Here is a 57671-nt window from a genome sequence, read left to right on the forward strand (position 1 = left end):
TACAACAAAAGAATATACAGTTACATTAACTGTTGAAGTACCAAAATCTACCAATGCTAATTTAACCTCTATATCAGTTGATGGAGTAGCTATTGAAGGTTTTAGTGTAGATAAATTAATGTATGATGTAACGATTGCTTCTGGAGCAAATGGAGAAGTAACTGCTATTGCAGAAGATGATAAGGCAAATGTATCGATTACAGCTGTTGGTAATGTACATACAATTTTAGTAACCGCAGAAGATGGCGTTACAACAAAAGAATATACAGTTACATTAACTGTTGAAGTACCAAAATCTACCAATGCTAATTTAACCTCTATATCAGTTGATGGAGTAGCTCTAGAAGAATTTGATGTAAATCAGTTAATTTATTCAGTAGGAGTGGAATATGATGCTAATGGTATAGTAACAGCTTTAGCAGAAGATGAAAAGGCATTAGTATCTATATCTGAAATAAACAACGTTCACACTATCTTGGTGACTGCAGAAGATAAAGTAACGACAAAAGAATATCAGGTAACAGTAACATTTTCAGAAAGAATACCTTCTTCAAATGCTTTCCTTTCAAGTTTAAAAATTGATGGAGTTGAAGTAGATAATTTTGATCCTGAAAGTTATGCTTACAATGTAACTATGTCTTCAAATGCTGATGTGACAGCATTGCCACAGGACGAAAATGCATTAGTTACTATTTATTCTGATGGAACAACAACGGTAATTACAGTAACCGCAGAAAATGGTATAACAGTTAAAAATTATATTTTGATCTCTACTCAAGATATTACAACATCTCTTGATCAGAATCAATTCAAAAGAATGACTATATATCCAAACCCAACAACAGATAAAGTAAACTTTACTAAAGTTGTAGAGTTTCAGATTTTCGATGTCATAGGAAATCAAATTTTTAAAGGAAGAGGAAATTCATTTGATTTATCAAAATATAATAATGGTGTTTATTTAATAAAGACAGAAGGTCACACATATAAAGTGATCAAGAAATAATTCAATTTATTAAGATCTAAATAGGTAGTTCATGAATAATGGGCTACCTATTTTTTATTTAATTTTATTTTTTTTTAGTAAATAAAACTTTTTTTGTGTTAATACTTTAAGCTTTGATTTATAATTACGTTAAATATTACAATTGTTATAATTACATTTGTTGTGTAATTAGGCTTTTATTGTGACTTTTTATTGAAATAGAATGTATTATAGATTTTTACTTATTTTACTAAACTTATTAACTTTTACAGAGACTAGTGCACAATTTAATGAGTTTTTTTTATCATATAATGATGACCTAAATGGACGGCCAGTTTCTGATATTAAAGTAGATAATGATGGATATACTTGGTTAGGTACGTACGGTAGTGGTGTGTATCGATATGATGGCATTTTTTATGAACATTTTGAAAGAAATTGGAAAGATTCAACTTCCTTAAGTAGTAATTTTATTCGAGTACTTTTTCAAGATAATAAAGGTACTTTATGGACAGGTACAGATAATGGATTAAGTTTTTTTAATAAGAATACAAGAACTTTTGAAAGCTACCCACTACTCTCTAAAGAATTTCCCAACAGAGCATTGACAATTTATGATATTCAAGATGGAGTAAATGATCAATTAGTCTTCGGATCTGATATTCAAGGGATACTTATCTTGGATAAAACAACTGGAGAAACTGAAATTCTTAAATCGGAAGACTTTTCAAATCAGAAGAACTTATCTATTAATAAAATAGTGAGTGCTAATCAGCGTTTTTTTTACTTGGCAACAGGGCAAGGGCTATTTTCATTATCACTAGATCATAAAGAATTCAAAAAAGTAAACTTTAGTTTTATACCAAAACAATATCTTGATGTTGGTTTACAATCACTGTATTTAGATGATGAACAAAATTTGTGGGTAGGGACAAGTACAAATGGATTATTATATATTGATTTTAAGAATCAAGAGTATAAACACTATCCAATTACTAAGACAAGAGTAATGGATATAACATTGAACAATAATGATTTGTTTATTGCTACTGAAAATGATGGGTTATACATTATTAAAAATCAAGATTTACATTCAAAACCAATTCAAATTGAGAAATCGAATTCAGAGGAGTCTTTAGAATCGAATTCCATATGGTCTTTGGAGGCATTACCAAATAATCGAGTCCTTTTAGGTTATTATCAATTTGGAATGGGATTATATGACCCATCTTTCTTTAAGTTTCGTGAATTAAAGCATAAGGTTAATAATGGTCAGAAAAATTTCAATTCTGTAAATAGTATTTCTAAAATAAAGGATGATTTGTATTGGATTGGAATGGATGGAACGGGTTTGGCTCAATACTCTCCTTCTAATGAACAATACACGCTGGTAAATGAAGGAAATAAAAGTAAGTTCAGAGGGTTTAATAGTTATGCTGTTCAAACTACATTTATTGATAGTAAAAAGAATTTATGGGTCGGGACCTGGGACAATGGTATCTACATGTTACCAAATGGAAGTACACATTTTCATCATTACCAAAAATCAAATACGAATGGTACACTAAAATCAAATCGAGTATTAGCTTTTACAGAAGATAAATCAGGAAATATTTGGTTTGGTACTTTTGGAAGTGGTGTTCATTATTATAATCCTAAGAATAAGACTTTTAATCATTTACAAAAGGGGGGCTTTAATATTGATCATTTATATAAAAAAGATATTCGCTCTTTAATTGTTGATCAAAATAACTTTTTATGGATAGGATCAACAAAAGGGGTATATAAAGTTGATATTTCCAATTTAGAATCTCTGAAAGTAGAAGCAATTGAAAAGACTGAACTTTTCAGTGTTATAAAGAAAAAAGGAGATAATATTTTATCACTTTTTGAAGACCATGAACAAAATATTTGGTTAGGAACAGATGGGGGTGGTGTTTATAAATATTCATCTTCAAATCATACACTTCAATCTTTTGATAAGTCAAATGGTTTACTTCAATCAGTAGTTTGTGGGATTGTAGAAGATGATTCATATAAAATCTGGTTAACAGGAAAAAGTGGTGTTTCATCTATCGATCAAGCAACTGGAGTTATAGATAACTTTTCTAAGAATGAAGGTTTATCTTCTAATAATTTTAATTACAATTCTATTTATTTTGATAATAAAATAAAGGAGTTGTATGTAGGTAATATAGTGGGATTAAATGCTTTAAATCCATCTTCTTTGAAAGTACCTACCGAGCATAATGTCATTGTTAATTTGAAAGAATTAAAAATATTCAATAAAACAATGAAAGTGAGTGATGAAAAATCACCTTTAGAAAAACCTATTAATGAAACAGAAGTACTTACGCTCCAACCAAATCAATCTGTTTTTTCTTTGGTTTATGCTGGTTTGGATTTTCCATATTCCAAAAGACTTAAATATGCATATTACTTAGAAGGTTTAGAGCAAGAATGGAATTATGTAGGGAAAAAAAGAGTGGCCACATATACTTCTTTACCAGACGGGGAATATATTTTTCATGTAAAAGCAATGAGTATTGATGGGAAATGGTCTGATGAAAAAACACTTCAGATTAATGTACTTCCTCATTGGTATCAGAGTTCGTGGGCTATTTTTGGATATATCATTTCATTCTTATTAGGTTTAGGAGTTTTATCTTATTTAATGAAAATAAGACTTAGAGAAAAGCAAGCAATTAAACTGGAAAGAGATAGGAGAATTCAAGAAGAAGAGGTATCTCAGACGAAACTTCAATTTTTCACAAATATCTCTCATGAATTTAGAACTCCACTCACCTTAATTCTTAATCCTGTTACAGATTTACTGAAGAATGGAGAAATTAATGAAGATATTAGAGATAAGTATGCTTCTATTTATAGAAATGCAATGAGATTAAAACAGCTTATTGATGAACTAATGGATTTTAGAAAGTTAAGCTTCAATAAAATGAAGTTGAAAGTTCAAAATGTTGAAGTCAAAGAAGTTGTAAAAGAAGTAATCTTATTCTTTAAAGAAGATGCAAAAAATAAAGGGATAAACCTTAGTGTAGAAAGTCCTGAAGTTCCTATTTATACATATTTAGATGTAAAAATGATTGAGAAGATATTATTCAATCTTTTATCAAATGCACTAAAACTTACACCTCAAGGAGGAGATATTTTTGTACGTATCGATCAAGTAGAACTAGAAGGAAAAGAACACCTTGAATTAAGTATTTCTGATACAGGTGTAGGAATGACAGAAGAAGAGGTGAAAAATATCTTTACTCGTTTTTATCAAGTTGAAAAACATCAAAAAGCATATTATGGAGGTACAGGTATTGGATTAGAAGTAGTACAAGAATTTGTAAAACTACATCATGGATCTATTAAGGTTGAAAGTGTAGAAAATGAAGGCACTACATTCAAATTATATTTCCCTTTTGGAAAAGAACATTTTAAGAAGGGGGAGATTTATGAATCAGATACGCTAAATCGAAATAAATATCTTATTCCAGAAAAAGTAATGGTTAATCCTACATTAGAAACAGTAAGGATTGATGAGAATGAGATTGATATGAATTCTACTGTTTTGATTGTAGAAGATAATTATGACTTAAGAAAATACCTTTCTAAAACATTAGGGAAACTTTATAATGTTATTGTAGCTGAAGATGGTGAGATAGGTTTAAAGAAAGCAAAAGAAGAAAAAGTTGATATCATTTTAAGTGATGTAATGATGCCTAATATGGATGGATTTGAATTATGTCAGAAAATAAAAGCAGATATTCAGACTAGTCATATTCCTATTATTCTATTAACTGCAAAAAATACGACTACAGATAGGATAAAAGGTATTGACCTGGGTGCAGATGCCTATTTACAAAAGCCTTTCGATTTTGATTTATTGAAAGTGACTTTATCACAAATGATGAATTCGAGAAGAATTTTACTTAAAAAATTTGTAGGAGGTTTTACAGAAAATAAAGACTTTAAGAATACCACTTCAGTAGACAAAGATTTCTTACAAAGAATATCAAAACATGTTTATGAAAACATTTCTGATCCTAATCTCAATGTTGAAGTATTAGCAGAGAAATTGAATTTAAGCAGGTCTCAGTTATATAGAAAAATAAAAAGCTTAACCGGAGTTTCTGCAACTGTATTTATCCGACGAATTCGATTAGAAGAAGCTAAAAAATTATTGAAATCGGGGAGTGCAAATATTAGTGAGGTTTGTTATGCAGTAGGCTTTTCATCGCCATCTTATTTTACAAAATGTTATAGAGAATATTTTGAAACTTTACCAACAGATGACATGAAACCGGAAACTGTATAAATTAAAAATTTGTATACAAACTTATGATGATTTTCTGTCATAAGTTTATAATAAACAATTGCTGTTCTTCAAGTAAATAATCTGTAACAAATGTTGTAAATGATATATGATATGTTGTGTAACCTATGCGTGCAACATTTTTAATCATTTATGCCAAATGAGTTATATGTGTAAAACGAACGGTTAATTATGTTGCAGTATGAAAAAAGCAATCAAACAAAAACATAAGAGTGTAAAGAAAAAACTTCAATACCTATTGGAGGGAGCTTTAGTTTTAGGGATGGTTGCGTTAATAGTTATCATAACAAAGCTGAGTTAAGAATTTTATTCTTAATAAGGCGAAAGCAAACATTATGAGAAATCTTACTTTTCTATTTTTTCTTCTACCAATTTTTACTTTTGGACAAGAGCAAAAACGACCAAATATCGTCTGGTTGATGTGTGAAGATATTAGCCCAACTTTATCAATGTATGGTGATTCAACAGCAAATACACCTATGTTAGATAAGTTAGCAGCAGAAGGAAATGTTTATCAAAATTCTTTTGCAGCTGTTCCAGTTTGTGCTCCATCAATGTCAGCAATGATGACAGGAGTTTATCCTATCTCAATGGGAACTCATAATATGAGAGCCGGAAGAGATGTAATTGGTTGGGGAGATAGAAGGTACGATAGACCGCATAATGCTTATGATATTAATGGTAATAATATCCCACACTACTCAACAGTAATCCCTGAAGATGTAAGGGTTTTTACTCAACTATTAAGAGAGGCTGGCTATTTTACTGCCAATGATTCGAAAACAGATTATCAATTTGCTGCTCCTGTGACTGCTTGGGATGAAAATGGAGCTTATGCACATTGGAAACACAGAAAAGAAGGTCAGCCTTTCTTCTATATGCATACGATTTATGAAACACATGAATCTCGTATGTGGAAAAACAAAGACAAAGAAATGACAGTAGATCCGTCAACGGTTCCATTACCATCATATTATCCGGATACAGAAACAGTAAGAACGGATGTTGCTAGAAACTATTCAAATATTGAAATAATGGATAAGTTAGTAGCAGAAAAGGTGAAGGAATTAGAGGATGCAGGTCTATTAGAAAATACAATTATCTTTTTCTTTAGTGATCATGGAGGACCTTTGCCAAGAGGTAAAAGAGAGTCTTTAATTTCAGGTTTTAGAACACCTTTAATTATTAGAGTGCCAGAAAGCTTAAAGCATCAAAATGTTCAAGATATGGTGTCATATGTAGATTTAGCACCAACAGTATTGTCTTTAGCAGGTGTTGAAATTCCAAATTATATTCAAGGCCAAGCTTTCTTGGGAGATCAAAAGACAAAACAAAAAAGAACATATGCATTTGGTTCAGGAGACCGTTTTGATGAACATACAGATAGAATTAGATCTGTTATTTCAGAAGATCTAATTTATGTGAGAAATTACTATCCTGAATTACCTGCTTATAAAGATGTTGACTACAGAAGATCTCATATGGCAATGATGCAAGAAATGTATGAGATGAATGAAAGAGGGCAACTAAATGAAATTCAAAAACATTGGTTCAGAACATCTAAAGAAAAAGAAGAATTATATGTAAGAGCTGAAGACCCTGAAAATTTAAACAATGTGATTGATGATCCTAAATATGCTAAAGAAGTGAAAAAAATGCGTAAAGCAATGGATCATTGGTTGAAAAATGTAGGGGATATGGGTGAAATACCAGAGAAAGAAATTCTATTAGGAATGTGGCCTGATTTAAAACAACCTCAAACGCATAAGCCGGTATTAAAAGAGAGAAAAGGAATTATTAATCTCTCATGTGATACTAAAGGAAGTGAAGTGGCATACATCATTTCAAAAAAAGATTTTACTCCAAATTTAAAATCAGGATGGCAAGTATACACCAAGCCAATCACTTTAAAAGAAGGAGAATTTTTGTATACAATGTCGGTTAGAATTGGTTACAAGGATAGTGAAATAGTGAAATATCAATTACCTCTCAATTAATAAAAAAAATAAACTTATACTGATATAGAAATGAAATACTTAAACGCACTTTTTGGTCTTCTTCTTTTAGCATTTGTTGCTAATGCAGAAGATAATCCAGAGAAAAAAACTGCTGAAAAACCTAATGTTTTATTTATTGTAGTAGATGATTTAAGAACACAATTAGGAGCATATGGCCATAATCAAATGTTGTCACCTAACATTGATAATTTAGCAAAAGAGGGTGTGCAGTTTAATGCTGCTTTTGCTAATATTCCAGTTTGTGGAGCTTCTCGTTCAAGCTTCATGACAGGTCTTCGTCCATCTAAATATAGATTCAAGACTTATTACTCAAAAATGGATAAAGATGCTCCTTATGCTACAACTTTACCTCGATTCTTAAAAGATAATGGTTATTATACAATGACTGTTGGAGGTAAGTTTTTCCATCATGGGGGAGATAAAAAAGGTAGCTGGGATGAAGATATTCGTTTAACAGGTTCTGATTCTTGGAGAGATTACCAATTGAAAGAAAATAATGAACGTAATAAGTCAGCTACTGATGGAGGTCCTTCAACAGAATGTGTAGACGTTCCGGATAATGCTTACATTGATGGTAGAGCAGCTGACATTGCCGTAAAAAAATTAAAAGAATTCAAAGAGAAAGGCCAACCATTTTTCATGGGATTAGGTATTGTAAAACCTCACTTACCTTTCACTGCCCCTAAGAAATATTGGGATATGTATGACCCTTCGAAGTTACATGTACCAGAAGCAGGATTCCATCCAACAAATGCACCAAAGAAAGCATTCCATGAGTGGGGAGAATTAAGAGCTTATTCTGATATTCCAGAAAAAGGAACGCTAACAGATGAGCATGCAAGGCATTTAATTCATGGCTATTATGCATCGGTATCTTTTGCAGATGCACAAGTAGGTAAAGTATTAGACGAGTTGAAACGTTTAGGCTTAGATAAAAATACAGTTGTTATATTAATTGGAGATCACGGATGGAACCTAAGAGAACATGGTCTTTGGGCTAAGCACTCTATGTTTGATCATTCATTACACGCTCCAATGTTAATTAAATCGCCAACAATGAAGAAAGGCAACAAGCAAGTAGATAAAGTTGTTGAATTTGTTGATTTATACCCTACTGTAATGGAGTTAGTAGGTTTAGAAGGTCCTGAATATTTACAAGGAGAATCTATGGTAGATTTAATGAATGGTAAAGATAAAGACTGGAAGAATTTTGCTTATGCTAAGTACCATGCAGGAAATACAGTAATCAAAGACAATTTGTATTATACTCAATTTAGAAATGCTAAAGGTGAAATTTTTAATGAGATGTTATTTGACCATACTAATGATCCTGAAGAATTGAACAATGTTGTAAAGAATTACGACAAGAATAAATTGAAAGAGTTAAGAGCACTTATGGATAAAGTAATTGCTGAAAATGAAGCTTCTTCTACTAAACTTTTAAAATCATCTAAGTAAATTGAAGAAGTTACTAATCACTTTATTATCAATGATGACGTTAGGTACTCTCCAAGCTCAGGAGAGACCTAACATTGTCTTCTTCCTCGCTGATGACTATACTTTTAGAGATATTGGGGTGTATGGTGCTACAAATGTAAAAACACCTACAATTGATCAGTTAGCAGCTGAAGGAATGAAGTTTGAACATTGCTATCAAGCGACTGCAATGTGTTCTCCAACACGTCAAAATATCTTGACAGGTATTTATCCTGTAAAAAGTGGAGCGTACCCTAATCATGCTTTTGTAAAAAAAGGAACAAAATCAATTGTTCATTACTTGAAAGATCAAGGGTATAGTGTAGCACTCCAAGGTAAACGTCATATTAGTCCAGATTCTTCATATCCTTTTGAGTATTTAGGAGGGTTTAAAGAAGATGTGAATGTTGATTTGATTACTCCTTATGTAGAAAGAAACATCAAAGAAGACAAGCCGTTCTGTTTGTTTGTGATGTCTCAACAGCCTCACGGCCCTTTCACAAAAGGTGATCCTTCAAGATTTGATGAAGATAAGCTAGATTTACCTCCTTATTTAGTGGATACTCCAGAAACAAGAAATATGTTGACAAAATACTATGCGGAAGTAGAGTATTTAGATAATGAGGTAGCACAAGTAAATCAACTTATTGAAGAAAAAGGATTAAAAGATAATACAATTTTCATCTTTGCATCTGAACAAGGAAATGGGCTTCCTTTCGCTAAGTTTACGAGTTATAATAATGGTATTCAATCAGGTTTGATTATAAGATGGCCAGGAAAAGTGGAAGCAGGTAGTATTACTGAAGCAATGGTAGAATATGTAGATCTTGCACCTACTTTATTAGATGCTGTCGGAGCAAAAGTTCCAGAAACAATGGAGGGTGCTTCTTTTGCAAAAGTACTGACAGAAGGTAAGGAAGAGCATAAAGAATATGCTTATGGTGTCCAAACTACAAATGGAGTGAATATGGGATCTCATTATGCCATTAGAACAGTGCAAGATAAAAAATACCATTACATCAGAAATTTAAATTATGAAGGTGTTTTCGAGTGTGGAACAACGCAACCAAAATCAAGAGTTTATAGCTCTTGGAAAAGAAAATCCCAACATGATGCTGAGGCAAAGGTACTTTCAGAGAAATACCAAAGAAGACCTTATGAAGAATTATATGATAAAGAAAATGATCCATATGAACTTCATAATTTAGCAGAAGATCCTGCGTATAAAAATATCAAAAAACGTCTTAGCAAAAAGTTAGATACATTTATGAAACAACAAGGTGATAAAGGAGTGCAAACAGAAAAAGAAGCACCCGATCATCAAGTCTCATATGCTAAGAAGAAAAAGAAAACAAGCTCAAAGACTAAATAATTTAACTTACACATTTTTTTACATTAAAAATGAATGAAATGAAACGAAAGCTACTCTTGTCTTTCCTTTTAATTACAGTCTCACTTACATCTGTATTTGCTCAACAGGTATTAAAAGGAATTATTAAAGACTCGAATGATCTTCCTATGCCTGGTGTAAACATCAGAGTTAAAGGAACAACAAATGGCTCAATATCAAATATTGATGGAGAGTATTCAGTATTAGTAAAAAAAGGGGAAACTTTAGTTTTTACTTTTATTGGTTTTGTCACTCAAGAAGTAGTGGTAAAAGATTTTAAACTAAAAAATATTACACTTCTTGAGGATATAAATGAATTAGACGAAGTTGTTGTCGTTGGTTATGGCGAAATGAAAAAGCGTGACCTTACTGGTGCTTTATCTCAGATTAAAGAAGAAGATAATGTGAAATCTCAATACCAAAGTGTAGATCAAATGCTTCAGGGTAGAGGTTCAGGTATTCAAGTAATTGGTAATGACGGTAACCAAGGAGGTGCAATGTCAGTACGTATTCGTGGTACAAACTCACTTCGAGGTAATAATGAACCTTTATATGTAGTAGATGGTGTGATTATTTCAACAGCAGGTGAAGGCATGGCAAATGCACAATCTGATGGTAATTTCAGCACTCCTGCTCAAAATGGTTTGACAGGTATTAACCCTCGTGATATTGAGTCAATAGAAGTATTAAAAGATGCTTCAGCAACAGCAATTTATGGTTCTCGTGGTGCAAATGGTGTAGTATTGATTACGACTAAGAAAGGTGAGAAAGGTAAAGGTAAAATTAATGTTTATGCTTCTACCACTATTTCTGATAATGCTAAGCAAATTGATGTTTTGAACGGACAAGAATATGCTACTTTCATCAATGAGTTTAATATGAATACAGGCCGTAGAGCAATGTACGATATTAACCCTACTACAGGAGCAATTTCAAGTATTTCAACAGGAGATATTTATGATGTACACCACTGGCAAGATGAAGTCTATAAAACAGGCGTAAGCTATAATGCTGGTATGAGTATGAGTGGTGCTTCAGAAAAAACAAGATATTATTTGTCTACTTCTTACAATGAACAAAATGGTACAATGCCGGTTTCTGGAAGTAAGAATGCCAATATTCGTTTAAATCTTAATAAAAAAGTAACCGATAAATTAACGGTAGATGGTAAAGGTTCAATTTTCTATAATCAAGGATCTTATGCACAAACAGGTTCTAAAACAGGTGGTAACGCATCATTAATCAACCAAACTGTGATGAAAAATCCTTTAACAGGAGGTGAAGAGGGCATAGATGAAAGTAATGATTCATCAAATCCCGTTTCAATAATGGAAAATAATGATGATTTAACGGAAGAAATTAGAACAAACCTTTCAGGTAATTTAAAATATAAATTCTCGAAACACTTCAGCTATCAATTAAGGTTAGGTGCTGATATTAGAAACAAAACAAGAGAGATTTGGTATGGGCCTGGTACATTTTTAGGAGATCAAAAAAATGGAGTGTATAACTATTCTGGAATGAATAGAAAAGCATTTACTATTGATAATTTATTCAACTTTAATAAGACCTTCAATAAAGTTCATAAAATTAATGCTGTAGCTGGTGTTACTTATGATGGGGTATATTTAACAAATACAATCTACTCAGTCAGTAATTTCTCAACGCCAAACTTTAGAACTGAACGTCCTGATTTAGGTAATGTGAATGAAACTCCTTACTATAAAGAAGTGAGTGATTATACCATGAACTCTTACTTAGCCAGATTAAACTACTCTTTCAAGAATAAGTTTATTATTACGGCTAGTATGCGTGCTGACGGTTCTTCTAAATTTAAAGGAGATAACAAATGGGGCTATTTTCCATCTGTTTCAACAGCATGGTATGTTTCTGATGAGAACTTCTTAAAGAACCAAGAGACTTTATCGAATTTAAAATTAAGAGCAGGTTGGGGTAGAGTAGGTAATTCATCATTACAACCTTACCAAACTTGGACAAACTATCATACAGGTAGATATGTAGATGCAAGTGGTAATACAATTATCGGTGTATATCCAACAAACATTGAGAATCCAGATCTAACTTGGGAAACAACAGAACAGCTGAACATAGGTGTTGACTTTGGTTTCTTAAAAGATCGTATCAATGTAACTGTTGATGCTTACGAAAAGAAAACAACTGACTTATTACAAAGACTTCAGACTCCACCTTCATCAGGTTATTCTAACTATTTTGTGAACAATGGAGAGATGTATAATAGAGGTCTTGAAATTAGTACAAACATTATAGCGGTTGATAAAAATGATTTCCAATTCTCTTTAAATGGTAACATCAACTTTAATAGAACAGAGGTAGGTGATTTAGGTGTCCCTTCTTCAAAATTCTATATGAATGGATATGAAGTTGAGAAACAAATGATTTTTGGTTCAAGCATTACAACGGGTAACGATTTGAGAGGTCCAGCCAATATCTTCGTTCAAGGAGAACAAATGGGATTAATTTACGGGTTTGAAACGAATGGAATTTATCAAACATCTGAAGCAGCAGATGCAGGTCCAACTTTACAAGGAAAGTCTAATCAAGCAGGTGATGTAGCTTTTGTGGATCAAAATGGTGATGGAAATATTACTGATGCAGATAAAACAGTAATTGGAAATCCAAACCCTGATTTTACCTATGCTTTTGGTTTTAATATGTCTTATAAAGGGCTAAGCTTAAATGTACTATTCAATGGTGTTTATGGTAATGATATTGTAAATGCTGGTAATGCATTTTACGGTTATGCTGCTCCAATGTATGGAGGTAATAACATTACTCAAGAAGCATATTATAATGCTTGGAGACCAGGTGATAAAAACGCTTCTCATCCGAGAGTAGGTTACGGATATGAAAATGGTACTAATGGTTTGTTGACTGATAGAATTGTTGAAGATGGTAGTTATTTACGTCTTTCTTCAGTTACATTAGGTTATGATATTCCAACAGAGAAATTAGGTCTTAAGCGTATTCGTAATATGAATATTTATGTGACAGGTAAGAACTTGTTGACATTCACAGATTATTCAGGTTATGATCCTGAAATTACATCTTACTTATTTGATGGTACAATCTTAGGGGTAGACTGGCAAACATACCCTAACATAAGATCATTCATTTTCGGTTTCAACATGACATTCTAAATCCTTAACGACAATGCAAATATTAAATAGACTTAAGAAATATATATTTAAGGCAGGTGTTTTAGCACTTGGAGTTACTGCAGTATCATGTACACTTCAAGAAGATCCACCATTAGCCAATAAGGATGAAATCTACGATGGTGTAGAAGGTGAAAAATCAGTATTAGTAGGCATTTATTCCAAATTAATTGACTTTGGAGGTTATAAAACAGCTTATCATCAGTCAAAGCAAATGCATGCGGGCTTATTTTATTCTGGAAGAACAACCGACCTTTCACAAATTGTAGCCTTTAATCCTCCAGCATCTAACACAGATATCACTAATGATTGGTCTAATCATTATAATGTAATCAATAGATGTAATGTATTAATTGATGATATGGATATCACATTGGATTCAACCTTTGCAAATGATTCAACACTTTTAGTACAGTCTTTAGATATAGCAGGTAATGCTCATTTCATTAGAGCATTTGAATATTTTAATCTGGTTCGTGCTTTTGGTGAGGTGCCATTGCAAATCGGAACAACAAAAATTGAATCGATTCACCTTCCAAAGAGTCCAAGAAAAGAAATTTTTGAACAAATTATCAAAGATGCATCACTAGCGGCTCACTTGTTAAGTGAAAATGGATTAGAGCATGGCTATCCTAAAAAGTATGCAGCTGAAATGTTATTAAGTAAAGTTTATATGTACTTAGCGTCAGCACAACGTACGCAAGATCCTTATAATACTTTTGAAGGTATTAATGAATTTGGAGATGCGACAACGCTTTGGAATAAAGCCTTTACCCATGCTTCTGCTGTATATGGTAAATATTCTTTACTTCCAGATTATAGATCATTATTCACTATTATTTCAGGTAATCAGTCTACTGAATCTATATTCGAATTAAACTTTAATGCTTCTGTAGTAAATCCTAATTACAAAGTATTGTATACTCCTCGTAATTATACGGCAGGGGTAAATTCTTGGGGTCGTATTATGCCAAATCCAGAAGTGTATGATGCTCATGAAGCACTTCATCCTGGCGATCCTAGAATAGAAGCTACATTCTTATATGAATATAAAAAGTTTAAGAGTGGAGGCATTGAGAACGGTACACATAAAACATACCCTGTTCAAGCCAATAGAGTAAACAAACAAAATGGTTTTCCTTTCTTAAAGAAATTTGTATTTGAAGATCAGTCTACAACAAGCTTAACCTCTCAAAAAGGATTTATTCTTTATAGATACGCTGACCTTTTATTGATGCTTGCAGAGATTGAAAATGAAAGAGGGAATCTTGGTGAAGCTGTGAAGTACGCTAATGAAGTATTATTCAGAGCAAGAAATTCAGCAGATGAATTTTCGGAATCACCAGCTGATTTAGTGATTACTACACAAGATGAATTAAGAGAGACGTTGTATTATGAACGTCAAGCAGAACTGCTTGGTGAAGGTGAAGATTGGTTTGAAGTAAGAAGAAGAGGATTTGAATTCTTTAGACAACATGTGATTCTTCCTCACAACAACTTTGAATTCTTTAATGAGAATCTTGATGTTAAATTCAATGATGATCCAAAGGCGATGTTCCAACCTATTCCTTTAGTTGAAATCAATACAAACCAATACTTAACAAGTGAGGATCAAAACTTAGGTTATTAATCACAATTTTTAAAGAAGTTATATCATGAAAAAAATATTCAAATATCTTTTTTTAGCAGCAACTATCTTTGGTTGTGAACCAGAAGAAAACGAGGTTAAAACAGATTTAGACGATCAATTAAAAAATCCTCCAATTAATGTAGCATATGATGCTGTAGTATCAGGTTATCAAGGGAAAATTGTATCAGGTCTTCCTACGTGGAATGGAACAAATAATGTAACATTTAACATTGAGTCTATAGTGGCTGAAGATTCAACTTTTAATATGGCCATTAATAATAGATCTACGATTGCTAGTATTGATTCTGAAACAGGGATTGTAAGCCTAGAGTCTAACTCTAAAATAAGTGTAGATGACTTACCAGTTGGGAAGTATTTTGTCAACATAGGAACTGATTTTATTGGAGGTACTGTCATGCATGATAGTGTTCTAGAGTTTAATATTGTAGACTTACCACTAGATGTTATAATACCTACAGTTGATGATATTCCAGTTAGTAAAACAGGTGATTTAGGAGTAATTTCGGCAAAGGTGAATAATCCAGCTGATTACCCTGATTTAACTGTTGAATCCTATAAAATTATGGGTGATGTAGTCGATGGGATAGAATTAGATTCATTGACTGGTGTAATCTCAAAAACGCGTACTGATATAGAAGAAGGTGATTATGTATTTCCTTTAGAAATAGGAACAAATAATGGTGTAAAATATTTACAAGATTCTTTACGCTTTACAATATTACCATTGAATCTATTCATTGAGTACACTTCAGTTGTTGAAAAATTTGGTTATATAGGCTCATTAGGAACTCCAACATTGACAGGTCTTGATAAAGATGGTTTGACTGAAATCAAATATTCAATGATGAATGAAGTATCAGGTGTGACAATCAATGAAGAAACTGGAGAATTATCAAAACTTGATTTGTCAACTCCAAATGGAGTGCATCAAATAGGTGTGAAAGTAGAGACAAACTATGGTATTAAAGAGTATCCTGATGTATTCACATTAGAAATTTCAGGAAAACCAAATGCTACTGTTCAAAAAGATGGTAATACTATAAATCTTGTAACATTGTCATCATGGTCTAGTTTTACAGGGTTGACCATTGATATTGATAAAGATGCGTTAGGAGATGAAAACCCTACTTATACATTATCTTCTACATTATCAGGAGTTACTATTACAGAAGATGGTACAATTAGCTTTACAAATAATGGAATCATTGCAGAAGGTGATTACCCTGTAGATATTACTGTTTTAGTAAATGGAGAGTTTGAGGTAGCTTACCCAGCTGTATTTACTGTAAAAGTGCTAAATCGTTGGACAAATGCTGTAGTTGAAGATTTTAAGACTGCATCTGGTAGTTTGGTAGATACTGAACATAATGGTTTCTCAGCAACAATTTTTGAAGGAACACCAACTCAACCTTGGAATTATGTAACAAAGGGTGAAGTAAAATTAGCAAGAGTTCAGGCAGGGAAAAATGCAGTAGTGAAATCAGCATTAATCAAAGAAATACCAATGACTTCATCTGTGAAGAAAATCAAAATTTCTTATAGAGAAACGATTGGATTTGGAGAAGGAGCAGCAGCATTTATGCATCGTTCTATTAGAATGGCAGATAATAATGAAGCTGATATGGGAGCATGGACAGAATTGAAAAATCAAGTAGATAATCCTGAAATATGGACAGATCCAACCAATGCAAAATTCAATTCGAATACATTAAAAGAAGAAGAAATGGCATTGATTGAATTAGAAATAGATGCACCGGAATATACAAACGACAATTTCTTCTTTGGGATGTTTGTTGAAATGAATACTGAAAATAATGGTGTTGCAGAATCAATTTCATACTTCTCTTATCAATTCACTGAAGCTTACGAAGCTGAATATACTAACGAATAAGAATAAAATAAATCCTCCCTCTTTTTGAGGGAGGTAACCTAATATGAATAATTTTTTTAAAAGTAGTATCGTTTTTTTGTCATTGACTTTAGTGTCAGCGACCTATTCATCTGCCCAATTAAAAACGGTGTATAATGATGCTTTTCTGATTGGTGCTGCTATTGACTTACCTACGTCAAAAGGAACTGTACCAAAAGCAGACAAAATCATTAAAAATAACTTTAATGTTATTGTGGCTGAAAACTGTATGAAGGCTATGTATTTGCAACCTAAAGAAGGTGAGTTTTTCTTTAAGGATGCAGATCAATTAGTACAATATGGTATTGATAACAATCAAAAAATTATAGGCCATACACTTATATGGCATAATCAATGTCCCAAGTGGATGTTTATTGGAGAGGATGGCAAAGAGGTTTCAAAAGAAGTCTTAAAGAAAAGAATGAAAGATCATATTTATACTGTAGTTAAAAGGTATAAAGGAAAGATCAAAGGATGGGATGTTGTGAATGAAGCGATTTCTGATAAAGGAGGGATGAGGGAATCACAATATTATAAGATACTTGGAGAGGAGTTTATTGATCTAGCTTTTCAATATGCACATGAAGCAGATCCAGATGCAGAGCTTTATTATAACGATTATGCATTAGTTCGACCTAGAAAAAGAGATGATGCAGTAGCTCTCATTAAACGTCTTCAAAGTCGTAATGTACCTATAACCGGTATAGGTATGCAAGGCCATTACAGAATGGATTATCCTACATTAGATGAATTTGAAAAAAGTATCGAAGCTTTTGCAGCTTTAGATATTAATGTCATGATTACAGAGTTAGATTTGTGTGTACTCCCTGTTCCAAGAGGTAAAAAAGAAAGTGCAGAAGTAACATTACGTTTTGATTATGAGGAGAAGTTTAATCCATATACTAAAGGTTTACCAAAAGACTTGGAGAAAAAACAAGCAGAACGATATGGGGAACTCTTTGAAATCATGTTGAAACACAAAGATGTTATTACAAGAGTAAATTTCTGGGGAGTAACAGACGGTGACTCATGGAAAAATAATCACCCTATAAAAGGAAGAACAGAGTATCCATTATTATTTAATAGAAAATATCAACCTAAAGCGGCCTACAATGTAGTCTTGGAATTAGGAGAAGGTACTTAATGTTCTAAATAATCAATTAAAATATACTATTACTAAGTAGCCTCTGATTTTTATTAGAGGCTTTTTTTTACTAATAAACAAGCAAAATATGAGTTTGCAATACAATACTAGTTTTAAAAAAATACAACTAACACTACTATTATTGTCGATATCACTGATTCTGACAGCTCAAAATCAATTACCAGTCAATAATGCATCTTACGAATTATATTCAGAGTCTAGCTTTATCAATTGGAATAATCAAACAAATAATGGGGGAGAAGCTACTTTTTCTGTAATTACAAATGATCTTTTTTCAGATCAATCAACAGCAGCCTTGAAGGTAGATGTAGTTCAGTTGGGAGATAAAGCATGGAATGTGGGCACAAATAGTCTCTACCCATTTGAAGTGGCAGGAAATACGAGTTATACAGTAGTTTATTTAGTAACAAATCCATGAAATGAAAGCAATCATCTACTCCAGAGTCTCCACACAAGCACAATCCAACGAAAGACAAATTACGGATTTGAAGAAAATTGATGGTTTTGTAGTTGAAAAGGTATTTAAGGAAAAGATATCAGGTTTTACAAAATCTGCTACTGAAAGACCTATACTTCAAAAAGCACTTCAATATATTCGAGAAAAAGAAATAGATTGTTTGATGGTTCATGAGATTTCAAGGCTTAGTAGAAATACAACAGATGTACTATCATTGATTGATGCTCTTAAAAGTGAAAAAATTAAGCTTTACATTCACAATTTAGGTGTGACGTTGAATAGTGGCAAAACTCAAGAAGATTTATATTCAAAGTTGATTGTTACTATTATAGCAGATCTCTCTCGCTTGGAAAGTGAGCAGATGAGTTATAGGATAAAGAGTGGAATCCAGCATCGAAAATCATTAGGTTTAACTACTGGACGAAAACCTAACTCTACTGAATCTCCTGAGAAGTTTATTAGTAAACACCAAGATATTTTAAAGCTTATTGGAAAAGGATATTCTTCAAGAGAAATCCAGAAAATATGTAAATGCTCATCTAATACTGTACAAAAAGTGAAGAAATGGAATGAAAATAATAGAATTTAGAAATAGATGGAGTGTTTAATTTATGAGCACCCAATTTTGGGTTAAATAAAATTAATAATCTACGTTTTTGATAGTGTTAGGGGTATCTAGCCGTTTTTGCGCTTATCTGGAACGCCCCTGTGATAGTGAAAAAGAAAATTTTACTCCTACAACAGTAAAATGGAATAAAATGGCTCAAGAGCAAACATTGAAACTGACTCCTCTATCTATGCATTCTTATGTAATAGAATTAGATGAAAAAGTATTATAAAAAGAACAAAAGAGTTGGTTATGAATTAAAATAACTAATTCTTTTGTTCTGATAACTAATTGAAATGAAGATATATAATTAAAAAGAGATTTATTTTAAATTTATTTATAGTATGAGATTTACAATGCCCAACTCATTTCTGTATATTTAAGGGACTAAAAAATATACTATCAATGGGCAAAGTATTTACAATCCACGATATCGCAATTCGTCTAAATATATCAAAATCAACTGTATCAAGAGCTTTACGAAATCATCCTGATGTAAGTAAGGAAACAAAAAAGTTAGTTCAAGATATGGCTGATAAATTAAATTATCAGAAAAATATATTAGCATCAAATTTAGCAAGTAGACATACTAATCTAATTGGGGTAGTTATACCTGAGATTGCTAGACAACACTTTTTTGCTCAGGCACTTAGTGGAATTCAAAAAGTAGCAAAAGATAAAGGGTATATTGTTTTAGTTTGTCAATCTAATGAAGAATTAGAGGAAGAAATTAATCAGGTAAATGCAATGGTTAACTGTCGAGTTGCAGGTTTGTTGATTTCATTGTCTAAAGAAACCAATACCTACAAGCACATTGAAAATGTAATGGATAGAGGAATTCCCGTTGTACTTTTTGATAGAGGAGTTGAAAATATTAATATTTCACAAATTATTGTGGATGATTATCAAGGTGCATATTCTATTACTTCTCATCTAATTGAACAAGGATTTAAAAACATAGCACATTTATCTGGCCCGATGTCACTTTCAATTTCACAAAAACGATATAAAGGATTTTTAAATGCATTACGTGATAAAGGAATGGATACCGCAAATGCTCACGTCTATCAATGTGATAATCTAAGCTTAGATGCTGTAGAGGGAACTGAACGATTATTAGCTTTGAAAAAAAGACCTGATGCTATTTTTTGTATGTCAGATTATATTGCTATAAAAGTTATTAAAAGTTTAAAAAGTAAGGGCGTTAGGGTTCCGGAGGATATTGCAGTTGCAGGTTTTGCAGGAGATCCTATTACAGAAGTCATCGAACCTTCTGTTTCTACGATTATACAACCTGCCTTTGAAATCGGTGTACAAGCTACCAAAAGGTTAATAATGGAGATTGAGACTGAAGATAAAGAAACTTTAGGCGTGGTTAAAAAAGTATTAGAAACAGAGTTAGTGATTAGAGATTCAACTACGTTAAAATAAAAATAACGCTGATTTGAATTGTTTCAATTAAGTGTACAGTTTATTTGAGGTCCCTCCATTATTCTTACGGTGAAGGGCCACTCATTTTTTTAACACTCACATAAATAGATTATTACAACTTTATTTTAACTTATTTTAATATAGTAAATTTAACCCCAAAATCACTTATTTCTATGTGTTGTCTTAGGCTAAATGTAAAAAATAATATATTCTGATATTTTTAATTAATTCAAAATATTATATAGATACTTTTAACGTGTCTAAAAAAATAGGTCTTTTTAATAGACAGTAATTGATCGTATTTAATATAACATCATTAATTAAATAATGATTTACGCTAACATTCGGGTGAGTACTGACTTACAAACGGTAGAAAACCAAAGGTTTGAGATTTTGAAATATGCAGACAAAAAATCAATACAGGTCAATCAATGGATTGAAGAAGTAGTTAGCGGTACAAAAAAAGTGAGTGAACGAATTTTAGGAACATATCATTCCCCAAATGAAGAAAGGAGATATTTTGATTGTCGCTGAGTTATCAAGGTTAGGTAGAAATTTGATGGAGGTAATGAGTATCTTGAATGAGTGTATGACTAAAGAGATAAAAGCATTTTCAATCAAAGAAAAATATGAGTTAGGTAATAATCTAAATTCAAAGGTACTGGCTTTTGCTTTTAGCCTATCTGCGGATATCAAGCGTAATTTAATTTCCCAAAGAACAAAAGAAGCTTTAGCAAGACGTAAAAGTGAGGGTGAAAAAATAGGTAGACCAAAGGGAGCATTGTCTGAAAATACAAAGCTTTCAGGCAAAGAAACAGAGATAAAAGAGTTATTAGAAAAAAAGGTAAGTAAAAGTGTTATTGGCAGAATTTTCAATGTGCATAGGACTACTGTTGCTAACTTCTTGAATTCTAATAACAATTGCAACTTTAGGCTGCATTAAAATCGATATTTTCTATTTTTTAATATACTCATTTGGCACTTGATCCATATTATTCCCTTTAGGAAAATACTGCCTAAGTAAACCATTTGTATTTTCATTAGTTCCTCTTTGCCAACTGGAATATGGGTCGGCAAAATAGGCTATTGTTTTACAAGTTTCTTCTACCTTTTGATGACAGGCAAATTCTTTTCCATTATCAAAAGTGATAGTGTACCAAGGTATTGGTGTTCTTTTGTAAAGAGACAATATTGAATTGTATACATCATCTTCTGATTTACTATTAGCTTTTCCAACTAATAAATAACCATTTTTTCTGTCTACTAAAGTAACAAGAACAGAGGAACGAGCCTTAGTACCAATGATTACATCTGCTTCCCAATGCCCAATTTCACTCCGGTTATCAGCTTCTAAGGGTCGGCTTCGTATATTTTTCCGGTTAGATAACTTACCTCTTGTTTCCATCCCTTGAGGTCTTCGCTTTTTCTTCTGATGTCTTAAATGTTGTTTTAGAGATGGCTCTTCTTTGATAGAGGAATAAATGATTTGATAAACTGTTTCAACACATGGAAATCTATATCCTTCCATCCTTTTACGATGGAAAATTTGTTCAGGACTATATTGATGAGTTGTAAATAAATCCAAGATCTCAGTTTTATAACTTATTGTGGAAGAGTGAAAACCTGTCTTTTTCTGCTTCTTTCTTTGATAATTAATATGGGCATATTCAGCATCATAACTTTCCAAACCATTGCACCTTTTCAATTCTCTACCAATTGTAGACTTGTGAACTTTTATTTTATCGGCATTAAGATATTTGAATAACCTTCGTCTAAATAGAATTCTATTTTATACCTTTGAGAAAGGGTAAGTGCCATCTTTATTGCAATTTTGTTTTTGAACAATTTTGGTGAGACTTTAAAGATAGTCTTACCTTTTTCTATTGCCTAAAACTGGTTGCAACTGTTTCTAGAATCTAAGTAATATTACTTATAGTTCTTCCTATTATAGCAGGTACAGTACTATCAGATTTTTTTTTCTTACAATTTTCAATTATTGTAATTGAGGAAAAGAGTCCTTTCTTTTTTTCATTCTCTTTTTTCAATTCTGGTAGTATAGTTTCTATTTGTGTAATTCTATTCTCAATAATCTTTTTGTCCAACTCTAGTTTAGTCATAACTTGTTTGATTTCACCTTGCTTTTCTAAAAAATTAAAAACATTAGCTAGTGATGAAACTCTTATTGTATATAAGATAGACCTTTCTATTTCATCAGAAAGAAATTAAACTCTGAATTAAAACGATATAGCGTTCTGATTACACTCCCATACTCTCCTTTTATATCATGATTTTAGATACTTTTGAACTTATCAATTTTCCACTATTTATGATTAATTTGTTATATTTTTCTGTTGGGAATACTTGTGATGTTAATTGTAAATCTCCATCATTTGCAATGATTTCAATTGAGCAATTATCAATGTATATTTTTAATTTTAAATTACCATCAATTAACTGTATAGGTGCCTTCATTTTTGATGAAAAAGTCTTACTAAAATCTACATTACCAGAAGATGTACGGTCTAATACCAACTCCCCTTTTATATCATTGTAGGTAATTTTCACTTCTTCTGATTTGCTATTAGAAAAAGTGAAAACAATGAGGTTGTTTTTAGGAGATAACTCCATTTCAAAGAAAGACAATTCTTCAATATCGTTTTTATATTTTAGCTTTTTCTTTTCAGTTTTTTTGTATATATCCAATTCTTTGATAGCTTCTCCTCTTAAAAAGTATCCCTTATCTGTATGTTTTAAAGAAAGTTCTCTTGGTAATGTCATAGAACTTCTCCATGATTTTGTTGGGGTTTCTCTTGCATACTGCCAGTTACTCATCCAACCCATAAGTACTCTTCTATCATTCTTTAAGCCAGACCAAGTCACACCGGCATAATTATCTCTTCCATAATCCAACCATTTTGTTTGTTTTGGATCATCAGATATAAATTGGTGTCCATCAAAATGACCTGTGAAATATTGTGTGGCTGAACCTCCATTAGGACCATGTGGATTGATACTAACAATTAAGACCCATTTTGTCTCACCATTATCGGCTTTCATAGGAAAAAGGTCAGGACATTCCCACATACCAGGATGTTGACCTTCCTTTTTACCAAAGTTAGATTCAAACTTCCAATCCAATAAGTTTTTAGAAGAATAAAAAGAAATATGGTCATTTACCGCAAGAGACATGATCCACTTTTTTGATTGTTGATCATACATCACCTTTGGATCTCTGAAATCTTTGAAACCTGGATTGTAGATGATCGGATTATGTTCATACTTTATCCAAGTTCTACCATTATCATGACTATAAGCCATCCCTTGTGTTTGAAAATCCTTCTTTCCTTCTTTTTCACCATTCATATTGTGATAAGTAAAAAAAGCTATCATCGTTGGTTTATCCCCTTTCTGTAGACCTGCATCATTATTCCAGTCAATCACACAAGAACCCGAAAAGATCATACCGATGGAATCAGGATATAGAGCAATGGGTAGATGTTCCCACTCTATCATGTCTTTACTTACAGCATGTCCCCAATGCATAGGGCCCCAAATTGTAGAATAAGGATGATATTGATAAAATAAATGATACTCACCTTCAAAATACACCATACCATTAGGATCATTCATCCACATAGAATCTGGAGTAAAATGATAGGATGGTCGATAAGGGGTTTCTTTATTTTGTGCCATTCCTGTAAATGACATGAATAAAGTCAGTAAGATCAGTAAGTTTCTCATTATTTTAGTTTCTATCTCCTTTGCTGTTTCGATTATAACAACTCCTCTGTCAACTTTGGTGTCGCTCCTTTTTGAGTACAGATAAAGGCTGACAATTCCACTGCTTTTTCATGGATTGACTGTAACGGTTCGTTATTTAATAAACCAATAATCAGTCTTGCAGTAAAAGAATCTCCAGCGCCAACAGTATCTACTACTTCCACTTTTGGAGTGGCCACATATGTAGATGCATGTTTTGTGATGAGATGACTACCTTCTGCACCTTTTGTTAGTGCCACCATTTCAAGATCAAAATCCAAAATCAATTGATCACAGATTCTTTGTTCTAACATATTTTTGTAGCCAAACATGTCTGCAATCACAACGATTTCATCTTCGTTGATCTTTAAGATATTGCATTGTTTTAAAGAAGCTTCAATCACTTCTTTAGAATAAAAATCTTGTCGCAGGTTAATATCAAAAACTTTTAAACAATTATTCGGGACAATCTCTAGTGCTCTTAAAATAGCTGCTTTTGAGTGTTCATTTCTTTGAGCAAGAGAACCAAAACAGATGGCATCAGCAGCACTTAACGCTTGTCTAGCTGATTGTGTTATTTCGATTTCATCCCATGCAACAGGTGAACAGATTTCGTAGGAAGGAACTCCTTGTTCATCCAATGTTACTGCGACTTTTCCAGTTTCATTTTGAGACAAATGAATATGGTTTGTGATCTCTAAATTTCTGATTTCATCCAATAGATCATCGCCCAGATCATCTCTACCTACAGCAGAAATTATCTGTCCATTTGCTCCTAATTGTTTTACATGATAGGCGAAATTAATCGGTGCTCCTCCAAGTTGTCTACCTTCTGGGAACATGTCATAAAGTGCCTCACCTATTCCAATTATGTTTAGTTTCTTTTTCATTTTCATGTCTTTTCAAAGAGTAATTTACCATCATTTCAGTAATGATAAATACTCCTATTTATTTCTGTTGGACCCACACTGTTTGATAAGGAGCAATTAATAAGTACTCTTTGTCAAACGATAAGGATTTATCCTCAATAGCGTCCTTTATTTCTTCTGTATTAAAATCAATTTGCTGAAAGAACGATTGATGTATTTTCTGAATTTCTCCGGAAAAATTACTTATTACCAAAGTTCTTTCCATGTTTTCATTCCATCTTAAAAATGAGAATATATGTTGATTATTGGTGGCTAAGATACTACTATTCTCTTGGTCTGAAAATTCTGAAAAAGAACTTCTAAGAGTACCTATATGCTTCAAATAAGCATAAATCTCAAAAGGTATTGTTCCTTTTTTATTCACCAATTTTGCTCTATCCCAATCCATTGTAGGACGGTGCATCCACCGGTTATCGTACGACTTACTTGGGTTTGATAAATAGGTTGTATCGTTCGGACTACCAATTTCATCACCATAATAAAGCATTGGTGTGCCTTCGTATGCATAAACTAAAGCGTATAACATTTTCAGTTTATCCAATGCAATTGTCTTCAGCTTCTCATTATTTAGCTCTTCTGCAGCTTGTAAACCTGTAAGCGCTGCCAATGAACCCGACATTCTTGCATAACCCGTCACTGGGTCAGGCATAAAACGTTCTCCTTTTGCTGTAGAAGTTGGAAACTCTCCCGTAAAATATTCCTCAATATAATTTCTATGCGCTTTTGGATTTTTACCTTCAGCTTGAATATCTTCATCAGAAAACCCAAAGCCTATATCATCATGACATCTTAAATAATTGATCCATGTAGCATTTTTATTCTTTGATGGTGTTTTTCTTAAGACATTATTCATCATCGAAGTAGATTGAGTGGCAAGCGCCTCCCATGCCAAAGCCATCATAGATGCATTATATCCAATATCACACTGTTTTCTATCTTCTGTACCTAAATATTTTACAATTTCTTCAGGAGCAACAATCGCTTCAGACACTAAAGCTGTTCCTGGTGCAACTACAGATGTACATAATTTAAATAGATGCAATAAGTCATGTGCTTCTGGCAAATTTTGACAGGTTGTACCTTCTTGTTTCCATAAAAAAGGCACAGCATCCAACCTTAAAATATCTATTCCTTGATTAAATAAGAAAAGTAGGTTTTTTAGCATTTCAATAAATACTACAGGGTTTTTATAGTTCAAATCCCATTGGTATCTATGAAAAACAGTCATCACCCATTTGCCCATTTCTTCATGAAAAGAGAATGAACCTGGAGCACTTTGAGGAAAAACATCAGGCATATGAGCTGCTAGATTTCCAAATTCCCCTTCATGATTGTATGTATAGAAAAAGTCTTGGTAATACTGATCTCCTTGTTGCGCTTTGATGGCCCATTCATGAGTATCAGCAGTATGGTTCAATACTAAATCAAGCATAAGATACATTTCTTTATCATGCATCTTCTTAGCCATTTGATTTAGCTCTTTCATTGACCCAAACTTCTTAGCTACTTTTTGATAATCTCTTACCGCATAACCACCATCATTATTCTGTTCAGGCATGTCCAAAACAGGCATTAGATGAAGCCACTTTACACCCAGATCATTTAAGTAATCAAGTTTTTTAGTCACACCTTTTATGTCTCCAGCAAACTGATCTGCATACAACATCATGCCGATCATGTCTTGTGATTGCCACCAATTATGTCCACTTCTTTCTTGATCCAGCTTCTTTAGTGCTTTAGATCTTTTTTGGTTGGCCTCTGATAAAGTCACAGTAAGTTGTGGGAAGAACTTATGGTACAGCTCTTCCCCATATATTTTTACAAACGCTAGTTTGATTTCCTCTTCAAGGATTGTGAATCGTTGATTATAGTCGTTAAACACCGTCATTTTATTAATTATTCACTGACAACGATAGTATTGTTTTTCTCAGTAAGAGTGACCTTTCCTTTTACTTCCTTACCGTTAACTGTTATCGATTTTGCCGTAAGCGTAGGTAAAGCAAAATCAATAACCCATCCATCTGCTTCTTTTACATTGACAGTGAATGTGATTGTATTGTTTTCTTTATGAACAGCAATTTTTTCGATATTGTTCGTTCCAACAGGAAGGTTTGTCAATTTGAAATCGTTCCAACCTTCTGGTACATTTGGATGAATATTGATGGTTTTGTGAGGCACATCAGGATCCACTCCAAATACTCTTTTTACGATTGGTAGTGCTGTTCCGTAAATATTCCATTCCTGAGCAAAACAACCATAATCAGGAGATACCTCAAACATAGAACCTGGTAAAGCATAGCTAAATGCATTCGATAGTCTTGTAAGATAATCCAACATCTGATCTACTTGATTGTATTCTGCAGCGGCCATGGCTTGAACACCTGTCGGAATCGTCATCACAGAACCTGTATAGTTGAAATCTTCGCCCGATTTTTCATCAGCAAAAGAAGTTGCCTTTTCTGTATTTAAATCAGAATCGATACCTGTTACATACACCCCAAAATGATTGGTAAAACGTTTGGTTTGCTCCAACATTTTCATTGCTTGCTCTTCTGTTGCCAAACCTACTTCCAAAGGAGTATTTGTTACCCAGTTGTGATATACTACGAATCCTTGTTTTTTATCTTGAGGAAGAGTTTTCAGACGTTTTTTAGCAGCTTGAAGCTCTTCTACTGCCCAATCTCTTTTTAATTTACTTACCCTAACAATGGCTTCATCAATCAATGTCTCCGCCTCTTTTGGAGTAGCCACAAAGTCGGCAAATGAGTTAGATTCCTCTACCCACCAAGTTGTTTGAATTTCATGTTTTAACTCATCAGCGGCTTTTTGGAATTTTGTAGCATCTGCTTTTTTTCCAAGATCTGTAGCCATTTCAGCCATGCTTGCATAGGCTTGTTGTGTGTACACTGCCACATCGATCAACTCACCATGTAAGCCATGAATTTCCATAATACCAGGACCGTCAGGAAATAAGTTTCCATCCACATCTTTTGTTTTCAACCAATCAAGTCCTTTCACTAAATATGGATATACTTTTTCAACAAATGCCTTGTCTCCTGTCCACTTATAGTAATCTAAAACCATCATAATATAATGTGGTGTTTCTTGAATATTACCAGGATTGTAAACGACACCATTTGTTGATACCTCATGGATAATTCTACCGTTTCCTTTGTTCTCTTTCTGAGAGATTTCGAACAACATTTCTAAGGCATCTTTCACCAAATCAGGTCTACCTGTGGCTAAAATACCTTGTAAAGCATAAGTATTATCACAACCAAAGAACCAAGGATATTCAGGAAGGCCGGCAAAAATACCTCTTCCCATTCCATCAACATCTTTAATTAACCAATCGATATTGTACTTTGTCCAATCGTACATTTCCTCCACTCTTTTGTTAGGGATGTCGATTCTTGTCGTATTTTTTACATCAAGTAAACGTTCTTTCTTTTGAGATAACAGAGCAGTATCCTCTTTCTTTAATTTCTCGATTACTGCTTTTGCATTGGCTAGTGATTGATCTGAACCGCCAATGTACACTGGAAGAGAAACAGATTGTTCACCTTTCATTTCAGCGTTAAGCACCAATGCTGGGTTTACATTTTTGTCTGTTCTTTTATCATGATTGATGTATTTATCATCGCTCTGTTTTGTGCTTGAAGCCTTATCTGATGAAATCACAACATACCAATCGTTGTTTGCATCTTTTGCCTCAATAGCCTGTGATGTTAAATTCACCTGATCTTTTCCATCCTCAATATTTAATCTTTCAGATAACCATACCGGTACCAAATCGATCATACTTACAAAGCTCACTTCAATACCTCTGCTCTCTTTCTTTTTGTTGATGATATTGATATCAACCGAAAGACCTTTTGTATCGTCTGGTACGTATTGGAAAACTTCAACATCAATACCCTCTTGATCTAAATGATAGATCATTTTACTACCGTATGGGTAGTTCACAAATTGATCGGCATGATTTAGCGTTATTGCTTTTCCGTTTTCTCTTAAAATGATCTGATAACCGTCCATGATTTTTACAGGAGGCATCCAAATACCACCCATCTCATCTTGAACATGGTAACCCATATTGGGGAAATTACCATCTTGGTTCTGAATCACATAAAGCTTATTCCCTGCTGTAGAGAAAGGCATATGAAGGTATTTTTCTTTCCCCTCAATTCCATAAAGCTCTTCATCTACAGTTGGCTTGTTTTCTTTAGGAGTAGAGCAACCTAAAACACTTAATAAAGCAATTGAATATATATATTTTTTCATGATTTGATCTTCTTAGTTTTCCTTCTGATTAAGCAAATGATATCACAACAATGGCTGTAATAATAAGAAGGATGACAGATAAAATTCTGTAATTGTTGTACCATTTGTAGTTGGCCAACTCTGCGGTCTCAGCAGTAAACATTTCCTTTTTCCAAATTAGTTCTGATGTGCTTTCTTCACCCATCAAACTCACTAGGATCATCACAACGCTACAGATCACAAATAATATTGGAGCGATGTATAGGAAGTGTAGTTCATTTATAGCAGGAACCCAATCAAACACTTGTGATAAAATACAGAAGATAGAAATAACCATACCTGTCATAAGTGCTGAAAATGCTCCGTTTGCATTTCCCTTTTTCCAGAATAAACCGATAATAAATACAGCGGCAATTGGAGGTGCGATAAACCCTAGCACCTGTTGCATGTATTTAAAAAGAGAATCAAACTTTAAGATTTGTGGTGTCCAAAGTGCGGCAATAATTGCTAGTATCACCGTTGAAACCTGACCTGCTCTAACCAGTTTTTTACTATCCCATTCTGGCTTTAATTTTACAATAAAATCCATCGTCACTAAAGTAGATGCACTATTTAAAGTTGCACTTACCGAAGATGACATTGCGGCTAATAAACCTGCTACGACTAACCCAATCATACCTTGAGGTAATAATCCAAAAACTAAAGTTGGGTAGACCATATCGGCTTGCTCTAAATCAGGATAAATAAATCTGGCCATCGTTCCTGGTAATACCATAAAGAACAAAACAGGTAACTTTAATAAACCGGCAAATAAAACTCCTTTTCTTCCTTCGTTGATATTCTTTGCACCAAGTACTCTCTGTACCATGAACTGATTCGTTGCCCAGAAATAGAATCCTAAAATCGGAATACCAAATAATAAACCTGGCCATGGAACAGAAGGATCAGAAGCAGGACGAACCAATGATAACATCTCTGCAGGAGTATTTTCTATTACAGTAGCCCAACCGCCTTCAATATTATTTAAACAAGCAAACGTTAAAACAATTGAGGCAATAAATAAGATAATTGCTTGAATTACTTCGGTATGAACTACAGATGATAATCCTCCTGGAATAGTATATGAGGCAGCAAGAAACGCAAGGATTGCAACAATCACTTCTATCTCGACATCAGGAAAAACGAGCATGAGTAATAAAGATCCTGCATACAATCCTGCTGCCATTTCAATCACTACATTTCCAATTAATGTAATAAGAGAAAAGTATATTCTACTCCTTCCATCAAATCTTCTTTCCAAAAACTCAGGCATTGTATATACCTTTGAGTTCAGGTAAAAAGGAAGGAAAAACATGGCAAAAAAAACTAAAACCACAGCTGCCATCCATTCATAGTTGTACACTGAAATACCTGTGCTGTATGCGTCTCCAGATAAACCAATCAATGTTGTACTAGAAATGTTTGCTGCAAATAATGAAATCCCTACAATAGGCCATTTCATATCTCTACCTCCTAAGAAATAATCTTCTGATGACTCTTTCTTTGATTTTTTCAGTCCATACCAAATAATAAATATTGCATAGACGATGATAACGGAGATATCGATTGTGGATAAATTAAATTGCTCTGCCATGATATTTAACCGTTAGGTTATTGTACTTTGTTAGTTACAGTAAATGTTTTCTTCTCTGGTCCTACGCCAGTGATCGTTAATGATTTCCAGTGTTTAGGTAATTTTGATGACAGTTGTTGTACACCTTTTTCTTCAATATCTAATCCACCAAAACCAAAGATTACAGATTGTAACATACCTCCAGAACCTGTTACGAAGTAAGAAAGATCGTTTGTAGGAGTTTCTGTCAATACATTAAATGGAGGCTTTTGGTTAGGCTCATATCCTCTTTTAAATAACTCATAGGCTTTCTCATTATCACCAATTCTAGATGCGATTGTTGATAATGCAGCATGCGACATTGCAGGACCTTCGTATGAAATCTTTGATTCATAATAATCCAAGTCTCTTTTCATCTGAGCGGGATCTTCATAATACCCTAATGGGAATGATAATAAGTTTACATCCGCTTGTTTGATCATCTGACCGTTGTAACCGTCATATTCCATTGTGATACCATCTTTTACGATCACTGGAATATTATTCGCTACTTTTGTCCACTCTGCATTTGGTTTCTTACCTACAATTTTGGCTGCTTCATTTGCTGCTTTCAATACCATAATTGCAGATGCGTTAGTGAATGCATTATCGTTTACATTTTCTGCCCACTCATCAGCACAAACAACGTTGTTAATATGACAAACACCATTTTCATCTTTTTCAACTCTACTTGCCCAGAAGTCTGCAACATTTTTGATCACTTCGTAACCTGTTGTTGCTAACCATTCTTTGTCTTGAGTTACTTGATAATAATTCCAGAATGCCATTCCTACACAAGCTGTAATGTGATGTTCAAATGGTCCTGTCAATGCCCAAGTTGGAGTGTCTTCCTCACCAGTCTCTGCAGATTCCCAAGGGAACATTGCACCTTTATATCCTGCGTTTTGAGCATTTCTTTTTGCCTGCTCTAAACGATCTACTCTATAATCTAATAATGTTTTAGCCAACTCTGGTTGTAACATTAAAATAGCTGGGTACATCCAAGTTTCAGTATCCCAGAATACATGGCCATTATAACCGATACCTGATAACCCCATTGGCGATAAACTCAATCGAGACCCTTCTCTTACATAAGAGTAAAGGTTAAATAATTGCATTCTCACATCGATCTGAGCTTTATCATCTCCATCGATAATAATATCACTTTGCCATAGTTTTGCCCATTCGTTTTTATGTCTTTTCATCAAACGGTCATAACCTTCCAACTGAGCAAAGATTGTTTTTCTTTCTGCTTCGTTTACGGCATCTACAGATTGTGCAGTATTGCATTCTGAACCGATCAATGTAAATTCATATGTTTCTCCTTTTTTCAGTTTTTTAGAGAATGACATACGAGTAGCATATGGATTTAATTCTTCATTGTTGATATGAGGAATATGGTGCTCTTTGAAGATAAATGAGGTAGTTGCCGCTACTTCATATTTTCCTGTTGGTGTTAATGCTTGAGATGATAATAAAGGAATCGCCGTTTCATTTCCATACATATGGAACATGTGCTTTACAGGCTGATTAACAGATGGAATCACAATGTCATTTCTAAACGACAATTCTACATCTCTTTTTGCCTTCACTTTAATGTGAACTAAACCTGTATAAGCCAAATGTCTTAGGGCTACGATTTGATGTTCAACTTCAATCGCATCCTTAAATTCAAAGTTAGTTTTGAAAGTTGCCTCCTTCATGTTTAGGGTTTGCTTCCAGCCTTCGATTTCTTGTCCTCCAGAAACCCAGTCATATGCAACGCCAGAACCATCATACATTGGAGTGTTGCTCACCTCAGCTTTCTTCACTCCAATATCTACATTGGCAAAATTGATTCCTTGAACGATGTTGGATACACCACCTCTTCCGTAGATATCCCATACACCATTTATAATTACTTTTTCAACTTTCAATGGTTCAGCGGATGGAATTAAACCAATCATTCCGTTTGCCATAGATAGTGTGTGATAGTTTTCGCTTGAAGTTGCTTCTACCGTCCATCCTTTTTCCTGTGCTTGGGACACATTCCATAGAAGAACTAAAAGAAGTATGTTGTATAATTTTTTCATTTTTCCTGATGATTTGTAAGTTTGGAGTTAAGTACCTTATGACGATACTTAACTCCTATTTATGGATTAGTAACCTGGGTTTTGAGTCAGGTTAGGATTGGCATTCAATTGAATGTTAGGGATTGGGAATAAGTTTCTGAAGCTTTGTGATGCTCCTTTGAACTCCCAAGCATCATCCCAAGTACCGAAACGAATTTGGTCATTACGTCTCCACATTTCCCATGCGAATTCTCTACCTCTTTCGTCCAATAACGTTGGTAAATCGATGCTAGATAATGTAGCATCCGAAGAATTATCAAATGCTCTAGCTCTTACTTCATTCACCAATTGTAATGGTGTAGCTCCCATGCTGTCGATACCTCCTCTTAAGATCGCTTCTGCTTTCATTAAAAGTACATCAGCATAACGGAACACCGCAAAGTCATTGTTCAAGAACAACTTCGGCATGTCACCACCAGGAACATACTTTAATACTCTAGCACCTTCTGCTTCTGTAGCATTGTCGATTCCATAAGATGTTTCATAATCCAAAGTGAAGTTCAATGGAGTACTTCCATCTCTTTGGTATAACATGTTACCAGCATTATCATACTGTTGACCTACTAAGAAAATCTCCTTACGCTTATCGTTGTCATCATATTTTCTAACAAAATCACCAAGAGTTGAGAAACCGTTCCAAGGAGTATCTGCTAAAGAATATTTGTCTTTCAAGCTGTAGTGTAACGTAAACATATGAATGTAGTAGGCTGCTCCCCATTCACCATAGTTGGAATCATAACGGAATACAAAGATGTTTTCTTTGTTGTTGTCATTGTCCCAAGAAAAGAGTGACTTGTATTCGTTTGCTAAATGGTAATTACCATCTTTGATGATGTTATTTAAAGCATCTAACGCTTCAGTATACATAGACTGACCTACATAAACTTCAGCATTTAAGTATAATTTACCTAAAAGGAAGTTGGCAGCAGAACGGTCTACTCTACCGTACTCATTAGTAGTGGGTAACAACTCTGACAATTCTGTAACCTCTTGTACCAACCATTCAAAAACTTCTTTTCTAGTATTGTTTGCCGGTGGATTAGAAGGGTTTAATGTATTCAAAACCAATGGAACATTACCATACATGTCCATTAAGTTGAAATACATAAATGCTCTTACAAATCTTGTCTCCGCTCTAACTCCATCCATAAATTCTGATTTGAATGAAGATTTATCAATTGTTTCGATAAACAAGTTGGCCTGAGCGATAGACCTTGAGATGCCTTCGTAAGCACCGTTGATTTCTAAGTTATCTGCAGTCCAAGTATGTTTGTGTAAATTTCTTAACTGATCACCACCCCAGTCGGCTCCTCTTGTAGGACAAACAGCCTCATCTGAAGATGTCTCATTTACTTTAAACATTTGGTCAGTGTATACACCCATTGTAGAGTAAACACCAGATAAACCGTTTAAGAATTCTTGCTCTGTTTGGTATGCATTTTCATCTGTCAACTGGCTATTCGGATCAATATCAAGATCTGTACAAGCTGTAAATGAAGATAAAGTTGCAGCCAATAATATATTTCTAAATATTTTTTTCATTGTTCTGACGATTAGAAGTTAAGGTTAAAACCTACAAGGAATGTTCTGCTTTGTGGGTAACTTGTATAGTCAATACCATAGGCTTGAGCCGCTGAGTTACCAGCTGTAGTATTCACTTCTGGATCGTAACCAGAGTAGTTTGTGAATGTCACTAAGTTTTGAGCAGTAACATATAATCTTGCTCCTTTGAATGCTTTCGTATTTGAACCATCAAAAGTATAACCAACAGTAATGTTGTCTAACTTTAAGAAAGAAGCATCTTCTACCCATCTAGATGATAAATACTCATAATTTGATGCACCCACTTGGTATCCTGTAGCACCTGTTTCGTTGGTGTTTTGACCAGGAATACGAGAAGGTTGTGATAATTCAGCTGCTGTATTGTTGTATACTTGGTTGCCTGTTTGTGCTCTCCAAACCATAGAGAAGTCCCATTGTTTGTACTTTAAGTTCGTTGAGAAACCATAAGTAAAATCTGGTAAAGCTTGTCCTACTACTTGTTTATCATCTTCAGTGATTTCTCCATCACCGTTTACGTCTTTGAAGATCTCATTACCAAACTCATCAGTTCCTTCATACACATAACCGTTGAATGCACCGATCGGTTGACCTTCTTGCACTACCTGAATAAATCCGTTTGCACCTGCTCCAGATACAGTACCTGTGTAGATATCTGCATTGTTATAAAGTTCAGTTACTTCGTTTTTATTGTAGGCCATGTTAAAGTTGAAACTTAAGCTTAAATCCTCTTTATCAATTGCAGAGTAGTTTAAGTTCAATTCAACACCTTTGTTGGTCATTGCACCCACATTGTCTAAGTACCATGATGATACTGAAGGCTGAACTGCAGGAACTTCTAATAATAAGTTTGTTGTATTTTTATTGTAGTAATCTACCGAACCCGTCAATTTGTTTTTCATAAAACCAAAGTCGATACCAGCATTGAACTGTGCCGTTTGTTCCCACTGTAAATCTTGGTTAGGGTTTGTCGTTGAGATGTATCTCATATAGTAATCATCTCCGAAGAAATAACCACCATTTTGCTCTACATTAATTGTTGACATGTAACGATAGTTACCAATATTTTGGTTACCAGTGATACCATAACCTAAACGAATCTTAGCATCTGTCAATGTTTCCTGACCTTGCATAAAGTCTTCATTGATCACTTTCCAAGCTAATGCTGCAGAAGGGAATACACCCCATTGGTTGTTACCTCCAAATCTTGAAGAGCCATCCTGACGAACAGTTGCTGTAAATAAGTAACGGTTGTCGTAAGAGTAGTTCACTCTACCAAAGAATGAGATCATTCTGTATGTTTCATGGAACGCTTTTGATTCTTGGTTTCTTGCTGAGATATTATCATAACCTAAGTTATCGTTGTTAAAACCAGTAGCGATAGTGTTATGAATATCAGTGTCAAATTGTTGCCAAGAATAACCACCCAATACATTCAAGTGTGATTTTTCACCTAAGTCCTTGTCATACGTTAAGTAGAATTCCAATAACTTGTTTGAATACTGTGAATTTTCTCTAATCGCTCTACCGTCTACATCACCACCTACGGAAGAGGCAATTGGCTGGTAAATTTTTCTAGATTGATTATCATAATCCATACCTAAGTTCAATTTCGCTGATAACGAAGGAATGATCTTGTATTCTGTTTCTAAGTTTGTAATCAAACGATTACCTTCAGTAATATCATCAATTTGATTAGCCATCGCCACTGGATTACGAACATCTTGAGAATATTCATTATATGTACCATCTTCATTGTAAACAGGCTGAGTAGGATCCATTTTTAAAGCGTTATTGATCACACCACCTTGGAAACCACCTGTTTGTTGTTCTGGTAAATTGTTGGTTTTGTAGTTAGAGTTGTTCATGTTAAAACGAATCGTCATTTTATCATCGAACATCTTTTGTTGTAAGTTGATTCTAGCGTTGATACGCTCTAAATCAGACCCAATCACCGTACCTTCTTGGTATAAGTAACCTGCAGAAGCTCTATAATTAAAGTTTTTAGTACCTCCACTAAATGCAACATTATGATTTTGAGAAACACCAGTTTGGAAAATTTCATCTTGCCAATCTGTACTTGCAGTTCCTGTTTTGTTAGGGTCATTTACCGCTGCTCTATATTCATCTGCAGATAATACATCAATTTTATTGGATGGGGAAGAGAAAGAAACATATCCATCATACGTTAATGATGTTTTGCCCTCTTTACCCGATTTAGTATTAATGATAATCACACCATTAGCACCTCTTGATCCATAAATAGCTGTAGCTGAGGCATCCTTTAATACAGTCATTGACTCAATATCAGAAGGAGCAATCATTGAAAGTGGGTTCATTGATGTAGAGTTTACACCCAAATCACCAGAAGTTTCCATTCCTGTTCTATTGTTGTCAATAGGCACACCATCAATGACATACAAAGGCTCAGAAGAAGCAGAAATTGAATTGACACCTCTAATTCTTACAGAGGTAGCTGCACCCGGCTGACCACCATTTGGAGACATCTGTACACCTGGAACCTTACCGTTCATCATCTGTTCTGGTGAAGAAATTAAACCTGAGTTCATGTCCTCACTAGTAATTTGTTCCATTGAACCCGTTGCATCACTTTTCTTTTCTGCACCGTAGCCAATTACTACTAGTTCTTCTAGCTCTTCAACATTTTCTTGTAGAGTAACGTTAATTTCTTTCTTATTTCCTACCACTATATCTTGAGGAACATAAGAGATATAACTCACATGAATTGTGTCTGTAGATGATGCTGACAGTGCAAAATTACCATCAAGGTCTGTGATAACACCAGTTGTTGTCCCTTTAATAAGAACGTTCACACCAATCATTGGTGTACCTGAAGCGTCTTGAACATGCCCTTTAATAGGCGAATTTTGAGCGACAACACTTCCTGTAACAAAAAATACAAGAAGTAGGAGTAATTGTCGGACTGATAAAAATTGTAGTTTTAATAATCTCATTTCATTAAAAACATTTTTTTACTTTAAGAGGTATTCGATTAGGATTTATCGCGATGTTTTGATTTGAATACACTACAAATGTATTCTGTACCCTTTTTTAATGGAAATGAGAAAATCACCTTTTAAGTGTTGCTTTTCAGATGGTTACACTTTGCAAAGGTTTTCGCAAACGTTTGCGGTAATGTTTGCAAAAAGACGTAACAAATGTTAATGTTTTAAACTTTTACATTTATTACTCTTTTTCTTTGTCTTAAACATCGCATAGTTATCCCTTATCAATCAAATGAGACAAACAACTTTAATAGATATTGCTAATAAAACAGGTTACAGTGTTTCCACTGTAAGTCGTGCTTTAAAGGATCATCCTGATATAAATAAAAAAACAAAGCAACACATTAAAAGTGTATCTGAAGAAATGCGTTACACTCCGAACAAGTTAGCTCAAGGTTTAAGAAACCACAGATCCAAACTGATTGGTGTTTTGATTCCAGATTTATTGAATGAATTTTTTAGTTCTATCGTTAGTGGGATCCTTCAAATTTCAGGTGAAAACGACTATCAGATTATTTTATACCAAACTAATGAAGACCCTGATAAAGAAATTAAAGGTTTAGAAAACTTCCTTTTAAATAGAGTAGATGGGGTTGTTGGTTCTTTAGCAAATACAACGATGGCTTACAAAACTATTCAGAAGCTTCAAGAACATCAGATACCCGTTACACTTTTAGATAAAGTTTCGGATAAAATTCATTGCCCAAAAGTTATTATCAATGATTATGCTGCAGCCTTTAAAGCAACTGAATACCTAATCCGTTTGGGAAGAGAAAATGTTGTGCATATCTCAGGTCACCCAGACAGTTATAATGGCCAATTAAGATTGAATGGTTACAAAGATGCGTTAAAGAAATATCACTTACCCGTTAACGATGACCTGATATTCTTAAGCCAAGATGTTTCTATAGAAGAAGGTTATTTCTTTGGTAGAAGAATAGCAAAAAGTAACTTAGAGATTGATGGAATATTTGCTGCCACTGACCGTTTGGCTGTAGGTGCTATACAAGCATTACAAGAATTTGATATACAAGTACCTGAACAGGTTTCTGTTGTAGGCTTCAGTGATGTAGAATTGGCCATCATTACTAATCCAAAACTCACCACTATCTACCAACCTGGTTTTGAAATGGGCAAAAAAGGAATGTCAGTATTGCTAGAGCAGTTAGCTATTATTAAAGAGAATCCTAAAGTTGTTTATGATAATACAGTTTATAACATGGAAACTGAATTAATTGTAAGAGGTAGCACTACTGAAAAAGAATAAGTATTCCCAAAAAACTCCATCAACCCTTTCCCACTAGGCTTTTCGGCATCGGCTATTTCGATATTAAGTTCCTGTTTGATATATAAGAGGTCTGGAATAGCAACCTAAAAGGATACAATTTTTAAGCTACCCTTTCTAAATTCATAAATTTTAATTCATTTTCTTTTTCAGAAGGTGTTTTATAACCTATAGCTGAATGCAGTCTTTTATTATTGTACCAATAAATATATTTAGTTACTTCTTTTCTCAGATGTTCCATGGATTGAAAATTGAATCGATAAAGATATTCGTATTTGATACTTTTAAAGAAACTTTCAGCTACAATTATTTAGTACCCGAAAACTACGTTTTCTCCTCTTAATCTCAAATCTTTTCGACTCATACTTTGTTTTGAAGTTGGATTCTCTGATAAAATCGAAGTAAATAGTGTGCTGCTATATTGAAATCCTCTGTCTGAGTGTAGTAAGAATCCCTCTTCAATATCTCTATTATTTCTAGCGTTTACCGATGCTTTTAAGACTGTATTTTCTGTGGTCATATCTGCACTCAATGACCAACCAATTACCTTACGATCTGCTAGATCAATCATCGTAGTTAAATAAGCCCATTTATCACTTACTTTTATATAAGTGATATCTGAAACCCATTTCTTACCCAGTCTATTTTCGTGAAAATTCCTATCTAAAAGGTTATCTGCAATTGGTTGATCATGCTTAGAATCAGTGGTGACAACAAACTTTCTCTTTAATATACTTTTAAGACCGAGTTCCTGCATAAGGCGTCCTACATAGCTCCTAGATAGGTTTATTCCATTTTTAAGAAGTTCTTTTTGTATTCTATAGCTTCCATAAATACTAAGGTTTTTTTCAAAAATACGTGTGATTTCTGTTTTATAGAATAATGTCTTTGCCTGTGAAGGGGTTCTAGAATTCTTACGATTCCATTTATAAAAAGAGTTCCTGCTTAACTTAAAAGTTCGACACATTTTCTCAACTGAATACTGATCTTTATGATCACTTATGAACTCATATTTATTCAGTCTTTTTTGGAGAAAATGCTTACTGCCTTTTTTAAGATATCACGCTCCATTTCTGCATCTTGTAATGCTTTTTTGAGTCTCTTAATTTCTTCTTGTTCTGCCGTAAGGGTTTTCTTACCTGATAAACCTTCAGGGCTATTATATTTCTTTTGCCAGTTACGAAGTGTTATCTTATTTACTCCATAATCTTTAGACACATTACTTAATGATTGACCTGAATTCAATAATTCTACAACCATTTCTTTAAATGATGTTTCGTATCTTTTCATAACGCTCTAAGTTAAGAAAGGTATACTATTTTGTGTAACCTTAAAGGTAGACACTCCAAACCTTACTAAGTTGACTTATTTACACTTACAAAACAATCAATTAACAGGACCAATACCACAATCTATAATTGACTTAGGTATAACTAATTTAGAATACGACCCAGAAAACGCTCCACAATAAAATACAAAAACAACCCCTACAAGCCAAAATAAGCTAGTAGGGATTACTTTTGGACTTTACTTTTTTTAATTTTTTATGCCATTAATTACAAGCCATGAAATACCTATCTTTTCTTCGATTATAATTATTTATACATCGTAAAATTGAATTGATTTCTGAGTTTCGGATCAAAACAAATTAGTTAAAACCAACACAATTAGATATTAAGATAGATGAAAACTATGGATTGCCAACTATAATTTTAAGTGACAAATATCTATTTTGAATGGATCATCGGGATTGTATAGTAACAAATTTAGATACAAATAAAACTGTTCGCTAAGCAAAACGAACTGAACTAGATTTTGAAGTAAAAGAACCAGTTATATTTCTGTGTTTAAACTTCAGAAAAAGTAGAAAATCCTTATAAATAATTATGCAATTTCTTCAATACTAGATGTTACCTCATTTCTATATTTAATCGGCGACATTCCTTTTACTTTTTTAAATTGACGACTAAAATAAAATTGATCTTCAAAACCTAAACTATAGGCAATGTCTCTAATACTTAAAGTTGTGAATTTCAACTTTTCACAAGACTTCTCAATTTTTAATTCATTGAAATATGATAAAGGAGTCTTATTTAGATGTTTTTTGAACTCCCTTGTAAAATGAGATACCGATATTTCATTAAGGTCTGCCAAGTCTGCAATATTTACAGTAGAATTGATATGATTATTAAAATATTTAAGTGTTCTACTTATAATTATATTGTGTCTTTTAGCTTCTGAAAGATTAAATTGTTTGATATATTTAAAAGAAGAAATTAAATGCCCAAAAATCATATTTGCATATTCAATATTATCATTAGACATTCCCGCTTCTAATACATAAATAATCTCATCAAACATCTTGATACGATCTTTATATTTACCATTAGATTCATTATCAAAAGAGATCTTATCACCAATGATATCATTAAAAAGGTGAATATCATTTCCAGTAAAATGTATCCAGAAGATTGTCCAAGGGTCAACCTCATCACTTTCATAAGAATGAGCTACACCTTTAGGAATAATTATCGCTTCGTTTGACTTTAGTTTGTATTTTTTTTGGTTAATAGTTATTGTTCCTTTTCCAGAAATATTATAGATCAATATACATTCTTCTGCCCCTTCATCTCTCTTTCTGAAATGATGTAAAGCCTTTGGATAGTAACCAATATCAGTGATGAAAATGGAATTAAAAAATGGTTTTTTCTTTAAAATATTTTTTATGTCATCGCTATAATTAATGCTGATTTCGCCTTCAAATCCTTTTGCTTTTTTTCTCATTTTGCTAGTAATTTAGTCCACTTCATTTTTTTGTATCCACAAATAACTAATAAATTAAAAATGTATAAAACACAATTATTTAATAAATACTAATGCCATGTGTAGAGTGTTATAGTTTATCATTTTTGAGGAGTATTTAATTATTTTTAACATAATTGAGATTGTTCTTATTCTCACTCTGATAGAAATTGATTAGTAGAATTGTCCATAAAACGCTTAAAAAAACTATGTTTTATCCTATTAAATGAAATTAGTTTTGGTCATTGATATAAAATAAATAGACTAACATAAATGAATAATTCTAAGCAAAATAATGTAGTTGCTACTTTTGGAGAGTTACTTTTGAGATTGTCAACTATTGATAATCAAAGGTTTATTCAGTCAGGTAAATTTGCAGTAAACTATGGAGGAGCAGAATCAAATGTGGCTATTGGCTTATCACATTTAGGAATTAATACGAGGTTTATAACTAGTGTACCTAAAAATACAATTGCAAAAAATGGTCTAAAGCAATTATCTTCTTTTAATGTTGATACAAACTATATCCATGAAGATGGAGGAAGATTAGGTACCTATTATTTTGAAAATGGAATAGGTGATAGAAAGTCACAAGTTATTTATGATAGGGAATATTCTAGTATCATGTTACTCCAGGAGGGAATCATCGATTGGGATAAATGTTTAGAGGGAGTGACTTGGTTTCATTGGACTGGTATTACACCTGCACTTTCTATAAATGCAGCAAAAGTATGTAAAGAAGCATTATTAGTTGCCAAAGAAAAAAACATTATCATTTCATGTGATTTGAATTATCGATCAAAGCTATGGAAATATACAAATGAGCCAAGTGAAATAATGATACCTCTTGTGGAGTTGTGTGATATTGTGGTAGCTGGTATGAATGATGCAGAAATTTTATTAGATATTAAATTTCAAGAAAAAGACTCTTATCATGATGCTCCAAAAAGAGTTTACGAAAAGTTTCCTCACCTAAAATTAGTAGGTACAAGTTTAAGAAAGTCTTACTCAGCTTCTCATAACAGTATTAGTGCGATTCTTTTTGATGGAATTGATCATTACCAATCACGTGAATTTGACATTAAAACAATTGTTGATCGTATTGGTGCTGGTGATGCAATGATGTCAGGGTTGATATATAGTCAATTAAAAAATAAATCTTTAGAAGAAACTACAGGGATAATGGCGGCATGTTCTGCATTAAAACATACAATTCCTGGTGATGTATTGATTACAACTGAAGGAGAAATTAAAGAATTAGCTAAAGGAGAAGATATGGGATTAGTTTCTCGCTAAATGAAATAAACAAATGGCAAATTTTACAAGAATAGAAGTTTTTCAGAAAATGGGAGAAGTAGGCTTTATCCCTGTTTTTTATAATCATGATATAGAAATAGCCAAACAAATATTAAAATCAACATATGAAGGAGGAGCAAGAGTATTTGAATTTACAAATCGTGGCGATGCAGCTGATGTCATATTTAAAGAACTATTGAAATATGTAAGGACTGAACTTCCAGAAATGATTTTAGGCATAGGCTCTATCATAGACCCTATAACAGCAGGAATTTATATTCAAATGGGAGCAGATTTTATAGTATCCCCTTCACTAAATGAGGAAGTTATAAAATTGTGTAATAGCCGAAAAATTGCAGTTAGCCCTGGGTGTGGTACAGTAACTGAAATTGGCAAGGCAGAACAATTAGGAGTAGAACTTGTCAAAATATTTCCAGCAGCACAAGTAGGAGGACCTGAATTTATTAAAGGAGTAAAAGGACCTTGTCCTTGGACAAATATTATGCCTACAGGAGGAGTAACAACTGAGAAGAGTAATATAGAAAAATGGATAAAAGCTGGAGCTCACTGTGTTGGAATAGGAAGTAATTTATTTGTTAAAAACCAAAATGGGACATTTGATTATCAAAAAATTACCGAGGTATCCAAAAATGTAATTTCAATTATCAAAGAAATTAAATAAGTCTATTTTTTTAATTATGGACAAAAGATGCAATTTTTTATTCATGCGTTTTTTGTCCATAAAATTGTATTTTATACTATTATTATTAATAAACGTATGAAGTACATTTGTGATTATACTTATTAGAGCAGATGAACAAACAAAGTATGAAACAAATACTACCTTTTATTTTATTCGCATTATTTAGCTGTACAAATAAAGAAAGACCAATATTAGATATTTCTGGAGCATGGACTGTGACTTTAGATTCATTAAACTTAGGTCATCAACAAAAATGGTACACAAAGAAGATTAATAATGGTACTGAAATCACTTTACCTTCTACTTTAGATGAAAATAAGTTAGGAACTAAAGTAACGAGAGATCCAGATATGAGTCGTGATAACCTATTTGAATTAAGTAGAAGATATACTTATATAGGACCGGCTTGGTATCAGAGAAAGATTATTGTTCCTGAAACTTGGAAAGGAAAAACAATAGAACTTGAATTAGAAAGAGTAATTTGGAAATCTGAAGTTTGGATTGATGGGGAATTTAAAGGAGATGATAATAGTCTTGTTTCGGCTCATAAAATCAACTTAGGAAATCTAACTCCTGGTGAACATGAAATTACAATTTGTATTGATAATAGTAGACAATATCATCTGTTTGATAGTAAAGGAGTTAGAGCTATTAATCAGAAACATGATTATGCACATGCATATACTGAAACTACGCAGATTATTTGGAATGGTATCTTAGGAAATATGACCTTGAGACCATCTTCTATTTATAATATTCAAAAAGTTGTAATCAATACAGATATATCTACTAAATCAATTAATGTTGAGATTGCAGGAAAAGGAAATAATGATCCATTATTTATCGAAGTATTAGACACATCAAATCATATCTTATTTACAAAAGAAGTACAACCAACTTCAAAATTTAATGTTGAATTTGATGGAAACTTTAACTTGTGGAATGAATTTGATCCTCAGTTATATAAACTTCGTATTAGTAATGAAAATGAGATACTTACTGAAGAATTTTTTGGCTTAAGAGAAGTAATAGCAAATGGAAATGATATTTTTATCAATAAAGAAAAAGCGTTTTTCAGAGGTACTTTAGAGTGTGCAGTATTTCCTCTTACAGGTCATCCTCCTTTGGAAGAAGAAGGCTGGAAAAAAGTGTTTGAAACATCTCGTGCCTATGGTTTGAATCATATTCGTTTCCATTCATGGTGTCCTCCAGATGCAGCATTTAGAGTAGCTGATAAAATGGGATTTTACTTACAAGTAGAATTACCAAACTGGTCGCTTGAATATGGTATTGATCCTCAAATGGTAAAATGGATGGAAGATGAAGCGGACAGAATTATTGACAATTATGGTAATCATCCGTCGTTTTGTTTGATGTCAATGGGTAATGAATTAGAAGGTGATTTTGATGCACTTAATGGTTTGGTAGAGAGATTAAAAGAAAAAGATAACAGACATTTATATACGGTATCTACATTCTCATTCCAACAGCCTCATGGTACAATCCCTGAATCTGCAGATGACTATTGGATCACTCAATGGTCAAAAGATGGCTGGATTCGTGGTCAAGGTGTTTTTGATGCTTATCCTCCAAGCTTCAATATTGACTTTTCAAACAGTATATCTTTTGTAAAAGTTCCAGTGATTACACATGAAGTTGGGCAGTATTCTGTATTTCCTAACATGAATGAAATCAAAAAGTACAATGGTGTTCTACAGCCTCTAAATTTTGAAGCTATCAGAAATGATATGAAACAAAAAGGAATCTTAGATAGAGCTGATGATTATCTTAAAAGTTCTGGTCAACTGGCAAAAATTCTTTATAAGGAAGAACTTGAAAGAGCATTAAAAACGAAAGAAATTTCTGGAATTCAAATGTTAGACTTACATGACTTTCCTGGTCAAGGTATGGCGTTAGTAGGAATTTTAGATGCATTTTGGGATTCAAAAGGAATCATTACACCTGAAGGTTTTAAAGAATTTTGTTCTGAATTAGTACCATTATTAGATTTTAAAAAAGCAGTATTCTCAAATAAGGAGTCTTTTAAAGGAACAATAAAAATGGCGAATTACTGGAAAGACTTACCAAATCAAAATGTTGAATGGAGTCTTTTTGATTGTTTAGATAATTCCGTTATTAAAAATGGAGTTATTGCAAATAAAGAAATAAAAAGAGGAGTTGTTACTGTGGGATCTATTTCTTTTGATTTAAAAGAAATAAAACAACCTAAAAAATTAGAAGTGGTAGTAGAAATTAAAAACACTTCTTACAAAAATAAGTGGTCAATTTGGGTATATCCTGAAACTGAATTAGCAGATAAAAATGATATACTTGTAACTGGAAATTGGAATAAAGCAGAAAAAGCATTGAATCAAGGAAAGGATGTTTTATTCACTCCAAATCTTAGTGAAATTGAAGGTGTTGAAGGTAAATTTGTACCTGTATTTTGGAGTCCAATATTATTTCCAGATCAAGCTGGTACAATGGGAATCCTTTGTGATCCAAAACATAAAGTATTTAATAATTTCCCAACAGAGTTCCATACCAACTGGCAATGGTGGGACCTTTGTAAAAAATCTAAAGCTGCAAAAATCGATGGTTTAGAAGTAGATCCAATTGTTATCGTAATAGATAATTTCTTTAAGAATAGAGATTTATCAACATTATTTGAAGCTCAAGTAGGGAAAGGTAAATTAGTTGTTAGTACAATGAATTTATATGATTTACCTAAAGATAGAAAAGTGGCGAGAAGCCTTTATAATAGCATTATTACTTATATGAAATCTGATGATTTCAATCCTAATAAAGTTGAAAAACTTTCAAATATTAAAAGAAAGTTGACCAACTAACATACACAAACAACATATTTTTTTTACAATAAAAAGATGAAATGAGATGAGAAATTTATTTACAAAATTAATTTTTCTGAGTTCACTCTTACTAGTATTTTCATGCCAAAAAGATGATGATGCTTTTCAAGAAGTGGATGGACTAGCGCCTGTTGTCACGATGAGCGAAATGCACATTAAAACAGAACCAGGCTCAACTATTCAATTAGAAGGAGTTATCACAGATCAGGATGGATTACATCATATCCATATGGAAAATGAAGGTTTATTCTTAAATAAAGATATCATGCTCAATAAGGATGATACTATTATCTATGAATATGATCTTTTCTATGAAATCTTTTCTAAAGATACACTAAGTGAAATGTCTTACCCTGTTTCCATTCAAGTTTATGACTTAGGTAACAGAATGACTGAAACAGAAGTATTAGTAACGATGGATGCTGACTTTACAGCACCAGAATTTACGATTAAACCTCAACAGGATAATGTATTATTAGGATCTAGTAGTGCAGAATTCAATTTAATTTTTGAGGTGGTTGATAATATGTCACTTGCTTCAATTGATGTTGAAATTGGAGATTTCTATTCAGAACAAATCACAGAATTTGAAGATCCTCAATTATACGCTTATAATAAAAATATTCTTGTAGGAAATAACATTGGTATTCATCCTATTACAGTAACTGTAATGGATAATGGAGGAAATAAACTAATTGCAGAAGGAACATTAGAAGTACAATCTTCTCCTAATTTCCCATCTATGTACTTAGTTGACTTTGACACTGAAGCTCAATTCAGACAAGCAATTGTAGGAAGACCAATGTTGATGGATAAAACAGCTGATTATACTTATCAGGTTTCATATTATGCAGAAAAAGCAAACACTGAATTAAGGTTCACTCCTCAAACTTCATTTGCTCCTTATGCATATGGTATTGACCCAGCTAATAATGAAGCCTTAATCATGGATGTAGATGGTACTATTTCTTCTATACCATTTATTTTACCTGAAGTTGGATATTATCAGATTATGATCAATATCGAAAGTATGACCTATTCAGTCACAAAATATACTCCTACAGAACCTGATCCAATGGGTACACATATGACGGAAGAATATGGCGGTTTCAAGATTGAATTAATGGTAATTGGTAGAAATATTCCAGGTTATGCAGATTGGACTCCAACAGAAGGAGCTAAAATGACTAAAGACCCAGAGAATATGTATCGTTGGTCAGTGGAAATTTCTTTAGAAGAAGGCAATACTATTGCTCCATTCTTATGTTCTTATCATCCATGGGGTTGGTGGTATGCTCCTAGTTTTTGGAAATGGAACAATGGAAATGATCCATTATTCAATGTTCAAGGTGGAGGAGAGGATCCGTTAGATTGGGAGATTCCTGCATCTGGCACTTATAGATATGTGTTTGATTCTCACTTAAAAAAGTCTCAATTCTATCTAATTAAATAACATCACAAGCAAACAATCATGCAAAAAATTAGAATATTATTGTCAGTGCTACTTATAGCACTGACAGCTAACACTCTTTATGCCCAAGATGATATCAAGGGTATAGTTAAAGATGAGGCTGGTGAGCCCATTATAGGGGTTAGTGTTTTACTAAAAGGAACTACAAAAGGTGCAATTACTGATTTTAATGGTGGTTTTAGTATCAAAGATGTAGCAGAGGAAAGTATTCTTGTAGTAAGTTATATTGGTTATGAAACACAAGAAGTTTTTGTAGGTACTAAAAGACAATTTGATCTCACCTTAAAAGTATCAGTAGAAGAATTGGAAGAACTGGTTGTTATTGGCTATGGAACCTCAAAAAAATCAGATTTAACAAGTTCTATTAGTTCTGTTGAAGCGGAAGATTTGCAATCAAATACTACTAATAACGCATTACAGTCATTACAGGGGAAAGCAGCCGGTGTACAGATTACGAACTCTACAGGTAACCCTGGTTCAGCGCCAAATATTATCATTCGTGGTATGACAACGATAAATGGATCTAACCCATTATTTGTCGTAGATGGTATGCCTGTTGGTGATAATATTAATTTCTTAAACCAAGATGATATTGCAAGTATTGAAATCTTAAAAGATGCTTCTGCAACAGCAATTTATGGTACTCGTGGTTCGAATGGTGTTGTTCTAATTACTACTAAGAAAGGTAAGGAAGGACCAATGAAATTTAATTTTAAAGCATCAGTAGGTATGCAACAAATGCCAAAACCTGAACTTGCTGGTCCTGAAGAATATGAGATGGTATATAAAGCTAGAAGATTGAATGACGGTATTCAACCAGGCTGGAACCCTTTGAGTGATACATCTGAAGGTACTGATTGGTGGGACCAAGTAGTCAATGACTATGCAATGACTGAAAACTATAATTTAGGCTTCCAAGGTGGAGCAGAAAAAATTCAATACTCAGGTAGTTTATCTTACTATAAGCAAAATTCACAATATGATGCAGGTTATTATGATAGAATTACGGCACGTTTCAATACTATTTATAAAGTAAATGATAAGGTGAGTTTCGGAGTTGATTTTGCTCCAAGAGTTGAAGGTTGGGAAACAACTCCTAATGTATTAAGTTCTGCTATGACAATGGACCCAACAACTCCAGTTTATAAACCAGAAGATGAATGGTCTGACAATCCTTATGATAATTACCAACGTTCTTACAATAACCAAGTTTGGAACCCTGCAGGTGTTGTTGATAGAGCGATTGATAATGACAATGGAACTGCTTTTGGTGTTTTATTAAATTCTTATTTGACATATGACCTGGCAGAAGGTTTACAATTAAAAACACAGTATGGTATTAATGGTTATTATCAACAAACAAACTCATTTACACCAGAGTTTTACATTGACCCTCTAGAACAAAGTGAAATTAGTTCGATCTACAGAGGGAACACAATGAATTCATCATGGAACTGGGCAAATACATTAAATTATTCTAAGGATTTTGGTAAGCATCATTTTAATGCATTGGCTGGTTTTACAATGGAAAAATTTGTTTATGACTGGTCTCAAGCAGGTAGAACGGATGTTCCTTCGAATGACCCTAATTTCCATTATGTTAATTCGGGTACAGGTGATCAATTTGGATCTGGTAATGCAGAAGTTTCTTCATTAGTTTCATTTTTAGGTAGGTTCCAATATAATTATAACGATAAGTACTACCTAACAGCATCATTAAGAGCTGATGGTTCTTCAAAATTCCCAACTGATCAACAATATGGTGTATTTCCTTCGTTATCTGCATCATGGAGAATCAGTGAAGAAGATTTCTTAAAAGATAGTGAAACAATTTCAAACTTAAAGCTTAGAGCAGGTTGGGGACAAGTAGGTAATCAATCTATTTCTAACTCAGCTTATTTAAGTTTGATAGGTTATACAGATTATAGCTATAATGGAGAAAGAGTACCTGGTACATCTTTAAGTTCAATTGGAAATAATACCCTTACATGGGAAACTGTAGAAGATTTTAACTTCGGTGTAGATGTTGGTTTATTTGATGATCGTTTAACAATGGTAGCTGATATTTTCCAAAAAACATCACACGATATGCTAATGGAAAAAGACAACCCGTTATACTTAGGTTACCCAAATACAAACTCAAGAATGTGGGCTAACATTGGTAGTATGCAATCAAGAGGATATGAATTCTCAATTAATTGGAGAGAGTCAAAAGGTGATTTCACGTATAACATTGGTTTAAACTTAACGCATGTAGAATCTAAAGCATTAGAACTTGTAGATGGAGCTCCATATGTAGATGGTTCTCTTGCTGGTACACCAGTAACAAGAACAGAAGAAGGTCAAGCTGTAAGTTTATTCTATGGTTACCAAATGGATGGAATTTTCCAAACTTGGGAGGAGGTATACTCTTACACAGATGAAAATGGTCAGTTGATGCAACCAAATGCACAGCCAGGTGATATTAAATTTGCTGATATAAACGGTGATGGTAAAATTGATGGAGATGATCAAACTTTTATTGGTAATCCAGCTCCCAACATTGTACTAGGTCTTAACCTTAGCTTTGCTTACAAAGGCTTTGATTTAACAGCCAATTTCAATGGTAAATTCGGGAACGATATCTTCAATACAACCAAATATACTTACATGTCTGGTAATTATGATCAAAATGTTTGGGCAGGAACTTATAATTCTGCATGGCATGGAGAGGGAACATCAAACACACATCCTAGATTATCAGTAAGTGACCCTAACCAAAACTATAATACTGTATCTTCTTTCTATGTAGAAGATGGATCTTACTTAAGGTTACAGTTGTTACAAATCGGTTATACTTTACCTGAAAAAATTACTGGTGATAATATGGTGAGAGTATCATTCTCAGCACAAAACTTATTCACGATTACAAACTACTCTGGTTTAGATCCTGAAACAGCATCTGCAGGTAAGGCAACAGCATATGGAATTGATTACCTTTCATATCCTGTACCTAGAACTTTCTTAATTGGTATTAATGCGAACTTCTAGACAAAATTAGAATGAACACAAAAAATATATTAAAAGTTGCTCTAGTAGCACTAGCATTAACTAGTTCAACTTCTTGCTCTAAATTTCTTGAACAACCTGTATTAGGAACTCAAACGCAGGATAATTATTATCAAACAGCAGAAGAGTGTGAATCATCAATCAATGGTTGTTATCAAAGTATCTTTGGTTCAGGTTGGTGGCCAGTTGCTGGTTTTTATTTGGCAACCGACATGGCATCTGATGATTTGTGGATGGGTAATACAACTCAGGATCCTTCTTCATTTTTGAAAATGGCTCACTATATGAATCCTAAATATGACGGATTGCTTGAAGAATTTTGGGAACACAGATACAAAGGAATTCAAAGATGTAATACTGCTATTGATGGTATTCAAGGAGCTTCTTTACAAAATGAAGACGATAAGAATCGTATGCTTGCAGAAGCTAAATTTCTTAGAGCATTCTTTCATTTTGATTTAGTGAAAAACTTTGGTGCTATTCCAATTATGGATAAAGTTTTACTTCCAGAAGATACACAGGGAAAAGGGCGTGATAATGTCTCAGATGTTTACGCTTTTATTGAGCAAGATCTTCAAGACGCTATTGAAGATCTACCTGCAAGAAGTGAATATAGTATAGATCAAAGGGGTAAGGCTACCAAAGGAGCAGCAATGGCTTACTTGGGTAAAGTGTATCTTTTTCAACAAAAATATGTTGAAGCTAAAGAAATGTTTACTAAAGTAGTGAATTCAGCAGAATATGGATTATTAGCTAATTTTAGTCAAGTTTGGAATGCAGATTTTGATAACAGTATTGAAGGAGTATTTGAAGGACAATTTATTGCTGATACACAATACGGTCTAGGATCTCAAGTATCTGTATTGACTGGTTCTCGTGATGACTCAGGTTGGTCTTGGGGCCTTCCTACAAGTAATCTTGAAAAAGCATTTCTTGATGCAGGTGATGATGAGCGCCTACAATGGACAATTGTCAAAGATGGAGATAATGTTATAGGGGATGATGATCAATCTTCAATTACAATTAGCCCATCAAAACATAAATCAGCTAGAATTAATAGAAAATTTTATATTCCTCAGAGCCAAAGAATAACACCTTACAATAATGCAACTCAGGAGTTAAATCATAGATTTATGAGATATGCTGATGTATTACTTATGTATGCAGAAGCTTCTTATCATACAGGTGATGAAGCTACCGCAAAAATGGCACTTAATCAAGTTAGACAAAGAGTTAGTTTAGAGGATATAACTTCATCAGGAACTGAGCTTAGAGATGCAATTCGTAATGAAAGAAGATTAGAATTAGGTGGTGAATTTCATCGTTTAGATGATATCCGAAGATGGGATGCTGATAATGGGAAAAAAGTGATTTGTAATATCATGGGACCTAATGGTTCATTTGTAAAATACAATACTGAAACTTCTACTGATCAATATGAGATTGATAATCAGGTGGAATCAAGTAACAAAGGTTATTACTTCCAAGAAGATAGAGACCTTGTATTCCCAATTCCATATATCGAAATACAATTGTCAAATGGAGCAATTGATCAAAATCCTAACTTCTAATTAAAATGAAAAAAATAAAATTAGCATATCTAGCAGCATTACTAGGCTTGGGAGCTTGTACTGATCAATATGTATTTGAACCAGATCATGATCTTCCAAAAATGCCAAATGATAAAGAATTTTTTGCCTATGTTGAAGTAGGTGTGAAACACCAAAAAATGGAAAGTTTTATGGCCTCAGATTGTTGGGCTGGAAACTGGGTAGGAACATATTGGGATGAATCTGAAAAAGCAGGAATTGCTGAACTTCTTTTCTCTCAAGAAATAGAAGGGAAATATCCTAAAGGAATTGGTCTTTCTGGATGGAGATTTAATCTAGGTGGTGGAACAGCTGAACAAGGTGAAGCAAGTGATATAGAAGATCCATCTAGAAGAAGTGAAAGTTTCTTGGAAGGGAATGGAGTAATGGATTGGAACAAAGAAATGGGTCAGCAATATTTTCTTAGAAAAGCGAAAGAATATGGTGTGGACGATTTTGTAATGTTTAGTATTACACCTGAAGTTTCTATGACCAAAAATGGTAAAGGTTATTCACCTGGTGGAGTAAACTATAATTTAGCGGAAGGTAAATTAGCAGAACATACCGATTATGTTTCTACAGTAATTTCACACTTCGGTAATGAAGGAATTAACTTCAAATATTATAGCCCTATTAATGAACCACAATATGCTTGGGATACCCCCGGTCAAGAAGGTAGCCCAGCTACAAATGCTGAAATTTATAGTATCGTAGAAGCATTAGATAAGTCATTTACTGAAAATAATATTAATACTAAACTTCTTGTAGGTGAAGCAGCAACATGGGAATATCTTTATAAAGTAAAAGGAAATGAAAATAGCAGTAATCAAATTGAGACATTATTTGGTCATGATTCTGAATTAAATATCGGAGAGTTTAGTCATGTAGCACCAGCTATATCTTCTCATAGTTATTGGATTGATCAAACTTCTGAAATTATGAGAGAAACAAGAACTGAAGCTTATAGAAAAGCATCTCAAAATGGATTAAGTTTATTCCAAACAGAATATAGTTTACTTAGCAGTTCTTATGAAGATTATCCTGGACATGAATCAGCGACCTATAATGATGTAGCACTTCAATTAGCAAAAGTTATTCACCATGATTTGAATTATGCTAATGTTCCATCATGGTCATTCTGGACTGCTATGGATCAAGAAAGATGGGGCCAAAAAAATAGGTTTATGTTAGTAAGCGTGACACCTTCTGATGGTGCTTATGGTGACATTAGAAATTCAGGAACTCATACCGCAACAAAAACACTCTGGGCACTAGGTAACTTTAGCCGTTTTGTACGTCCAGGCTTTGAAAGAATAGATATTGAAATTGATGGAGATGCAAATCTCTTAACATCTGCTTTTATTTCACCAAGTGCTGATGAGGTTGTAATTGTTTATACAAACTTATCGGATAAGCAAATCGGCATCGAAGCTAAAATAGACAACAGCATGCAAGCGGTTGAATCTTATGTAACTAGTGAAGATTATGATTTGTATAAAGAAGAAATAAAAGAGGGTGATAGAAAAGTACCTTTATTACCAAGATCAGTAACAACCGTTATTTATAAATAAAACAATATGAGATACTTATTGTCAATCAGCATACTTTTTATCCTAAACCAAATCTGTTGGGGGAGCAATCCTCCAACAGAGAAAAAAGCTCAAGTTAATATTGACACGGATAAGAAGTTTCAGGAATTAGAGTTTTTCTCAGCTTCAGATTGTTGGGCAGGGAATTGGATAGGAACCTATTGGAGCAAAAAAGAAAAAGAGCAAATAGCGGATTTATTTTTCTCACAAAAAATAAAAAAAGGTCAACCTCAAGGCATCGGATTATCTGGATGGCGCTTTAACCTTGGAGGTGGAACTACAGAACTTGGAGATTCAAGTAATATCAAGGATCTATCAAGAAGAAGTGAAAGTTTTTTAGAAGAAGATGGCACTTATGATTGGGGTAAAGAAATGGGACAACAATTCTTTGCTCAAAAAGCAGTTAAAGAAGGTGTAGATAACTTTATACTTTTTAGTATTACTCCAGAGGTAGCTTATACCAAAAATGGGAAAGGTTATGCACCAGGTGGAACTAATTTTAATATGAAGCCAAACGGCTATAAAGACTATTCGGTATACATTGCTGACGTTATTGAACATTTCAAAAAAGAAGGAATCAATTTTAACCTACTTAGCCCTGTCAATGAACCTCAATATAATTGGGATAAAAAAGGACAAGAGGGAACACCAGCTCACAATAAAGAGATTTACCATTTTGTGAAAAATATCGATAGTGTCTTTGTAAGTAGAGGAATCGATTCTAAAATAATGCTGGGAGAAGCAGCAGATTGGGAATATCTTTATAAAGAAAAATCAGAGAGAGAAAGAAGTAATCAGATTGAAGACTTTTTTAGTGATACATCTGCTATTTCAATCAAAAATTTACCTTCTGTAAAACCAATCATGAGTGCACATAGCTACTGGTTAGATAGAAACTTCAAAGAAATGGAAGAATCTAGAACTTTAGCATTAAATGCAGCTCAAAAAAATGGAATAGCCTTAAGCCAAACAGAATGGAGTATGTTGAGTAAAGAATATGATTATTTCCCTGGTTATAAAGAGGCTTCAACTATGGATATAGCTTTGGTTATGTCCAATGTAATTAATCATGATTTAAACTTTGCAAATGTAACCTCTTGGTCATATTGGACGGCTATTGATTTAATTAGATGGAATCACAAAAATAGATTTTGTCTAGTTGAAGTCATTCCTGAAGGAGGAAATGAAGGAGATATAAGAGAAAGCGGTACACATATCGCTCACAAAACACTTTGGGCATTAGGGAACTATAGTAGATTTATTCGTCCTGGTTTTGAAAGAGTTGAAATGAATATTGAATCAGACTTACCTGTTGTAGGTACATCATTCATCTCACCTGATAAAGAAGAATTGGTTGTCGTTTATACCAATTTATCAGAAGAAGAAATCCCATTCAATCCTTCTTTCAATGATCAATCATTTGAATTAAAAGAGGTTTATGTTACAGATGAAAAAAATGATTTAAAAGCTTCTGCTGCAGTAAACTCAATTCCAAAAAGATCAGTAACCACTTTTATTTATAAAAAATAATATGTCAGTCATCGAACAACAACCTGTTCAGCAGGAGAAAAAAAATTATACTGTACCATTATTAATTATGGTAGGGCTATTTTTCTTAATAGGTTTCCTAACTGTAGTCAACCAACAATTTTTAGCCCCATTACAACAAGCTTTCTTATCAGAATCAAATAGCTTAAAAAATACATTAACAACTTTAATCGTTTTCACATTCTTTATGGGGTATCCTGCAACAGGAAACTTTGCAGCTAACCTAATCGAAAAATATAAACATAAAGTGACCCTAATGGTAGGGTTAGGGATTGCGGCAGTTTCTTTGTTGATCGAAGCTACTTCTGCAATGCTCAATGAATCACTTGGTACAATGCAAATTGCTGATGCAACTATACCTGTGGCTTATATCATTTTCTTGATTGGAGCTTTTTTACAAGGTTGTGGCATGTCGATTTTACAAACAGTTGCAAATCCCTTTATTGCAGCATGTGAAGTACCAGGGACAAGTGCAGTTACACGTCTGACTATTGCTGGAGCTGTAAACTCAGTAGGTACAGCTATAGCACCATTATTTGTTGCCTCTATCATTTTTGGAGGGAGCATTCCTCAAGTGTCTGATATCATTCTACCATTATGTGTCTTTGCTGGTATTGTCATTTTAATTGCTTTTGGATTAAAAATGCTTCATCTACCAGATCCTGCTGAAGATACAGAACAAGAAGAGTATGCGGGAGATAGAAGTGTCTGGAGTTTTAGACACTTAAGACTTGGAGTAATAGCAATCTTTGTTTACGTAGGTGCTGAAGTTTGTATTGGTTCTAATATCGTATTACATGCACAAAGTCTAAATATTGAAAAAGAAGTATATGCCTTAATGGTTACACTTATTTGGAGTGGCATGTTAGCGGGTAGATTCTTAGGATCATTCCTAAAAAATATATCTGGAAATATTCAATTGGCAGTAACATCAGGGGTAGCGATTGCATTGTCAATAGGAGCAATGCTTACTGAGCAACTATGGTTAATCGCTGGAATTGGACTATTGCATTCTGTAATGTGGGGAGCAATTTTTACACTTGCCATCAACAAATTGGGTTCATATACAGCAAAAGGTTCGGGCGTACTAATGATAGGTGTAGCAGGTGGAGCAATTTTACCTTGGATTCAAGGAATTATGGCAGATGCCTTACAAGGTGATTGGCAATGGACATGGATAATCGTAGTGCTTTCAGAAGCCTACTTATTATTCTATGCATTAAATGGAAGTAAAGTACAAGAATAAGAATTTTATTAAAGATATAATTGATGGAACATTTAGTAGAAGAAAAAGTAACTTGGGCTAATGATGATGAATTATTTGGTCTAATTAGAGAAGAATTATTTTCAGCTGTTATCGGTGATATAATGGATAAAATGGGGTATTTTCATCAATTTATGCCACCCCAAGTACAACCACTTAGAGATGATATGTTTGTAGTGGGAAGAGCAATGACAGTATTAGAAGCTGATTGTTTTGAAGAATTAAGTGAATCGAGTCATAATCCTATTATGTCAAAACCATTTGGTTTGATGTTAGAAG

Annotated in this window: 35 protein-coding genes and 1 pseudogene (1 of these 36 running past the window's edge); 25 read left to right on the forward strand and 11 right to left on the reverse strand. The window is 33.3% G+C overall.

Going from position 1 to position 57671, the window contains the following annotated elements; all coding sequences use genetic code 11:
• From ACXAHM_RS17300 to ACXAHM_RS17365, 14 genes are all read left to right on the forward strand, one after another.
• Positions 1-1006: T9SS type A sorting domain-containing protein (locus tag ACXAHM_RS17300; RefSeq protein ID WP_474962300.1), on the forward strand; the 1006-nt coding region annotated here is incomplete at its 5' end.
• A 202-nt stretch (positions 1007-1208) separates the two neighbouring features.
• Positions 1209-5312 carry a hybrid sensor histidine kinase/response regulator gene (locus ACXAHM_RS17305; RefSeq protein ID WP_474962303.1) on the forward strand — a complete coding sequence of 1368 codons (4104 nt, stop codon included), beginning with the start codon at positions 1209-1211 and terminating at the stop codon, positions 5310-5312.
• 353 nt (positions 5313-5665) lie between these two features.
• Positions 5666-7327 carry a sulfatase family protein gene (locus ACXAHM_RS17310; protein WP_474962305.1) on the forward strand — a complete coding sequence of 554 codons (1662 nt, stop codon included), beginning with the start codon at positions 5666-5668 and terminating at the stop codon, positions 7325-7327.
• 30 nt (positions 7328-7357) lie between these two features.
• Positions 7358-8806 carry a sulfatase gene (locus ACXAHM_RS17315; RefSeq protein ID WP_474962307.1) on the forward strand — a complete coding sequence of 483 codons (1449 nt, stop codon included), beginning with the start codon at positions 7358-7360 and terminating at the stop codon, positions 8804-8806.
• Between the two features lies 1 nt (position 8807).
• The gene (locus ACXAHM_RS17320) at positions 8808-10196 is read left to right on the forward strand and encodes a sulfatase family protein (protein ID WP_474962310.1); all 1389 of its coding nucleotides are present in this window, start codon (positions 8808-8810) and stop codon (positions 10194-10196) included.
• A gap of 38 nt (positions 10197-10234) precedes the next feature.
• The gene (locus tag ACXAHM_RS17325) at positions 10235-13393 is read left to right on the forward strand and encodes a SusC/RagA family TonB-linked outer membrane protein (RefSeq protein WP_474962313.1); all 3159 of its coding nucleotides are present in this window, start codon (positions 10235-10237) and stop codon (positions 13391-13393) included.
• A gap of 13 nt (positions 13394-13406) precedes the next feature.
• Entirely contained in the window at positions 13407-15041 is a 1635-nt protein-coding gene (locus ACXAHM_RS17330; protein ID WP_474962316.1) for a RagB/SusD family nutrient uptake outer membrane protein, read from the forward strand.
• Positions 15042-15066: 25 nt separating this feature from the next.
• Entirely contained in the window at positions 15067-16953 is a 1887-nt protein-coding gene (locus ACXAHM_RS17335) for a hypothetical protein (protein ID WP_474962318.1), read from the forward strand.
• A 43-nt stretch (positions 16954-16996) separates the two neighbouring features.
• On the forward strand, positions 16997-18115 hold the full coding sequence (locus tag ACXAHM_RS17340) for an endo-1,4-beta-xylanase (RefSeq protein WP_474962321.1): 1119 nt from the start codon (positions 16997-16999) through the stop codon (positions 18113-18115).
• Positions 18116-18257: 142 nt separating this feature from the next.
• Positions 18258-18554 (forward strand): hypothetical protein, encoded by a 297-nt coding sequence (locus ACXAHM_RS17345; RefSeq protein ID WP_474962323.1) that lies wholly within the window; start codon positions 18258-18260, stop codon positions 18552-18554.
• A 1-nt stretch (position 18555) separates the two neighbouring features.
• Positions 18556-19182 carry a recombinase family protein gene (locus tag ACXAHM_RS17350; RefSeq protein ID WP_474962325.1) on the forward strand — a complete coding sequence of 209 codons (627 nt, stop codon included), beginning with the start codon at positions 18556-18558 and terminating at the stop codon, positions 19180-19182.
• A 423-nt stretch (positions 19183-19605) separates the two neighbouring features.
• On the forward strand, positions 19606-20631 hold the full coding sequence (locus ACXAHM_RS17355; RefSeq protein ID WP_474962328.1) for a LacI family DNA-binding transcriptional regulator: 1026 nt from the start codon (positions 19606-19608) through the stop codon (positions 20629-20631).
• A gap of 327 nt (positions 20632-20958) precedes the next feature.
• Complete coding sequence (locus ACXAHM_RS17360) at positions 20959-21165, forward strand: recombinase family protein (RefSeq protein WP_474962330.1); 207 nt, start codon at positions 20959-20961, stop codon at positions 21163-21165.
• Positions 21134-21574: a recombinase family protein gene (locus ACXAHM_RS17365; protein ID WP_474962332.1), complete on the forward strand. Its 441-nt coding sequence runs from the start codon at positions 21134-21136 to the stop codon at positions 21572-21574. The genes ACXAHM_RS17360 and ACXAHM_RS17365 overlap by 32 nt, the downstream gene beginning before the upstream one ends.
• Before the next feature lie 12 nt (positions 21575-21586).
• On the opposite strand, the gene ACXAHM_RS17370 is transcribed toward ACXAHM_RS17365, so the two are convergent.
• From ACXAHM_RS17370 to ACXAHM_RS17410, 9 genes are all read right to left on the reverse strand, one after another.
• Positions 21587-22336: an IS30 family transposase gene (locus ACXAHM_RS17370; protein ID WP_474962334.1), complete on the reverse strand. Its 750-nt coding sequence runs from the start codon at positions 22334-22336 to the stop codon at positions 21587-21589.
• 572 nt (positions 22337-22908) lie between these two features.
• Entirely contained in the window at positions 22909-24372 is a 1464-nt protein-coding gene (locus tag ACXAHM_RS17375) for a glycoside hydrolase family 32 protein (protein ID WP_474962337.1), read from the reverse strand.
• Positions 24373-24404: 32 nt separating this feature from the next.
• A complete protein-coding gene (locus tag ACXAHM_RS17380; RefSeq protein ID WP_474962339.1) occupies positions 24405-25280 on the reverse strand; it encodes a carbohydrate kinase family protein in 876 nt (291 codons plus the stop codon).
• A gap of 58 nt (positions 25281-25338) precedes the next feature.
• A complete protein-coding gene (locus ACXAHM_RS17385; RefSeq protein ID WP_474962341.1) occupies positions 25339-27207 on the reverse strand; it encodes an alpha-amylase family protein in 1869 nt (622 codons plus the stop codon).
• A gap of 8 nt (positions 27208-27215) precedes the next feature.
• Entirely contained in the window at positions 27216-29600 is a 2385-nt protein-coding gene (locus ACXAHM_RS17390) for an amylo-alpha-1,6-glucosidase (protein WP_474962343.1), read from the reverse strand.
• Between the two features lie 28 nt (positions 29601-29628).
• Entirely contained in the window at positions 29629-31212 is a 1584-nt protein-coding gene (locus ACXAHM_RS17395; protein WP_474962345.1) for a sodium:solute symporter, read from the reverse strand.
• Between the two features lie 17 nt (positions 31213-31229).
• Positions 31230-33302 (reverse strand): glycosyl hydrolase family 95 catalytic domain-containing protein, encoded by a 2073-nt coding sequence (locus tag ACXAHM_RS17400; protein WP_474962347.1) that lies wholly within the window; start codon positions 33300-33302, stop codon positions 31230-31232.
• Between the two features lie 66 nt (positions 33303-33368).
• Positions 33369-34883 (reverse strand): RagB/SusD family nutrient uptake outer membrane protein, encoded by a 1515-nt coding sequence (locus ACXAHM_RS17405; protein ID WP_474962349.1) that lies wholly within the window; start codon positions 34881-34883, stop codon positions 33369-33371.
• 11 nt (positions 34884-34894) lie between these two features.
• A complete protein-coding gene (locus ACXAHM_RS17410; RefSeq protein ID WP_474962351.1) occupies positions 34895-37876 on the reverse strand; it encodes a SusC/RagA family TonB-linked outer membrane protein in 2982 nt (993 codons plus the stop codon).
• 283 nt (positions 37877-38159) lie between these two features.
• Here ACXAHM_RS17410 and ACXAHM_RS17415 point away from each other — a divergent pair, with 283 nt between their 5' ends.
• On the forward strand, positions 38160-39194 hold the full coding sequence (locus ACXAHM_RS17415) for a LacI family DNA-binding transcriptional regulator (protein ID WP_474962353.1): 1035 nt from the start codon (positions 38160-38162) through the stop codon (positions 39192-39194).
• Between the two features lie 121 nt (positions 39195-39315).
• Here ACXAHM_RS17415 and ACXAHM_RS17420 read toward each other — a convergent pair.
• Both ACXAHM_RS17420 and ACXAHM_RS17425 read right to left on the reverse strand, forming a co-directional pair.
• Positions 39316-40502: pseudogene (locus ACXAHM_RS17420) on the reverse strand (IS3 family transposase).
• 594 nt (positions 40503-41096) lie between these two features.
• Positions 41097-41996, reverse strand: a complete 900-nt coding sequence (locus ACXAHM_RS17425) for an AraC family transcriptional regulator (RefSeq protein ID WP_474962355.1) — start codon at positions 41994-41996, stop codon at positions 41097-41099.
• A gap of 291 nt (positions 41997-42287) precedes the next feature.
• Between ACXAHM_RS17425 and ACXAHM_RS17430 the strand changes: the two genes are divergently transcribed.
• From ACXAHM_RS17430 to ACXAHM_RS17475, 10 genes are all read left to right on the forward strand, one after another.
• Positions 42288-43310 (forward strand): PfkB family carbohydrate kinase, encoded by a 1023-nt coding sequence (locus ACXAHM_RS17430; RefSeq protein ID WP_474962357.1) that lies wholly within the window; start codon positions 42288-42290, stop codon positions 43308-43310.
• 13 nt (positions 43311-43323) lie between these two features.
• Positions 43324-43992 carry a bifunctional 4-hydroxy-2-oxoglutarate aldolase/2-dehydro-3-deoxy-phosphogluconate aldolase gene (locus ACXAHM_RS17435; RefSeq protein ID WP_474962359.1) on the forward strand — a complete coding sequence of 223 codons (669 nt, stop codon included), beginning with the start codon at positions 43324-43326 and terminating at the stop codon, positions 43990-43992.
• Between the two features lie 146 nt (positions 43993-44138).
• Positions 44139-46862 carry a sugar-binding domain-containing protein gene (locus tag ACXAHM_RS17440; RefSeq protein WP_474962361.1) on the forward strand — a complete coding sequence of 908 codons (2724 nt, stop codon included), beginning with the start codon at positions 44139-44141 and terminating at the stop codon, positions 46860-46862.
• 46 nt (positions 46863-46908) lie between these two features.
• A complete protein-coding gene (locus ACXAHM_RS17445; RefSeq protein WP_474962363.1) occupies positions 46909-48336 on the forward strand; it encodes a cadherin repeat domain-containing protein in 1428 nt (475 codons plus the stop codon).
• A gap of 18 nt (positions 48337-48354) precedes the next feature.
• Complete coding sequence (locus ACXAHM_RS17450) at positions 48355-51384, forward strand: SusC/RagA family TonB-linked outer membrane protein (RefSeq protein WP_474962365.1); 3030 nt, start codon at positions 48355-48357, stop codon at positions 51382-51384.
• Between the two features lie 11 nt (positions 51385-51395).
• On the forward strand, positions 51396-52973 hold the full coding sequence (locus tag ACXAHM_RS17455; RefSeq protein ID WP_474962368.1) for a RagB/SusD family nutrient uptake outer membrane protein: 1578 nt from the start codon (positions 51396-51398) through the stop codon (positions 52971-52973).
• A gap of 5 nt (positions 52974-52978) precedes the next feature.
• Positions 52979-54562: a glycoside hydrolase gene (locus ACXAHM_RS17460; protein WP_474962370.1), complete on the forward strand. Its 1584-nt coding sequence runs from the start codon at positions 52979-52981 to the stop codon at positions 54560-54562.
• Positions 54563-54568: 6 nt separating this feature from the next.
• On the forward strand, positions 54569-56110 hold the full coding sequence (locus ACXAHM_RS17465) for a glycoside hydrolase (protein WP_474962372.1): 1542 nt from the start codon (positions 54569-54571) through the stop codon (positions 56108-56110).
• A gap of 1 nt (position 56111) precedes the next feature.
• A complete protein-coding gene (locus ACXAHM_RS17470; RefSeq protein ID WP_474962376.1) occupies positions 56112-57374 on the forward strand; it encodes an MFS transporter in 1263 nt (420 codons plus the stop codon).
• A 23-nt stretch (positions 57375-57397) separates the two neighbouring features.
• Positions 57398-57671, forward strand: the 5' portion of a protein-coding gene (locus tag ACXAHM_RS17475) for an RraA family protein (protein ID WP_474962380.1). 440 nt of this gene lie beyond the right edge of the window; 274 of the gene's 714 nt are visible here — the first part of the coding sequence; the start codon lies at positions 57398-57400; the stop codon falls past the right edge of the window.

It is taken from the genome of Flammeovirga sp. AWQ4_249 (genome assembly GCF_056161045.1).

Excerpts from the sequence above, each read along its gene's own strand:
- ACXAHM_RS17360 (WP_474962330.1), top strand. The coding sequence starts at position 20,959 with ATGATTTACGCTAACATTCGGGTGAGTACTGACTTACAAACGGTAGAA.
- ACXAHM_RS17465 (WP_474962372.1), top strand. The coding sequence starts at position 54,569 with ATGAGATACTTATTGTCAATCAGCATACTTTTTATCCTAAACCAAATC.
- ACXAHM_RS17340 (WP_474962321.1), top strand. The coding sequence starts at position 16,997 with ATGAATAATTTTTTTAAAAGTAGTATCGTTTTTTTGTCATTGACTTTA.
- ACXAHM_RS17315 (WP_474962307.1), top strand. The coding sequence starts at position 7,358 with ATGAAATACTTAAACGCACTTTTTGGTCTTCTTCTTTTAGCATTTGTT.
- ACXAHM_RS17410 (WP_474962351.1), bottom strand. The coding sequence starts at position 37,876 with ATGAGATTATTAAAACTACAATTTTTATCAGTCCGACAATTACTCCTA.
- ACXAHM_RS17365 (WP_474962332.1), top strand. The coding sequence starts at position 21,134 with ATGAAGAAAGGAGATATTTTGATTGTCGCTGAGTTATCAAGGTTAGGT.
- ACXAHM_RS17440 (WP_474962361.1), top strand. The coding sequence starts at position 44,139 with ATGAAACAAATACTACCTTTTATTTTATTCGCATTATTTAGCTGTACA.
- ACXAHM_RS17350 (WP_474962325.1), top strand. The coding sequence starts at position 18,556 with ATGAAAGCAATCATCTACTCCAGAGTCTCCACACAAGCACAATCCAAC.
- ACXAHM_RS17375 (WP_474962337.1), bottom strand. The coding sequence starts at position 24,372 with ATGAGAAACTTACTGATCTTACTGACTTTATTCATGTCATTTACAGGA.
- ACXAHM_RS17395 (WP_474962345.1), bottom strand. The coding sequence starts at position 31,212 with ATGGCAGAGCAATTTAATTTATCCACAATCGATATCTCCGTTATCATC.
- ACXAHM_RS17390 (WP_474962343.1), bottom strand. The coding sequence starts at position 29,600 with ATGAAAAAATATATATATTCAATTGCTTTATTAAGTGTTTTAGGTTGC.
- ACXAHM_RS17310 (WP_474962305.1), top strand. The coding sequence starts at position 5,666 with ATGAGAAATCTTACTTTTCTATTTTTTCTTCTACCAATTTTTACTTTT.
- ACXAHM_RS17450 (WP_474962365.1), top strand. The coding sequence starts at position 48,355 with ATGCAAAAAATTAGAATATTATTGTCAGTGCTACTTATAGCACTGACA.
- ACXAHM_RS17355 (WP_474962328.1), top strand. The coding sequence starts at position 19,606 with ATGGGCAAAGTATTTACAATCCACGATATCGCAATTCGTCTAAATATA.
- ACXAHM_RS17415 (WP_474962353.1), top strand. The coding sequence starts at position 38,160 with ATGAGACAAACAACTTTAATAGATATTGCTAATAAAACAGGTTACAGT.
- ACXAHM_RS17385 (WP_474962341.1), bottom strand. The coding sequence starts at position 27,207 with ATGACGGTGTTTAACGACTATAATCAACGATTCACAATCCTTGAAGAG.
- ACXAHM_RS17405 (WP_474962349.1), bottom strand. The coding sequence starts at position 34,883 with ATGAAAAAAATATTTAGAAATATATTATTGGCTGCAACTTTATCTTCA.
- ACXAHM_RS17335 (WP_474962318.1), top strand. The coding sequence starts at position 15,067 with ATGAAAAAAATATTCAAATATCTTTTTTTAGCAGCAACTATCTTTGGT.
- ACXAHM_RS17400 (WP_474962347.1), bottom strand. The coding sequence starts at position 33,302 with ATGAAAAAATTATACAACATACTTCTTTTAGTTCTTCTATGGAATGTG.
- ACXAHM_RS17330 (WP_474962316.1), top strand. The coding sequence starts at position 13,407 with ATGCAAATATTAAATAGACTTAAGAAATATATATTTAAGGCAGGTGTT.
- ACXAHM_RS17445 (WP_474962363.1), top strand. The coding sequence starts at position 46,909 with ATGAGAAATTTATTTACAAAATTAATTTTTCTGAGTTCACTCTTACTA.
- ACXAHM_RS17455 (WP_474962368.1), top strand. The coding sequence starts at position 51,396 with ATGAACACAAAAAATATATTAAAAGTTGCTCTAGTAGCACTAGCATTA.
- ACXAHM_RS17470 (WP_474962376.1), top strand. The coding sequence starts at position 56,112 with ATGTCAGTCATCGAACAACAACCTGTTCAGCAGGAGAAAAAAAATTAT.
- ACXAHM_RS17460 (WP_474962370.1), top strand. The coding sequence starts at position 52,979 with ATGAAAAAAATAAAATTAGCATATCTAGCAGCATTACTAGGCTTGGGA.
- ACXAHM_RS17425 (WP_474962355.1), bottom strand. The coding sequence starts at position 41,996 with ATGAGAAAAAAAGCAAAAGGATTTGAAGGCGAAATCAGCATTAATTAT.
- ACXAHM_RS17430 (WP_474962357.1), top strand. The coding sequence starts at position 42,288 with ATGAATAATTCTAAGCAAAATAATGTAGTTGCTACTTTTGGAGAGTTA.
- ACXAHM_RS17435 (WP_474962359.1), top strand. The coding sequence starts at position 43,324 with ATGGCAAATTTTACAAGAATAGAAGTTTTTCAGAAAATGGGAGAAGTA.
- ACXAHM_RS17325 (WP_474962313.1), top strand. The coding sequence starts at position 10,235 with ATGAAACGAAAGCTACTCTTGTCTTTCCTTTTAATTACAGTCTCACTT.
- ACXAHM_RS17305 (WP_474962303.1), top strand. The coding sequence starts at position 1,209 with ATGTATTATAGATTTTTACTTATTTTACTAAACTTATTAACTTTTACA.
- ACXAHM_RS17380 (WP_474962339.1), bottom strand. The coding sequence starts at position 25,280 with ATGAAAAAGAAACTAAACATAATTGGAATAGGTGAGGCACTTTATGAC.